The sequence below is a fragment of the Asticcacaulis sp. MM231 genome (genome assembly GCF_964186625.1).
Taxonomy (GTDB): Bacteria; Pseudomonadota; Alphaproteobacteria; order Caulobacterales; family Caulobacteraceae; genus Asticcacaulis.
Window position 1 is genome coordinate 173,015 of the sequence record NZ_OZ075110.1, and the last position, 57,671, is coordinate 230,685.

Annotated in this window: 36 protein-coding genes and 1 pseudogene (2 of these 37 running past the window's edge); 18 read left to right on the forward strand and 19 right to left on the reverse strand. The window is 58.7% G+C overall.

Translation table 11 applies throughout. The features are described from left to right. The 6 genes from ABQ278_RS20040 to ABQ278_RS20065 form a co-directional block, all read right to left on the reverse strand. On the reverse strand, positions 1-979 hold the 5' portion of the coding sequence (locus ABQ278_RS20040) for an alpha-L-fucosidase (protein WP_349322790.1). It extends 599 nt beyond the left edge of the window; 979 of the gene's 1,578 nt are visible here — the first part of the coding sequence; its start codon is at positions 977-979; the stop codon falls past the left edge of the window. A gap of 185 nt (positions 980-1,164) precedes the next feature. After that, positions 1,165-3,546: a glycoside hydrolase family 2 TIM barrel-domain containing protein gene (locus ABQ278_RS20045; RefSeq protein WP_349322791.1), complete on the reverse strand. Its 2,382-nt coding sequence runs from the start codon at positions 3,544-3,546 to the stop codon at positions 1,165-1,167. Positions 3,547-3,643: 97 nt separating this feature from the next. After that, a complete protein-coding gene (locus ABQ278_RS20050) occupies positions 3,644-5,149 on the reverse strand; it encodes a tryptophan halogenase family protein (RefSeq protein ID WP_349322792.1) in 1,506 nt (501 codons plus the stop codon). Beyond that, complete coding sequence (locus tag ABQ278_RS20055) at positions 5,139-6,668, reverse strand: tryptophan halogenase family protein (RefSeq protein WP_349322793.1); 1,530 nt, start codon at positions 6,666-6,668, stop codon at positions 5,139-5,141. Before ABQ278_RS20055 ends, ABQ278_RS20050 begins: the two co-directional genes overlap by 11 nt. Then, a complete protein-coding gene (locus ABQ278_RS20060; protein ID WP_349322794.1) occupies positions 6,665-8,221 on the reverse strand; it encodes a tryptophan halogenase family protein in 1,557 nt (518 codons plus the stop codon). The genes ABQ278_RS20055 and ABQ278_RS20060 overlap by 4 nt, the downstream gene beginning before the upstream one ends. A gap of 94 nt (positions 8,222-8,315) precedes the next feature. Further along, a complete protein-coding gene (locus tag ABQ278_RS20065) occupies positions 8,316-11,462 on the reverse strand; it encodes a TonB-dependent receptor (protein WP_349322795.1) in 3,147 nt (1,048 codons plus the stop codon). A 697-nt stretch (positions 11,463-12,159) separates the two neighbouring features. Here ABQ278_RS20065 and ABQ278_RS20070 point away from each other — a divergent pair. After that, positions 12,160-12,978, forward strand: coding sequence for an IclR family transcriptional regulator (locus ABQ278_RS20070; protein ID WP_349322796.1), 819 nt, complete (start codon positions 12,160-12,162; stop codon positions 12,976-12,978). Here ABQ278_RS20070 and ABQ278_RS20075 read toward each other — a convergent pair. The 3 genes from ABQ278_RS20075 to ABQ278_RS20085 are packed head-to-tail and all read right to left on the reverse strand — an operon-like array spanning position 12,934 to position 15,380. Then, complete coding sequence (locus ABQ278_RS20075) at positions 12,934-13,509, reverse strand: ATP-binding protein (RefSeq protein ID WP_349322797.1); 576 nt, start codon at positions 13,507-13,509, stop codon at positions 12,934-12,936. The two genes, ABQ278_RS20070 and ABQ278_RS20075, sit on opposite strands and share 45 nt — an antisense overlap. Before the next feature lie 34 nt (positions 13,510-13,543). Then, positions 13,544-14,161, reverse strand: coding sequence for a hypothetical protein (locus ABQ278_RS20080; RefSeq protein ID WP_349322798.1), 618 nt, complete (start codon positions 14,159-14,161; stop codon positions 13,544-13,546). Continuing rightward, on the reverse strand, positions 14,151-15,380 hold the full coding sequence (locus ABQ278_RS20085; RefSeq protein ID WP_349322799.1) for a response regulator: 1,230 nt from the start codon (positions 15,378-15,380) through the stop codon (positions 14,151-14,153). The genes ABQ278_RS20080 and ABQ278_RS20085 overlap by 11 nt, the downstream gene beginning before the upstream one ends. A gap of 130 nt (positions 15,381-15,510) precedes the next feature. Here ABQ278_RS20085 and ABQ278_RS20090 point away from each other — a divergent pair, with 130 nt between their 5' ends. From ABQ278_RS20090 to ABQ278_RS20145, 12 genes and pseudogenes are all read left to right on the forward strand, one after another. Next, positions 15,511-16,329, forward strand: a complete 819-nt coding sequence (locus tag ABQ278_RS20090; protein WP_349322800.1) for a helix-turn-helix domain-containing protein — start codon at positions 15,511-15,513, stop codon at positions 16,327-16,329. A 132-nt stretch (positions 16,330-16,461) separates the two neighbouring features. Beyond that, positions 16,462-17,148, forward strand: a complete 687-nt coding sequence (locus ABQ278_RS20095) for an ABC transporter ATP-binding protein (RefSeq protein ID WP_349322801.1) — start codon at positions 16,462-16,464, stop codon at positions 17,146-17,148. A gap of 6 nt (positions 17,149-17,154) precedes the next feature. Beyond that, complete coding sequence (locus ABQ278_RS20100) at positions 17,155-19,521, forward strand: ABC transporter permease (RefSeq protein ID WP_349322802.1); 2,367 nt, start codon at positions 17,155-17,157, stop codon at positions 19,519-19,521. Positions 19,522-19,598: 77 nt separating this feature from the next. Then, entirely contained in the window at positions 19,599-20,201 is a 603-nt protein-coding gene (locus ABQ278_RS20105) for an ANTAR domain-containing protein (RefSeq protein WP_349322803.1), read from the forward strand. Then, positions 20,201-21,346, forward strand: a complete 1,146-nt coding sequence (locus tag ABQ278_RS20110) for an ABC transporter substrate-binding protein (protein ID WP_349322804.1) — start codon at positions 20,201-20,203, stop codon at positions 21,344-21,346. Before ABQ278_RS20105 ends, ABQ278_RS20110 begins: the two co-directional genes overlap by 1 nt. Positions 21,347-21,688: 342 nt before the next feature. Beyond that, positions 21,689-22,903, forward strand: coding sequence for a nitrate/nitrite transporter (locus tag ABQ278_RS20115; protein ID WP_349322805.1), 1,215 nt, complete (start codon positions 21,689-21,691; stop codon positions 22,901-22,903). Positions 22,904-23,122: 219 nt separating this feature from the next. After that, positions 23,123-25,634: pseudogene (gene nirB / locus ABQ278_RS20120) on the forward strand (nitrite reductase large subunit NirB). Continuing rightward, positions 25,631-25,978, forward strand: coding sequence for a nitrite reductase small subunit NirD (nirD, locus tag ABQ278_RS20125; protein WP_349322806.1), 348 nt, complete (start codon positions 25,631-25,633; stop codon positions 25,976-25,978). Before nirB ends, nirD begins: the two are co-directional and overlap by 4 nt. A 58-nt stretch (positions 25,979-26,036) precedes the next feature. Next, a complete protein-coding gene (locus ABQ278_RS20130; protein WP_349322807.1) occupies positions 26,037-28,718 on the forward strand; it encodes a molybdopterin-dependent oxidoreductase in 2,682 nt (893 codons plus the stop codon). Then, a complete protein-coding gene (gene cobA, locus ABQ278_RS20135) occupies positions 28,708-29,487 on the forward strand; it encodes a uroporphyrinogen-III C-methyltransferase (RefSeq protein ID WP_349322808.1) in 780 nt (259 codons plus the stop codon). The genes ABQ278_RS20130 and cobA overlap by 11 nt, the downstream gene beginning before the upstream one ends. 169 nt (positions 29,488-29,656) lie before the next feature. After that, the gene (locus tag ABQ278_RS20140; protein ID WP_349322809.1) at positions 29,657-31,606 is read left to right on the forward strand and encodes an EAL domain-containing protein; all 1,950 of its coding nucleotides are present in this window, start codon (positions 29,657-29,659) and stop codon (positions 31,604-31,606) included. Between the two features lie 417 nt (positions 31,607-32,023). After that, entirely contained in the window at positions 32,024-33,862 is a 1,839-nt protein-coding gene (locus ABQ278_RS20145; RefSeq protein ID WP_349322810.1) for a glycoside hydrolase family 35 protein, read from the forward strand. Positions 33,863-33,876: 14 nt separating this feature from the next. Here ABQ278_RS20145 and ABQ278_RS20150 read toward each other — a convergent pair whose 3' ends face one another. From ABQ278_RS20150 to ABQ278_RS20165, 4 genes are all read right to left on the reverse strand, one after another. Then, a complete protein-coding gene (locus ABQ278_RS20150) occupies positions 33,877-35,088 on the reverse strand; it encodes a histidine-type phosphatase (protein ID WP_349322811.1) in 1,212 nt (403 codons plus the stop codon). Next, on the reverse strand, positions 35,085-37,427 hold the full coding sequence (locus tag ABQ278_RS20155; protein ID WP_349322812.1) for a GH92 family glycosyl hydrolase: 2,343 nt from the start codon (positions 37,425-37,427) through the stop codon (positions 35,085-35,087). Before ABQ278_RS20155 ends, ABQ278_RS20150 begins: the two co-directional genes overlap by 4 nt. 276 nt (positions 37,428-37,703) lie before the next feature. Continuing rightward, positions 37,704-39,890, reverse strand: a complete 2,187-nt coding sequence (locus ABQ278_RS20160) for a GH92 family glycosyl hydrolase (protein WP_349322813.1) — start codon at positions 39,888-39,890, stop codon at positions 37,704-37,706. 66 nt (positions 39,891-39,956) lie between these two features. Then, on the reverse strand, positions 39,957-40,907 hold the full coding sequence (locus tag ABQ278_RS20165) for a family 43 glycosylhydrolase (RefSeq protein ID WP_349322814.1): 951 nt from the start codon (positions 40,905-40,907) through the stop codon (positions 39,957-39,959). Between the two features lie 377 nt (positions 40,908-41,284). Between ABQ278_RS20165 and galA the strand changes: the two genes are divergently transcribed. Both galA and ABQ278_RS20175 read left to right on the forward strand, forming a co-directional pair. After that, positions 41,285-43,789: a beta-galactosidase GalA gene (gene galA, locus ABQ278_RS20170; RefSeq protein ID WP_349322815.1), complete on the forward strand. Its 2,505-nt coding sequence runs from the start codon at positions 41,285-41,287 to the stop codon at positions 43,787-43,789. Positions 43,790-43,945: 156 nt separating this feature from the next. Further along, positions 43,946-45,526, forward strand: a complete 1,581-nt coding sequence (locus ABQ278_RS20175; RefSeq protein WP_349322816.1) for an alpha-L-fucosidase — start codon at positions 43,946-43,948, stop codon at positions 45,524-45,526. Positions 45,527-45,628: 102 nt separating this feature from the next. On the opposite strand, the gene ABQ278_RS20180 is transcribed toward ABQ278_RS20175, so the two are convergent. Next, complete coding sequence (locus ABQ278_RS20180; protein WP_349322817.1) at positions 45,629-46,537, reverse strand: BadF/BadG/BcrA/BcrD ATPase family protein; 909 nt, start codon at positions 46,535-46,537, stop codon at positions 45,629-45,631. Here ABQ278_RS20180 and ABQ278_RS20185 point away from each other — a divergent pair. Further along, entirely contained in the window at positions 46,536-46,679 is a 144-nt protein-coding gene (locus tag ABQ278_RS20185; protein WP_349322818.1) for a hypothetical protein, read from the forward strand. The two genes, ABQ278_RS20180 and ABQ278_RS20185, sit on opposite strands and share 2 nt — an antisense overlap. Here ABQ278_RS20185 and ABQ278_RS20190 read toward each other — a convergent pair. The 4 genes from ABQ278_RS20190 to ABQ278_RS20205 all read right to left on the reverse strand — a co-directional run bounded on the left by ABQ278_RS20190 (position 46,669) and on the right by ABQ278_RS20205 (position 51,196). Beyond that, entirely contained in the window at positions 46,669-47,781 is a 1,113-nt protein-coding gene (locus tag ABQ278_RS20190; protein ID WP_349322819.1) for a heparan-alpha-glucosaminide N-acetyltransferase domain-containing protein, read from the reverse strand. The genes ABQ278_RS20185 and ABQ278_RS20190 overlap by 11 nt on opposite strands. After that, positions 47,778-48,311 carry an alpha-N-acetylglucosaminidase C-terminal domain-containing protein gene (locus tag ABQ278_RS20195; protein WP_349322820.1) on the reverse strand — a complete coding sequence of 178 codons (534 nt, stop codon included), beginning with the start codon at positions 48,309-48,311 and terminating at the stop codon, positions 47,778-47,780. The genes ABQ278_RS20190 and ABQ278_RS20195 overlap by 4 nt, the downstream gene beginning before the upstream one ends. Next, positions 48,256-50,052 (reverse strand): alpha-N-acetylglucosaminidase TIM-barrel domain-containing protein, encoded by a 1,797-nt coding sequence (locus ABQ278_RS20200; protein ID WP_349322821.1) that lies wholly within the window; start codon positions 50,050-50,052, stop codon positions 48,256-48,258. The genes ABQ278_RS20195 and ABQ278_RS20200 overlap by 56 nt, the downstream gene beginning before the upstream one ends. A 220-nt stretch (positions 50,053-50,272) precedes the next feature. Then, a complete protein-coding gene (locus tag ABQ278_RS20205) occupies positions 50,273-51,196 on the reverse strand; it encodes a GntR family transcriptional regulator (protein WP_349322822.1) in 924 nt (307 codons plus the stop codon). 690 nt (positions 51,197-51,886) lie between these two features. Between ABQ278_RS20205 and ABQ278_RS20210 the strand changes: the two genes are divergently transcribed. Further along, positions 51,887-54,970 (forward strand): TonB-dependent receptor, encoded by a 3,084-nt coding sequence (locus ABQ278_RS20210; RefSeq protein WP_349323055.1) that lies wholly within the window; start codon positions 51,887-51,889, stop codon positions 54,968-54,970. Positions 54,971-55,192: 222 nt separating this feature from the next. Here the strand turns inward: ABQ278_RS20210 and ABQ278_RS20215 are convergent, their stop codons facing one another. After that, positions 55,193-56,707, reverse strand: coding sequence for a tryptophan halogenase family protein (locus ABQ278_RS20215; RefSeq protein ID WP_349322823.1), 1,515 nt, complete (start codon positions 56,705-56,707; stop codon positions 55,193-55,195). 469 nt (positions 56,708-57,176) lie between these two features. On the opposite strand from ABQ278_RS20215, the gene ABQ278_RS20220 reads away from it, so the two are divergent. Continuing rightward, positions 57,177-57,671, forward strand: the beginning of a protein-coding gene (locus ABQ278_RS20220) for a glycosyl hydrolase 115 family protein (protein ID WP_349322824.1). Its footprint extends 2,223 nt past the window's final position; the window shows 495 of its 2,718 coding nt (coding positions 1-495); its start codon is at positions 57,177-57,179; its stop codon lies beyond the right edge, outside the window.

Below are 57,671 nucleotides of genomic sequence, written 5' to 3' on the forward strand. Positions count from 1 at the left end.
CGCAGGTCTTGGCATGGAACTCACCCGAGCCCAGGTCCTTGCAGTTATAGACGGCCTGCACCGCGCCCTTTTGATCGGTGCTGCCGTTATAGAGGTGCGCCACCAGCGAACGGCCGACCACGCCGAACGGCAGGCCGCCGTCAGAATAGAGCAGATCCGGCTTGTAGGAGTCGATCAGATCGCTGATCCGATTATACCAAAGCTGATGATAGGCGGGATCTTTTGTATACCAGCTTACCGCATCACCGCGATACTCTTCGCCCCTATTGTCATGATAAAGATCGACGAATTTCGGATCAGCGCCGTCATAATTGACCCCCATCTTGGGCCAGAAGCGGTCAAACTGATGGCTGGTATAGAACCAGTTGTGGCTGGCGCCCAGATGCTCCGATACACCAAACCGCAGGCCACGTTTACGCGCGGCCTTGCTCCATTCGCCCACCACGTCACGCTTCGGTCCCATCTTCACGGCGTTCCAGCGATGCAGTTTTGAATCCCACAGATCGAAATTATCGTGGTGGACGCCCATGCTGACGAAATACTTGGCGCCGGCGGCTACATACTTATCCATAAGGGCTTCGGGATCGAATTTTTCCGCCGTCCACAACGGGATAATGTCCTTGTAGCCAAATTCGGAGGGATGGCCGTAGGCCTTCAGATGCTGGTCATAATGCGGATGTCCGGGCACGTACATGAAGCGGGCATACCAGTCACCGGCACGCGGCACAGCCTGCGGTCCCCAGTGCGCCCAGATGCCGAACTTGGCATCACGGAACCACTCCGGCGCCTCATAGGTTTCGAGCGATTCCACAGTTGGCTGGAACGGCCCCTTGGCGATGGGCAGCTTGTAATCGGGCACTTTGGATGCCGGCGCGCACGCGCCCTCCGTCGTATCGGCCTCAGCCCGCACAGCGGCGGCCAGACCCAAGGTCGCCAAAATCGGAGCGCCTGCCAACAGGCTACGTTTACTGATCCGCATGTTTAACTCCCTTGGCCGCACGCTTGCGGCATCCTGTTGTCTGCAAACGATTGGCGGCTATTGTCGGTGCCGGTACGCTGCTATTTTTCAAAAATCATTCGCATATATGAAATGACATTTCAATAGCAAAAAACCATAGGTTTTTCATCCCTCAGCAAGCCTAAAAACTTCGTTTTGATAAGTGCCTACCTCGATAGGGCATGTAGCCATATCTTGCGGGATGGCAGGCCCTCGACGCTGACCTCCACCTCGATAAGACCGGCCGTCGTGCCCGCCTGAACGGCGGCTACAACCTGGCCATGAAAGGTTTTGCGATCGCCCGACTGGAAACTGGCCGCGTCCTGAGGATTTCCATTGCCTATACCGGCCAGGCGACCGGCACCCGTGACCCGCACCTGCACCTGGCGATCATCAGCCCGGGCATAGATGGGCGCGCCCTTTGCATCGACCAGCGCTATGGTAACATAGGACAGGGCCTGACCATCCGCCTTGATCTGCGTCTTGTCGAGGCTCATCCGCGCATCGGTCGCTGCCCCTGCCGTGCGCAATTCCCAGCGCCCGGCGGCTTTGCCGTTTTGATACCCCACAGCCACAAGCGCACCGGGCGCATAGGGTACGGCATAGACGGCCTTGGACTCCGCGCCGACCGTTTTGCGCCCCAGGCTCTTGCCATTGAGGAACAGCTCAACGTCCGGATATTCCGAATAGACGACGACCTCAACCGGCTTGCCTTCCTGGCCGGGCCAGGTCCAGCTTGGATGCACGTCATCCAGGGACCAGTCGAGGTGGGGCGGCGTAATCGGGAACAGGTGACGGTCCGGCAGGTCTTCTGTGCCCTCAGGCTGTTTTACGAAGGCGGAAATCGGATCAATGCCGGTTTTCCACAGCACTTCGCGATAATAGGCCGCCGGACGCTTGCGGCCGGTCACGTCTATTTCACCGCTATAGGCCAGATGCCAGGGGTAAGGCCCCAGTATTTGCCAGTCCTGACTGTAGCCCATCCAACCAATCCCGGTCTCGCCGATATAGTCAAACGCCGTCCAGACGAAATCGCCGATGACCGAGGGCATCTTTTCAACGGGTTGCCAGTACCGATAGGCCTCTTTCGAGGTCGATTCCGAGGTATACATCACGCGGTTGGGAAACCGCGCATGATCGAGCGCAAACTGATCGGGCTGGTAATTATAGCCGGCGACATCGAGTTCTGCGAACTGGCCGGTGCTGTCGGGCGGCCCGATATTAACGCCTTGCGTCACCAACCGCGATGGATCCAGCGCCTTGACGCGGGCATTTAACTGACGCGCCGTTTCGATACCTTGCGGCTTGCCCTGTTCCGGGATTTCATTGCCTATGCTCCAAAACAGGACGCTGGGGTGATTACGTCCACTGATCACCATGCTATCGATATCACGGGCCCAGTTGGTGACGAAAAAGCGCGTATAGTCCTGCGGGCGTTTGCTGGTGTGCCAACTGTCAAAGGCTTCGTCGATGACCAGCATACCGAGTTCATCGGCGGCATCGAGTGTGGCCTGACTGGCCGGATTATGGGCGTTGCGTATGGCATTATAACCGGCGCCTTTCAGCAGGGCGACCTTGCGCGCATCGGCATCCACAACGCCCGCCGCGCCGATCATGTAGTTGTCATGATGGATATTACCGCCACGCAGTTCCACAGGTTTGCCGTTGACGCGCAAGCCATGGGCGGCGTCCACCTCAAGGGTGCGCATGCCAAACCGTGTACGGCGCTCATCGACCGTGGCGCCCGCTACCCGCACCTCCTGCTCGAGATGGTAAAGGTTCGGCGTCTTGATCGACCACAGTTTTGGATGGTCAACCGTCAGCTTTTGACGCCACTGAACCTGTCCCTTAGCCGCGACCGTTTGCTTTTCGCTGGTCTGCGCTACGATCAGGCCATCTGATGAGACAAGGCGGGACACCAGTTCAACCGCCTGGGCTTTAGCGCCGCAATTGGCCGTGGTCGCCTCTATGCTGGCGACACCTTGAGCCTCCGTGGCGACCGGCGTGGTGATAAAAACACTGTCCGGCTCGATATGGACGCAGTTGAGGACGTCCATCGTCACCGGCCGGAGGATGCCTGATCCGGCATACCAGCGTGACGACGGATCCGCGTGGTTGATGCGCACGGCGATGACATTATCCCCGGCCTTAACCAGCCCCGTCAGATCGACGGTAAAGGCGCTGTAGCCATAGGCATGGCTGGCGATTTTTTTGCCATTAAGCCATATATCGGCGTCCATATAGACCGCCTCGAAATTCAGGCGGATGATTTTGGCGGCGTCGGCGGCGTCCAGTGTCATATGACGGCGATACCAGCCGATCCCGCCCGGCAGGTAACCCGAATCCTGCCCGGCCTCAGCCTTCGGGTCAAACGGTGGGCTGCCATCCGGCTTATCCATAATAGACCAGTCATGCGGCACCGAAACGCGCACCCAGGCCTGATCCTTGAGCGCCGACGTCTGCGCTTCGGCAACATCGCCTTTTTGAAACAACCAGTCCTGCGATAAGGAACGCTGCTCGGCCTGCGCCAAGGGCGCCAGACATGTCATGACACCTGCCAAAATCAGTGCACAAAGAGGCAAACCAGAGTGTGTAGCGTGGCGCGTCATCATGTTTCGTTCCATTGCAAGTACCTGTTAAAATGCCTCAGAGGTCTGCCGGGCAGTAGGACTGAATAAAGTCAGCGTGACCCGGCAGGGCCTGAGCTGCCTTCATAACGGCCGATCTGAGCACCAGAATAGCGGTCTTCATGTCGTTCGCCGGTATACTGTCCGCAACGGGGTCGTGCCTGACGGGCGTGATGCCCTGACCGAGCATCACCGCCATCCAGCTATCTTCGGTAAACAGATCGTCCTTAAAGCGGAAGATGCGGCCACTGTCGCGGAACAGTTCCATCTTGTGCTTCAGGCTGTCCGGCACATCCATGTCGCGGCATTGCCGCCAGAGGGGCGTGTCGTCACGCTTGGTCGCTTTATAATGCAGAATGATGAAGTCGCGGATCTGCTCGTATTCGAGACGGCTTGCCTGGTTGAATTCATCACGCAAGGCCGGATTGACATCGCGGTCGGGGAAGAGGCGCATCAGCCGTGTGACGGCGGCCTGAACCAGATGAATACTGGTCGATTCGAGCGGCTCGATAAATCCCCCGGCCAAACCGATAGCGACCACATTCTTGTCCCAGAATGTCCGCCTGTGGCCGGCCTTGAACCGCAGGAAGCGAGGTTCCGCCAGGGCGCGGCCATCCAGGGTCTCCCGCAATCTGGCGGCGGCGGCCTCATCATCAAGGTGCGCACTGGAATAGACATAACCATTCCCCACCCTGTGTTGCAGGGGAATGCGCCAGCGCCAGCCGGCGGCGTCCGCCATCGAGCGCGTATAAGGCAGCAGAGGGCCTGCCTGTTCGCACGGCTGGGCGACCGCACGATCACAGGGCAGCCATTGGGTCCAGTCGACATAGCCCGCCTTCAGCGTTTGCTCGATCAGGAGTCCACGAAAACCGCTGCAGTCAAGAAAGAGATCGCCGTCAAGTGTGCGCCCGTCCTTGAGGACCAGCGAGGTGACGAAACCCTTCTCGTCCTGCCTGATTTCAGTGACCAGACCTTCGATCCGGAGGGCGCCGCGCGCTTCTGAATAGGCGCGCAAGTACCGGGCGTAAAGCGCCGCATCGAAGTGATAGGCATAGCGCAAGCTTGCGGCGAGCCCCCCCTTGGCTTTTGCCTTGCCAAAACGGTTCATCCGCGCCGCAATAAGCGTTAGATTGTAATCACTGATCTCGCCAACATCCGCAGCGTGTTCGCGCAATTTCAGCCACATCTGGTGAAACTTCACCTCAGGACGGTCAAGCCCGTAGGTCCCGAAGGGATGGATATAGGACTCACCCAAGCCTCCCCAATCGGTGAACTCTATGCCGAGCTTGAAGGTCGCACCGGTCTTGCGCATGAAATCGGCTTCATCAAGGCCCAGGATGGTATTGAAGTTTTGAATCGCCGGGATCGTTGCCTCGCCCACCCCGATTGTGCCGATGTCGTCGGATTCAACCAAGGTCACCGACACCTGGGACGCCGCCAAAAGGCGCGTCAAGGCCGCCGCCGCCATCCATCCGGAGGTTCCGCCGCCGACAATAACAACGCGACGTATAGGTTCAGTCGGCATGTTGCGTCTCCCGGCAGAAGCGGGCGACATAGTCATGATGGAACGGCATGGCTTGCGTGGTCTGTGCAATATAGTCGCGCACGGAGCGCATATGGGCTTCAAGTTCGGCGTTCGGGATCGTATCCACAAGCGAGTTGTAACCGCGTGGTGTCAGGCCCTGCCCTGTCATGACCGACATCCAGCTCGCACCGGTGAAAAGATGGTCCGCGGTAACGAGCATACGGCCGCGCGCGGCGAAAAGCTCAATCGCTTCGTTGACCGAGTCCGGCACCTCCATAGCCTGGCAATAGCGCCAGAACAGCGTGTCGTCCCGCTGTGTCACCTTGTAGTGCAGGATCAGGAAATCGCGCAGACGCTCGTACTCGGCCTCAGTATGGCGGTTGTAGGCGGCGATGTCAGCGGCTTCGAACCCCTTGTCCGGAAACAGAGCCAACAGCTTCAGAACACCGGTTTGAATGAGGTGGATGCTGGTCGATTCCAAGGGCTCCAGAAAGCCGGAAGCAAGACCAATGGCCACGCAATTCTTGATCCAGAACGCCTTACGCCGGCCGGTCACGAAGGGAATACGGCGCGGGGCGGCCAGGGGCTCGCCGTCCAGCGACTCCAGCAGCCGGCGCTCCGCAGCCTCGTCATCGATGAAGGCGCTGGAGAAAACGTAACCGTTGCCGACGCGGTGCTGCAAGGGTATGCGCCAGCGCCAGCCGGCGGTATCAGCCGTCGAACGTGTGTAGGGCGCAGCCGGGGCGGCATTGGCGCACGGCACCGCCACGGCCCGGTCGCACGGCAGCCAGTGCCGCCACGCGACAAAGCCGCTTTTCAGGGACTGTTCGATCAGAAGGGCGCGTTGGCCCGTGCAATCGATGAACAGGTCCCCCTCGATCGTCTGGCCGTCTTCCAGAACCAGGGCCTGCAAAAAACCCGTCTCGGCCTCGCTGCGCACATCCCTGATCTTACCTTCGAGGCGGGTGACGTCGCGCTTTTCACTATAGGTGCGCAAAAACCTGGCATAGAGACTGGCGTCGAAGTGAAAGGCGTATTTAATCGCCCCGACCGGCACACGTTCGCCGCCCACCGGATGGGTAAAGCGGTTGTTGCGCGCCGCCACGCAACAGAGGTTATAGTCGTCCAGCGTCGATACCTCGCCTGCCGCCGCTTTCATCCCGGCGTATTTCAGCCAAAGCTCATGAAAGAAGACATTGTTGAGATCGCGCCCGTAGGTGGTGAACGGGTGGATATAGCGGCGGCCGATATCACCCCAATCGACAAATTCGATGCCAAGCTTAAACGTCGCCTGACAGGTGCGCATAAATTCGGCCTGGTCTATGCCCAGCATCGTGTTGAAAAAATGAATGGCCGGGATGGTCGCTTCGCCGACGCCGATCGTGCCAATCTCGTCGGATTCGACCAGCGTGATCTTCATCGGACTGCCGGCAAAGGCCTTGCTGAGCGCGGCCGCCGTCATCCAGCCCGCCGTGCCGCCACCAGCGATAATCACATGTTGGATAGGTTCAGGCTTCATGTAACCACCCTGCCAACGGTATTTGACCGAACAGGAGGTTGGCCACTCCGACAGATGGCTTCGACGAGGTCGCGGTGGCTGGGCAGGAAGCGCAAGGCCTTGTCGGCATGGCGTTCGACTTCGCGGAAGGCCGCGCGCGCCGCGTCGAAATAACGATAGGCGTCTCGACGCGCGGAAAGATCGGTCGGAAATCTCATGCCGTAAAGCACCTGTCGCCAGTTGGTTTCGACGAACGTGTCATGGCCGTAATCCACATCAATAAAGTCCGGCATGCGATAGCGCCAGCGTTCAAGGCGGTCTTTCAGGGCATCGGAAAGAGACTCCGCCCGGCAATTATCGATCCAGAAATCGCTGTCGCGGCGCTGGCTCAGGCAATAGTGCAGCTTGATAAAGTCGAAGATATTTTCAAAGCGCCGGGTCATCTTGTCGTTAAACTGCCGGGCGGCGACATCGAGTGGCCCCGCCCACGGCAAAACGGCTGCCAGGAGCAAACCGGCGCTTTCGGCAAGGCCGATCCCCGTCGCTTCGAGCGGTTCGACGAACCCTGCCGACAGGCCAATAGCGACGCAGTTCTTGTGCCACTGGGTTTTGCGGTATCCGGTTTCAAAGGCGAGCCTGCGGGGTTCAATATCCTCTACGCCGGGGCCCATATAGGCTTTCAGGGTTTTTATCGCGTCGTCCTCGGAGCCATGATCCGACGAATAGACATAGCCCACGCCACGGCGGTGTCGCAGACCGATATCCCAGATCCAGCCGGCCTTTTCCGCCCTGGCTTTTGTGCAGGAGGGTATATCCCCGGCGGGATTATCGTAGGGCTGCTGTATGGCCACGGCGCGATCGACGAACAGTTCGTTACGACGCGAGACAAACGGGATATTCAGCGCGTCACCGATCAGCTGCGCCCGAAAGCCGGTGCAATCGATATAGAGGTCGGCGCGTTGATCGCCGTTTTTCTCCGTCGCCAACCGATTGATCGCCCCGTCGGCATCGAGGTGAACCGCGACGACCTTGTCGGTGATATGTTTGACGCCCATTTTGACCGCATGACGCGCCAGAATACCGGCGAAGGCAACCGCGTCGATATGATAGGCGTAGGCCAGCGTACCTGCGTAATCGGGCTGGCCCGGTTGCTTGGGGCCGCGCATTCCCTCGATAACCCGTGCCTGGGGGTTGGCGGCTGAGGCCCATGGCAGACCGCCGCCCTCGCCCAGAAGCCAGTAGGGCAGAAGATCCATGCCGCCCGGACGGCTGACCGGATGGAAAAGGTGATAATAGCTGTCGTCGCCACGCGCCCAGTTCTCAAAGCGGACGCCCTGTTTGAAGGTGGCACCGGCTTCTGTGAACAGCAGGCGCTCATCGAGCCCAATACGCGACAAGGTTTTCAGGATACTGGGGAAGGTCCCCTCGCCCACCCCTATGGGGCCGATCTCCGGCGCTTCGATCACGGTGAGTTGGACGCCGCCGGGACGGTCACTGGATAACATACGCGCGAGATAATTCGCCGTTACCCAGCCCGCGGTACCGCCTCCGACAATAGTAATGGCTTTTATCACGACATACGGTCTCGAAATCTCTGGGGACCTGGGGCCAAATCTTGCGCCGGATGGCTCTGCGCAAGGGGTGCGAAAAGCCATCCGGACTTAAGACTTAGTAAGCGAAGTTAAGACCGAACTCGATACGACGATCCGATTCATAGTAATTACGCGGGTAGAACTTGCCCGGTTTTATCTCCATATCGCTTCTTGCTACCTCGTTTGTCAGGTTACTGGCCTGCACGGAAATCCGAATGCGGTCGCTGACCTTGTAGTTGGCGCCGAAATCGAGCTGACCGTAATCACGCCCATAGAGCGGCAGGTTATAGTGGATGGTCTCACAATGGCCCTCAGTATCCGAACAGTAGGTGTAGCCACTGCCGACCGTGCCTGTTCCGTTGGTATTGGTGCCCATCAGGAAACGACTGCGCCAGTTATAGGCCAATCCGACATACAAAGGCCCCTTCGAATACATCAGATTCAGATTGTAGGTGTAACGCGACAGACCCACGACGGGCAGAGCGGAGAAGCGGTTGCCATCCAGATCATACGCTTTCGGCGCCGGGTTGCGGCTTTCAATATAGGTGAAGTTGGCATCGATTCCGAAACCGCTCCAGAAGCCGGGAAGGCTGTCAAAGAAGGTGCGACCGCCAAATTCAAAACCCTTGATCGTTGCGTTTTCATCGGCGTTTGTCGCCTGACTGGTCGTCAGGGTTGACACGCCCGAAACAGCCGTGCCGTCCGTTTTGGTGAAGTCGTAAGGGAAGGGAACGACCGAGTCACCGAAGACAATCAGATCTTTGAGATCCTTATGGAAGAAGGCGAGATGGGCCGTCGTGCTCCAGCTTTTGTACCACTCCAGCGAAAGATCAAAGTTTGTGGCGATCGTGGGCTTCAGCGTCGTGTTGCCAATACTGGCCGTCACGCGGTCGAAGATCGGCTTGAAGACGTGGTTCACCTCTCCGCCAGGGGTCGATTCGGTATAGTTGTTACCGTTCAGCTGCGTGGTGACCGATCCATTGCCCGCGACCGTGATGTCCGAGAAGGATGGACGCGACATGGTCTGGTTGGCCGCCAGGCGAACAAAGAAGGTGTCGGACGGCTTGAAGTTGATGTTGAACGCCGGCAGAGCGCGCGCATCTTCACTTTCGTCGACGCGATTTTGTACATCTTCTGACAGATGCACGGCGCGCGGCGTCAAGGTGCCTGTCGGATCAGCCTGGAAGTCGGCATTGGCATCGGCCTGATTCATATAGAAATCACTTTGCGCAAAGACAAAGTTGCCGCTCGCCTCGGTAGAGGTCTTAGTATAACGGATACCGACATTACCCGTATAGGGCACGCCGAAAAGTCCCGTCTCGCTGCCGAACTTGGCCATAAGATAGACCGACTCCGTTTTCACCGCCGTGCGCGACCCACCATGCTTGTGTTGCACAACTTGTTCAGGCGTCACCGGCACGACCGTACCGTCGGCCAGGGTTATGGTGTTACTGTAGCCATAGGTATTCATGATGTACGCGAAGTCATTGGACTTCAGAAGATCAGACGACGGCACATAGAAAACGCCCGGAACGGGCACGTCATTATGGAAGAAATTATCGAAGCCATAATATTCGCTGTCTTCCGCTGGGCCATCGGACAAATGGGTTACAGGCGATCCATTCCAGCCCGCCCCCAAGGACGCCCAGTAGGTGCCATCATAATTGTCGTGCTCGACCCGGTTGGCTTCACGAACGCCCATGCTGATCGTCTTGAAGAAGCCATCCCCCAGTTCGTAATCAGCATCGAGATTGGCAGCCACCATCGTGGCGTGATTGTTGGTCGGGCGCCAACTGATCTGACTCCATTGATAGCTGGCAGGGGAGGTCAGGGACTGAGAATTATCGATCAGGAACTTGGGCGTATCGCCACTCAGATCGACGCTGAAGCCTGTGACGGGCACAGACAGACCTGCCGACATACCGGTGGATTTCGCCGACGAATCGACAAACTGCAAAGCGCCGCGCGCACGCAGACGATCGCCCGTCCAGGTAAAGCCCTGGCTGAAGTCGCGGGTGATATTATCCGTCGTCGAGAAACCCCGACTGCTGCCGGCAGATGAGTTTGCGACCGCACAGCTGGGAGGCGACGCACCCCAATCCAGACTGGTGGCCTGTTGACCATAGGGCGCGTTACAATCGACCTGCTGATCTTCGCTAAGCCAGCCCTGGCCAACGGTAGAGCCAGCGCTGCCGTCGTTAAAGGAGGCATTCGACATGTGATCGGCCGTGACCAGAACGCCGTTTTCGTCAAAGGTGGCGTCGCCGGAGGTCGGCATGAGGCGATCGCTCGACAGCCAGGCGCTCGTGCCGTTGTTGTTGCTGGTGTAGTGGGTCTGGAAGAAGGTCTGGAAAATCACCAGATGATCATTCGGCCTCCACTGGAAGGCTTCATAAAGCCCCGTGCGCTCGCGCTCAAAGTGATCGTCGCCCCAGCCGAAACCCGCCGGCATGTAGCGGTCCTCGCCCTGGTAGAGCTTCTTGTAGTAGGGCTCGACGCTGAGATGGCCCGTCTGGGACAGGAATTTCGAATAGGCCACATCGACCAGGAAACCCATTTCGCCGACCGGGGTGTCGAAACGCTTGGTGACAAGGGCTGAAATCGACGGCGAGGACCGCCCGACCAGGTCCCCCTTGCTGAGCCCGACTGACCCCTCAAACGCCGGCTTTTTGTAGTCAAACGGCATCTTGGTGCGCAGGTCGATGGAGCCGCCCGTTCCGCCTTCGATCAGGTCAACACGCGTCGCCTTGTAGACGTCAACCGCAGCCATCAGTTCCGGCGTAACCTCGCCCCACATCAATCCGGAACCGCCATTGGCGGAAAAGACTTCGCGACCATTGAGCATGCTGCTGGGATTTGACAGGCCGCGAATCTGAATACCCGAGCCTTCTACCTGGAAGGAATCGCCAGACCCATTGAAGCGGCTCATGGTGACGCCCGGAATGCGCGCCAGCACCTCAGTGATCGAATTGTCCGGCAAACGGCCGGCTTCGTCGGCCACCACAGAATCGATCATGGTGTCGGATTTTTTCTTCAACTCGGTGGCGCTTTGCAGCGCCTTGCGGCGGGCCGTAACGACGACAACCGTATCATCGCGCTTTGCAGTGGCGTCCGTCGTGGTCTCCGAGGGTGCCTCCTGCGCCTGAGCGGACGCTGCGAACGTCACCAGCGTCAGGGCGGAAACGCCCACGCTCAGCCAAAGCTTCAATCTCGCTTGTTTCATGCCTGTTTCCTCATGTTCGGGACTGACGCCGATCGTCGACCCGTTATTCGTTATCGCGGCACAAAAGCTGTCCGCTTATTGTAGGATAATAGCCACTGATGACCGGAACAATTCAATAATAAAATGATGTTTCATATTCAAAATGAAAGACTGTTGCGTCTTAGACACAAAATGGTAGGAATTTGGCAAGCTTTTGGACCAATATGCCACAATGCGTTCGGCTTGAGGGGCAGGCGTTCCTGATTGTAACATTTACGGGAACTGCCATAAGTAAATTATATTTTTATTTGTAAATTGCAAGGGCACTCTTAAGCCGGAAGAGTCTCGGCTTTGCTGCGCGATAGCCTATCAAAAAGGCCCCCTCGCGCTCGGACAAGGGGGCCAAAATGCAACTCGAGGCCAACCAGGGAGTATAAAACCTCGACGACATACTCATATCGCCTGATATGGTTACCGTAGACATTGGAAAAAATCAAATATAAAATACTATTTTGTTTATAAAAATTAGACATACTTTCGATTAAATTATATTGCCCCTGCCGGACCCCGAAATTGACATGGTTTTTTATATATGATGTTCATAGGATGACCTCTTAATAACACTCTGGTCGTTTTGGTCAGGCGATCACCCATCGCCTACCGGGATCAGGACCGCAGCCCGAGACCAAAAATGACGAATGGCGCGAAAAGCTCGACCATGGCACGACGTACGGCCGAAACCGATGACGCTGAAGAGGCCGGCGATGCCCGTTATCGTGCGCCGGCGCTTGAAAAGGGGCTCGATATCATCGAACTGCTTGCGGCGGCGGCGCGTCCCATGCCCCCGAAGCAGATCTCCGAGCAGTTGAACAAATCGGTCAGCGAGTTGTTTCGCATGGTTCAGGTGCTTGAAAACCGCGGTTACGTCGCCATGGCTGAAAACCAAAGTGGCTATGAGCTGACAAACAAGCTGTTTTCACTGGGCATGTCACGCGGCATCAGTAAAAACCTCCTCGATCACGCCATGCCAGCCATGCGCTCTCTCGCGGAGAATATCCTTCAAGCCTGCCATATCGTTGTCGCCTCGGATGAGCAGATTGTCGTGGTGGGGCAGATGGACGCGCCGTCCATTCCCAGTTTTCATATCCGGGTAGGTTTCCGGCAGAATATTACCGGGACGGCAGCAGGCGCCGTATTGTACGCCTTCCAGCGGCCCAAGGTGCGTGACGCATGGCGGGCCGCTCTGCAGCCAACGGTCACTGAACCTGAGTGGGAAGCCTTCGAGGATCAGGCGTATTGCGCCCGCGCCAAGGGGGTTCTGGTGGCTCCGAGCCTCTACGCCGACAGCATCACGGATATTTCGTGCCCGGTCTTCAGCGACCGCGGCGTGCTGGCGGTGATGACAGTCCCGCACATCAAAAGTAAACTCAGCGTAAGTCTTGAGGAATGCGCCGCCACCCTGATCGAGACGGTATCTGGCCTGTCAAAGGCTTTAGGCGCGCCCGAGTCGCTCATCGACGTCAGCCAATTTCGGTGACGTCGGAAGGGTAAAGACAAAGACCGCGCTCCACGTGTCCTGTGCGCCGAGAAAGAGCAGGTCGCCGCCATGCGCCAGGGCGATTTGCCGCGCCAGATTCAGTCCCGTCCCCGTACCGTTCGGCTTGGTCGTGACAAAGGCATGAAACATCTGATCGATAAGCGTTTCCGGCACGCCGCAACCCTGATCGGCAATGACAATGCGAATATCCTTAATGTCGCTTTCCAATGCTATGCGAATGAGACCGCCGCCGGACAGGGAGTCCGCGGCCTCGGCGGCATTGGTCAGGACATTGAGCAGCGCCTGGATAAGAAGGGTTTCATCGACATCAAGCTGTGGATCATCCGGCGGCAGATCGAGTTCGATGGATACCCTTTTGGCGGCCTCACTCTGCTGGAAGACCAGAACCACATTGCCAAGCAAGGCTCCCAGCGCGACCGGCCGGCGTACGGGTTCAGGCAATCTCGCCATGGAGCGATAGGCCTCGACAAAACGCGCCAAGCCGCCTGCGCGTTCCGACAATAAGGTCAAGGCGTCGCGCGCGTCGCGCGACGCCGGCGACGTTTCATCCTGCAGATAGTCGCGCGCGATTCCGGCCAGAATTCGCCACCGGAGTCAGCGAATTCATAATTTCATGGCTGAGCACCCTGAGCAGGTCGCGCAGGGCTGTGGCCTCCGCCATGCGGATTTCGGACTGGATGTCGGTCAAGCTGATAAGTCGGATGGTATAGTGCGCGGTGATGAAGTCACTAATGCCGACCGCATAGGTCCGGCCAAACAGGGTCAGCGAACCCGGCATTCCCGGATCTGTCCGGGTGACGGACGCGATAAGGCTTTGTGGCGGATCGGCAATCAGGTCATCCGTGCGGAAGAGACTGCGCGCCGCCCGATTGACCGCCTGCAAACCTTCTGCGGCACTGAACCTGAGAAGCGGCAGGGGCACCTGATCGATCAGCACCGTCAGAGGCTCCGTGCGGTCATGCCGGACGACGTTCAGGACCGGCGGATCCGGCAAGGTCTGGGACTGGAGGCTCATCAGGCATGCCAGACAGCCCGCGGCGATGAGAACGCCGAACGCTGCATTGCCCCAAAGCTGGTTTTGGAGCGCGTTGGTCACAAGGGCGGACGCGCCTATGAGACCCGCCACAGTGACCAGAAAGGATAGGCGTGACTTAAAGGCCATGCCTGGCCATCCGACGATATAAGGTCTGACGCGTCAGACCAAGTTCCATGGCCGCTTTGGAAATATTGAAATTGTGGCGGCTCAGCGCCTCTTCAATGACGAGCCTTTCCGTACGTTCGAGATTGAGCCCCAGGTCCGGTGTGGCTGTGCCGCTTGGCAGATCAAGATCCGCCGCCGTCGCCACCGGTCCATCACAGGCTACAAGCGCGCGCTCCACAACGCGTCGCAAGGCATGCAGGTTATCCGGCCAGGCGTATCCGCGCAAAGCGATGATGGCATCCGGCGCCAGGCTTCGGGCGCCCAGCCCCTGCCGCAGGGCGAAAACCCTGGCGAAATGATGGGAAAGCAGGTCTATGTCATGGCCCCGATCACGTAGCGGCGGCAGCACCATTTCAAGTGTGCTCAGCGCATAAAGCAGGGCTTTTTGAAGGCCTATCTCCATATGGTGCCGGCTGGTCGTTGCTACAAAGCGGGTATTACGCCGGCTGGCGTCGGCAAGCGCAGCCAGCAGGGCCTGTGTAAGGTCAGGGGCAAGACCATCGATATCCTCAAGCACCAAGGTCGCGTTCGTAATATTGGCCAGATCAGACACATCAGCAAGCGTGAGGCTCGCCGCCTGCAGGATCTTCACGTCCGAGCGAAGCGACTGGCGGTGGAGCGCCTGAGCCACCAGGCTCTTTCCCGTTCCGCTCTCGCCCATCAGAAGAACCGAGGCTGTCAGGGGCGCGTATTTCGTGATCAGTTCTCGCGTGCGCACCAAAGCATCACACGCCCCGACGATCACGCCAGCGTCAAGCGTTGCAAGCCCGTCCGCAAGTTCGGGAGGTTGCGGGTTTCCGCGTTGCGCGATGGCCTCTTCGATGGCCTCCAGAAGCCGCGCATTGTTCCATGGCTTCATGACGAAGTTCTTCGCGCCGGCCCGCAGCGCCTGAACGGCTATGGTCAATCCGCTGTGCCCTGTCACAACGATGACAACCGCATGAGGATCATGCCTCAGGATTTCGCGCAGACAGGCCAGTCCCTCCTCCCCTGACATCTGCGCGCGCGAAAAATTCAGGTCCAGAAGTATGACGTCCACAGGTTCGGCACTCAGAATACCATAGGCTTCGGCGGGATTGAGGGCCTGGCGAAAGTCGTAACCCAGTTTCAGCAGGAAAAGCTCTGCCGTCTTCAGGACCCCGGGGTCATCATCGATAAACAAGATCTTGCGCGCGGGCATGTACGAATCCGGACACTGTGGACAGTTGGTGTCTAAATGTCCGCGAAAAGCAGAAAAAGTCAAATGATTTTGGCATGTTAGTTCGGGCGTCCTACGGTGTTAGACTGCCCGTAACCATAAGGAAACGCGCATGAGAAGCCAAAACAATGTCCGTCGGAGCGAACCAACGTCATTGACCGCCCCCGTCTTGCCTAAATCAGCAAGCACGGGTTCACGCGGCCTGACCCTGGGGCTTAAGGTTCTGGAGCATCTCGCCACCTGCGAAACACCGGCGACACAACAAACGATTGCGAGCGCTTTGAAGATATCCGGTTCGTCGGTTTACCGTTCGATGGTCGTCCTTGAGCAGCGCGGCTACGTGGCGCGGATCGGCAAGGACGGTGCCTACGCGACCACCCGAAAGCTGTTCCATATCCAGTCGACGGCCGATACCCACCAGAGATTGCTCAGTCATGCTCAGCCCATCATGTGCACTTTGTCCGAAAGCATTTCGCAATCGTGCAACCTGTCGATTCCGATCGCGGCAGATATGCAGGTCGTAAGCCATCAAGAATCATCTGGCCCCTACGGAATCAACGTCCCGATCGGATTCCGCTACGATATTCCGAACTCTGCTCCCGGGCTGGCTTTTACGGCGTTTATGAAACATTCCGATCCTGCGAGTTGGCCACAGGGCCTCTCCACGACCATTGACGCGCAATGGACCTCATTGAAAAAAACGGTGCAGGCGGCAACTGAAGCCGGGTTCACAAAGGTTGCCAATCCGTACCTACCCGATGTTATCGACCTATCGTGCCCCATCTTCGACAAGAGCCGGTTCGTGGCCGCCCTGACCGTTCCGTACATCAAAACCAGCACAAGTCCGAGCCTCACCTGGTGTCTGGCGGCGTTGCAACAGGCGGCTGAGCGCCTGAACGCGTCGCTGCAAAGCGAGGCGTTGGTCTCCTGACGGCTTGCGGCTGCCTCCCGTCACGGGTCGGCCAACCCTGCCGCCCCGGAACACGCCACACAGGCTCGGAATATGTTAAAGCGTCCTGACATTATAGGTTTCATGTCTCCGCCAAAGGTGTATGGCGTTCCCATGCCGCTTATCAGTCTTAAGAACCTGGAGTTCACGTACGAAACACCGGAACGACGCGTCGAGGTGTTGCGGGGCGTTTCACTCGACATCGAACCGGGCGAGTTCGTTGCCATTTGCGGCCCCTCTGGCTGTGGTAAATCGACCCTGCTCAACATACTGGGGACGCTGGAGCGTCCGTCATCCGGCCAGTACATCTACGACGGCGACACTCTGGACGACCGTACGCCCGGTCAGCTTGCGCAACTCAGGGCGAAGGATATCGGCTTTGTGTTCCAGAGCTTCAACCTGATCGACAGCCTGACGGTCTATGACAATATCGAGTTGGCCCTGCTGTACCGAAACGAACGCGACAAAAACCGGCGGGCCCGGATCATGGAGGCCATGGATCGCGTCGGCATAGCCCATCGGGCCAACCATTTGCCCCGGCAACTGTCCGGCGGACAGCAACAGCGCTGTGCCATAGCCCGCGCGATTGTCGGACGTCCCGCTATCCTTTTGGCCGACGAACCGACAGGTAATCTTGATTCGGAAAATGCGGCTCAGATTTTCGGCATTCTCAAAGCGCTTCACCTGGAAGGCAGTACGCTGGTCGTGGTCACCCACTCCCCCAGCCAGGCCGATCAGGCGGAACGGGTTGTGGAAATGCTGGACGGCCGCATCCAGTTTACACGGCGCCGTCTGTTATGAGTCTGCGTGCGTCGAGTTCCTGTCCATATATGCCGCTCGCTGTTCCGTTTCTGGGGGGTAAGCCTCCTTAACATTATCGGGCTGGCCATAGGTTTCGCGGCCGCCCTCATTATCGGACTGTACGTCACAAGCGAACTCAGTTTCGATCGCTTCATTCCGCAGGCAGACGGCATATACCTGGTGACCACGGTCTACAGCCCCGCCAACAGCCCTTTGGTCAGCAATGACAAATCCCCGGCCGGGCTGGCGGGCTGGCTTCGCGCCCGGGCGCCGGACGTGGAAGACGCCGTGCGGCTGCATCCGGTCGAATGGTCGGTTAAATCATCACGCTTCGCGTCGCTGGAACGTCTCTACTGGGCCGACGCCAGGTTTTTTGACGTCTTGCACCTCAAGGCCGTCGCCGGCAAACTGGACACAGCGCTCGACCAGCCCTTCAAGATGGTCCTGACCCAAAAGATGGCACGGCGGTACTTCGGCCGGGACGATGTCGTAGGGCAGATTTTGCTGATCAACGGGGCCTCTCCTGTCGAGGTTACGGCCGTTTTGGCCGATTTCCCCGCCAATACGAGCCTTGACCGCGAAATTTTTGTCTCTGGCCACAGCGATTACAGCATGTTGACTGTGCTTGACAAAAACCCGGATTGGCAGTGGGCGTCGTGCTATACCTTCGTGAAACTCCTGCCGGGAAGGCGCCTGACAGCCGATACGGTCAAACGCATCGCCGCCGACAGTTGGCATAGTGGCAGTAATTTCCCGGCAAGATTCACCCTCACCCCGCTGCCTGAGGTGCATTTCCAGCCGGAGGCTGACAGCCAGATTGTCACTCGCAGCCACAGGGATACGGTCTTTGCCATGGCCGCCGTCTCCGCCGTCATCCTGCTTCTCGCTGCGGCGAATCTGGCGGGGCTGATGACGGCCCAAATCGACGAACGCAGCCCTGAGATGTCGGTGCGCCGCAGTTTGGGCGCCCAGCGGCATCACCTGTTCTTACATATCTTGTTTGAGGCGCTTGTTATTCATCTCATCGCTTTGTCCGCGGGGCTTGCCCTGGTCGAGAGGTTGCTGCCGTTCATCAATGCGCCCATGGGACTGAAGCTATCGCTCTGGTCGTCACCAGGCTTTATCGCTTGGTTTGTCACAGGCGCGATCCTCACGGGCATGCTGGGGGCCCTTTATCCGGCCACCGTTCTATCAGCGCCACGACACGGTTATGCGGCAGGCCTAACCGCCCATAATCGTTCCTACCTTAGCCGCGTTGGCTGGATAACGGTGCAGTTCACCCTGCTCATAACACTCCTGATTTCTTCACAGGTCGTCCATCGGCAGTGGATGTTCGCCACCGGAACCGCGCTGAATTTCGACGCAGACCGCGTTCTTCAGATCGTCACCTACGATACGCTTCACCAGTTTGACTTCAAGCGACGCATCCTCGCCCTTCCCGGCGTCGCTGATGCCTCCTTCTCACGTTTTATTCCCGAAGAAAGGGACATTCGACCGGGTTGGGCCGTGGCGCCGGGCGGACGGCGTGTCCAGTTCAACCGGCAATCGGTTGATGCGAACTTCTTCGATATGTTCGGCGTGCGCCTTCTGGCAGGCAGACCCTTCTCCGGCGTCTACTACGCCGAAACGCCGCCGACTGAGGTGATCCTCAGCCGCTCGGCGGTCGAGGCCCTGGGATATCGCCGGCCGGCCGACGCGATTGGCCACGTGCTTGATTATGAGGCCGATCGCATTCACATCCGGTCAACGGTTATAGGCGTGGTCGACGACATGCGCACCAACACGGTGCGCAAAGCCTTGCAGCCGATGGTTTTTGACAACCAGTCGTTTTCCTTCACCCGCCTCAATGTCAGGCTGAAGCCAGGCGACGAAGCGGCGGCGCTCGCGGCTATTGATAGGGCCTGGCAACAGCAATATCCGGACTACAATCCCATCTACCGCTACTTTTATTCGGAATATCTGAGCGATCTCTATCAGGACATGAAGCAGCAATGGTGGGCTTTCGCCCTGCTCTCGGTTGTTGGTATCTGCCTGTCCGTTTTGGGCCTGAGCGGACTGTCTATCTACCTGGCGCGGGCGCGCAGCCGTGAAATCGCCATCCGCAACGCCTTGGGGGCTCGCTTTTGGGATATTGTCCGGCTCAGGGTGGCGCCCTTCGTTAAACCCTTTCTGATCGCCAACCTGGCCGCTGGCCTTTTATCCTGGCTTTTGATGTCGTGGTGGCTGAGGTCCTTTGACGCCCACATTGCGTTAAACCCCGCCGCCTTTGTGAGCGCCGGGGGTCTTACGCTCCTTATCACCCTGATCACCCTTACCGTTCACATTGTCCTGACATCGCCGGACCGCTCAAGTCAGCCGCTGCGCACGTTCTGATCCTTTCGCGCCCTTAAGCCTTGCGCGTCCGCTCACATCTATTGCCTTCGCAGTTGCGAGTGGACTAAGCTCGACGGATGAACGTCCTCATCATCGATCCTGACGAAGCGCGCGCGGCCATTGTGGCCGACGGGATCCGTTCGGACCACGGCGAGCAGGAAACCATCGTCCGGCAAGGCCCTCGTTTTGAATTAAGGATGCTGCGCGATTTCGACCCGGACATGGTCATCATTGCGTGCGAAAGCCCTGACCGCGATATGCTGGAAGCGCTGCAGGTCGCCAATGAACAGGTGCCGCGCCCGGTGGTGATGTTCGTCGACCGGTCCGACGACAATGCGACGGCCAAGGCGCTGGAGGCCGGTGTCGCGGCCTATATTGTTGACGGCTATAATCCAAAGCGAATGTCGTCGATCCTGACGGTCGCCGCCCAGCGCTTTAACCTTACCCAGGGCCTGCGTCGGGATCTCGACAAGGCCAAGGCGGATCTGGCGGCGCGCAAGGTCATCGATCGCGCCAAGGGCGTTTTGATGAGTTCGCGTAACCTTTCCGAAGACGAGGCCTACAAGGCCCTGCGCAAACATGCCATGGACACGGGGCGACCGATCCACGCCGTAGCTGCCGATATACTGGCCGTCAGCGGCCTGCTGACGCCCCCCAAAGACGGACCGGGTGAAGACTGATGACAGACCTGAAAATCGCTTATAACCCGCTGAATGATGCTGCCCTGGTGCTGGTCGCCGAAGCGCTCGGCTTCTATGACTCCGAAGGCTTAAGCGTCACGCTCAGCCGTGAGGCCAACTGGTCAAATATCCGCGATAAGCTGGCCTATGGTCTGATAGACGCCGCCCATATCCTGGCCCCCATGCCGTTCGCCGCCGCCCTGGGCCTTGGTCCCTCCATGGGGCGCGTCATTGCGCCCATGGCTCTGGGTGCCAACGGTAATTCGGTCGTGGTGTCATCCGTACTGAAAGCCCGCCTCGAAGACGCTGGCGACCTGCATAAGACCCTGCTCGGCAGCGGCCGCCTGCTGGCGCGCGAAGTGGAGCGCCGGCGCAAGGAGGGCCTCGGTCGTCTGGTCTTTGCCGTGCCGTTTACCTGGTCGCCGCACCACTTCGTCCTGCGGCACTGGGTGGCCTCAGCCGGTCTCGATCCCGAACGGCAACTGCAGTGGATCGTGGTTCCCCCCTCGCGCATGGCCGATATGCTCAGAGACGGGGTGATCGACGGTTTCTGCTCAGGCTCACCCTGGCCGCAAACCGCGCAATTGAACGGTCAGGGCGAAATCCTCTTTTCCGATCCCGATTACTGGACGCTCAAGCCTGAAAAGGTATTGGGCGTGCGCGCCGCCTGGGCCGAAGCCCATCCGGCTGAGACCATTGGCCTGACCCGCGCCCTCTTGCGCGCGGCGCTTTGGGCCAGCGATCCGGCCAATAGCGAGGACCTGATACGCATCCTGGCCCGGCGCTCGTACGTCAACGCGCCGTGGAAAGCGATCGAGCAGGCGCTAGCCGCCGGGGGATCAGGCCTGATCCTCGATCCCGAACGCGCCACCTTCCCATGGATTAGCCATGCCAAGTGGTTCCTGGGCCAGCTTGTCAAATGGGGCATGTTGACGCCAGAGCACGATTTCGACCAGTTGGCGCGCCATGTCTACCGCCCGGACCTGTGGCGTGAAGCCGCCGCGTCTCTCGGCCTAAACTGTCCGGAGGCCGATGAAAAAACCGAAGGCGGCCAGGCCGCCGGCTGGGAGATTCCGGCCAAACCGCACAATATTGTCATGCCTGCCAATGAGTTATTCGATGGCGGAGTGTTTCGCTGCGGTTAATCACGGAAATGTGATTGCATTTGAAACCGCATGAAGCCTTTTCACGCAAGCGACGACATAGGACCTGACGCCTGCTGTCAAAGCCTGTTTTGTGATATATTTAACCCATCATTCCCGTCGCGGCGCAACCTTGCCTCCTACGATCCAAACGGACATTGACGAACGCCAATCTCTGAACAATCTTGAGCTATACGGTCAAAGATGATCGCAATTTTTCGGTCCGGACAGCCAATGACGGTGCGTCCGGCCTCATCATAGACAATGACGTCTCATGACATTCCGCACCGGTTTCCCGGCGGGCTGTTTTGGGGCGTTTTTTATTTTCCATAAGGGAAAAAAGCGATGATCAGCAAAGACTTCCTCAAGTCGGGGCATACCCCCACCCTCTTCTCCTCGTTTCTCTACTTCGACATGAGCTTCATGGTCTGGGTATTGCTGGGCGCGCTCGGCGTCCAGATCGCCAAGACGCTTGGCCTGACGCCGGCCGAAAAAGGCTTCATGGTCGCCGTCCCCATCCTCTCCGGTGCCCTGCTCCGTCTCGTCAACGGCTTTCTGGTTGATCGCATCGGCCCCAAGACAACCGGCACCATCGCCCAGCTTATCGTCATTAGCGGCCTGCTGACGGCCTGGCTGATGCACATCAATTCCTACGGCAGCGTGCTGGCGCTTGGCGTCGTGCTCGGCATGGCTGGCGCGTCTTTCGCCGTCGCTTTACCGCTGGCGTCGCGCTGGTATCCGCCGAAATATCAAGGCATTGCCCTGGGCATCGCTGGCGCCGGCAACTCCGGTACGGTCTTCGCCTCTTTGTTTGCCCCGACGCTTGCCAAGATGTTCGGCTGGTCCTCGGTCTTCGGTCTGGTCGCCATTCCGCTGATCCTCACCTTCATTATCTACCAGTTGCTGGCCAAGGATTCGCCCGACCAGCCGCCTGCCAAGACCGGCGCGCAATATCTCAACATCTTCAAATCGCCCGACGCCTGGTGGTTCATGTTCTTCTATGGCGTCACCTTTGGTGGCTTCGTCGGCCTGTCGTCCTCGCTCAACATCTTTTTCAACGTCGAATACGGCATTGAGCCGATCCACGCCGGTTTCTTCACCGCCGCTTGCGTCTTCGCCGGTTCGCTGGTGCGTCCCATAGGCGGCGCGCTCGCCGATCGCATCGGTGGCATCCGCACACTTTCGGTGATGTACACCGTCGCGGCGCTCGCCTTGATTGTCCTCAGCTTCGGTATGCCAACCGTCTGGACCGCCATGGGTGTGCTGATCCTCGGCATGGGTGCCATGGGTATGGGCAATGGCGCGATCTTCCAGCTTGTGCCGCAGCGTTTCCGCAATGAGATGGGCGTCATGACCGGCCTTGTCGGTATGTGCGGCGGCATCGGCGGCTTCTATCTCGCCGCATCGCTCGGTCTGGCCAAGCAGGCCACCGGCAGCTATCAGATCGGCCTTCTCGGCTTTGCCGGACTGGCCCTGGTGGCGCTTGCCGGCCTTACCTACGTCAAGAAACGCTGGCGCACCACCTGGCACGTCTTTGGCGCCACCGAAGCCAAGATTTAACGCACTGCACAACTTCAAATAACGTTATTTTCCGTGTTGACAATCTTCGTTTTTGCCTTAGCCTCAAAGATCTGATCACCGTCGATCAATCACATTCGCGCTTATAAACCAATGACGGTTTTTGCAGCGCACCATCAGGACAATGGAGTCCCGAACCCGCTACTCAGCAATGAGTGGCAGGGTTCGGGGCTCTTTTTTTTTGCTCAAAGGGTTTGCGTAATGACCACACACAAAGAGCGTATCGTCATCATCGGCGCCGGCATGGCCGGTGGCCGTATCGTCGAGGAAATCCTCAAGCGGGATGACAAGAGGTTCGAGATTTCTATCGTAGGGGCCGAACCTTGCGCCACCTATGACCGTATCCAGCTCTCGCCGGTTCTGGCGGGGGAAAAGACCTTCGATCAGATCGTCACCCACTCCCAGGCCTGGTACGATAGCAACGGCGTCAAGACGCACTTCGGATACTGGGTGCAGTCGATTGAGACCGCCGGCAAGTTCCTCACCCTGCACGATGGCCAGACGCTCCATTACGACAAGCTGATCCTGGCCATGGGCTCCGATCCGATCCGGCTTCCCCTGCCCGGCGCCGATCTGCAAGGAGTCGTCGCGTTCCGCGATCTGATGGACGTCGATCTCATGACCCAGGCCGCCAATAAGGGCGGTGAAGCCGTGGTGATCGGCGGCGGTCTGCTCGGTCTCGAAGCGGCCTATGGCCTGGCCAAGCGCGGTATGACATCGACCGTCATCCACCTGGTCGATGTGCTGATGGAACGCCAGCTTGATGAAGCTGCCGGCCGTCTGCTCGAAAAGGCCCTGCTCGATCGCGGCGTCATCTCGGTGCTCAACGCCCAGTCCGAATCTATCGTCGGTGAGACCCACGTCGAGGGCCTGAAGCTGAAAGACGGCCGCATCATCCCGGCCTCGCTTCTGGTCATGGCCGTCGGCATCCGCCCGCATGTCGAACCCGCCAAATCGTCCGGTCTGGTGGTTGAGCGCGGCATTGTGGTCGATGACCAGATGCGCACCTCCAATCCTGACATCTTCGCCATCGGCGAATGCGCCCAGCACCGCGGCCAATGTTATGGCCTGGTCGCGCCCATCTGGGAAATGTGCCGCACGCTGGCCGATGTCCTGACAGAGAAGAACATCGACAGCGCCTATGCCGGCTCGCAAATGGCGACGCGCCTCAAGGTTTCCGGCGTCGATCTCTTCTCGGCCGGCCAGTTCGGCGGCGGCGAAGGCTGTGAGGACATTGTTTTCCGCGACCCCTCGCGCGGCGTCTATAAGCGCATCGTCATTAAGGACGACCAACTGGTCGGCACTGTCCTCTTCGGGGAAGCCAGCGATGGCGGCTGGTATTTCGACATGATCAAGACCGGCGCCAATGTCGCCGATATCCGCGACACCCTGATCTTCGGTCAGGCCGTAACGCATGCCCTGGCCGGCCAGGACCCTTCTGACGCCGTTGCAGCATGGCCCGACGACACGGAAGTGTGCGGCTGCAACGGCGTATCCAAGGGGCAGGTTGTGGAAGCCATCTGCGGCGGCGCGGACAGCCTCGACAAGGTCCGCGGTTGCACCAAGGCCTCGGCCTCATGCGGCTCGTGCACCGGCCTTGTCGAGAGCCTGCTGAAAGTCACCTTGGGCGATGCGTTTAAGGCACAGACCGGCCCGAAGCCGATGTGCACATGCACCGAGCATGGCCACCAACATGTCCGCGCGGCCATTATGGAGCAGAATATCAAGACCCTGCCCGATGTGATGCAGGCGCTGAAATGGACCACACCCGACGGCTGTTCGTCGTGTCGTCCGGCGCTGAACTACTATCTGCTGTGCGCCTGGCCGCGCGATTATAAGGATGATCCGCGCTCGCGCTTCGTCAATGAACGCAACCACGCCAACATCCAGAAAGACGGCACCTACAGCGTCGTTCCGCGCATGTGGGGCGGGCTCACCTCGGCCAAGGAACTGCGCGCCATCGCCGATGTCGTCGATAAGTTCAAGGTGCCGATGGTGAAGGTCACCGGCGGCCAGCGGCTCGACCTCTTCGGCGTCAAGAAACAGGACCTGCCCGCCGTCTGGGCCGATCTCAATGCCGCCGGCATGGTGTCCGGCCACGCCTACGCCAAGGCACTACGCACGGTGAAGACCTGCGTCGGGTCGCAATGGTGTCGCTTCGGCACGCAGGATTCGACCGGCCTTGGCGTCAAGCTCGAACAGGCAACCTGGGGCAGCTATATGCCGCACAAGTTCAAGATGGCCGTTTCGGGCTGTCCGCGTAACTGCGCGGAAGCCACGATCAAGGACTTCGGCGTCATCTGCGTCGATAGCGGCTATGAACTGCACGTCGGCGGTAATGCCGGTATCCACCTGCGCGGCACCGATCTGCTGACCAAGGTCGCCACAGAGAGCGAGTTCGATCGAATGGTCGATGGCGTTCGTCCAGCTTTACCGTGAGGACGCCTGGTACCTGGAACGTACCGCGCCGTGGATTGAGCGCGTTGGCCTGCAATTCGTCAAAGATCGCCTGGCCGAACCGGAAATGCGCGCCGCTCTCGTCGCCCGCTTCCTTGAAAGCCAGGCCGTTTATCAGGTCGATCCATGGGCCGAACACGCGCCGAAATCCGAGCCTGCCAAGGTCTTTTCACCGCTTGCCGATTTGCGCGACGGCGCCATTCAATCGCTCTCTAGCAGCGAAGCGGTAGAGCAAAATGGAGTGCCGGCCGAATGAATGCCCCAGTAAACTTAAATGTCATGATCAACTGGACGGATGTCGGCGCGGCGATCGAGGTCGCGCCGCAAAGCGCCCGCCGCGTCGAGACCGGCTTGGGCGCCATCGCGGTCTTCCGCACCGTCGCCGACGAATACTACGCCGTCTTCGACAAGTGTCCGCACAAAGGTGGACCCTTATCCGAAGGCATCGTCCACGGCCGCGCCATCGCTTGCCCGCTGCACAATTGGTCGATCTCGCTGGAGTCAGGTGAGGCCTTGGGCGCCGACGCCGGCAAGGGCTGTACCCCGACCGTGCCGCTGAAAATCGAAGAGGGTCGCATTTTACTCGGCCTGAATTTCTAATCCCTCTCCCCGTAAGCGGGGCGAGGGGAACTAAGACCAACCGCCACTGGATTGATAAATGTTCGAGTCCGCCGCCACCATTACGACGAAAACAACCTGCCCCTATTGCGGGGTTGGCTGCGGTGTGAAGGCGGTCCTGAACGGTGGCCGTCTGCTCACGGTCAAGGGCGATGAACATCATCCCGCCAACCTCGGCCGTCTGTGCTCGAAAGGCACGGCGCTTGGCAATACCTTCGGGCTCGAGGGGCGACTGCTTGAGCCGAAAATGCGTCAAGATGGCCAGTTAGAAGCCGTCACATGGGATGAAGCGCTCGACACGGTGGCACACACCTTCAACGCCATCATCGATGAACACGGCCCCGACGCGGTGGCCTTCTATGTCTCCGGACAATTGCTGACCGAAGACTATTACGCCGTCAACAAGCTGGCCAAGGGCTATATCGGCACCGCCAATATCGACACGAACTCGCGTTTGTGCATGTCATCTGCCGTGGCGGCCCACAAGCAGGCCTTTGGCGCCGACCTCGTGCCCGGCACCTACGAAGACCTCGAACTGGCTGATTTACTGGTCTTTTCCGGCCATAACGCTGCCTGGACGCATCCGGTGCTCTATCGTCGCGTCGAGGCCAGAGAAGGCCAGATGCGTATCTGCATCGACCCCAGACGTACCGATACCGCCAAAGCCTGTGACCTGCACCTGATGATCAAGCCGCAGACCGATGTGCGGCTGTGGAATGGCCTGTGCGCCCACCTGATCGCGCGGGATGCGCTCGATCACGACTTCATCGACCAGCATACGCAAGGCTATTCGCGCCTGATGGCTGCGCTTTGCGAAGACGATCAGAGCCTGGACGCCATCGCCCAAGATTGCGGCATCTCGCCGGCTGATCTCAAAACCTTTTACGACGCCTTCCTGCATACTGAAAAGACGGTCAGCCTGTTCTCGATGGGCTCCAACCAATCGAGCCAGGGCGTTCACAAGGGACTGGCCCTGATCAATGCCCATCTGCTGTCCGGCAAGATCGGCAAGCCGGGCGCCGCGCCCTTTTCGATCACCGGCCAGCCTAACGCCATGGGTGGCCGCGAGGTCGGCGGACTGGCCAATATGCTGGCCGCGCATATGGATTTCGATGACGCCTCAAAGGCACTGGTACAACGCTATTGGGAGTCCCCCACCATCGCACCGAAGCCTGGCCTAAAGGCGGTCGATATGTTCGAGGCGGTCCGTCAGGGCAAGATCAAGGCCATCTGGATCATGGCCACCAATCCCATGGTCTCCATGCCGGACACCAACAAGATCCACGAGGCGCTGTCCAGGTGCGAACTGGTCGTGGTCTCCGATGTCATGGCGCGTACCGACACCATGAACATGGCGCATATCCAGCTTCCCGCCGCCGCCTGGGGCGAAAAGGACGGCACGGTCACCAATTCCGAACGGGTCATCTCGCGCCAGCGCCGCATGACCGCCCTGCCCGGCAGTGTGCGCCCGGATTGGTCCATCATCGCCGACGTCGCCCGTCGCATGAACAGCAGCTGGGACGCCGCCTTCTCCTGGAAAGGGCCACATGACGTCTTTGCCGAGCACGCCGGCCTGACCGCTTTTGAAAACACCGGGCACTCTGAAAAGGGACAGCGTTTCCTGAACCTAAGCGGACTCAAGGATTTATGCCGTGACGATTACAACGCCCTGACGCCCACCCGCTGGCCTGTCACCAAGGCTGGCAGCACACATCGTCTGTTCGCTAATGGCCGTTTCGCCACGCCCAACGGTCGCGCCCGCCTGATCGCGCCCAAGGCCACCGGCCCTGCAAATGCGACGTCGCCAGACTTCCCTTTCAGCCTCAATAGCGCCCGTGTCCGCGATCATTGGCATACCCTGACCCGCACGGCTCTGGCGCCGGAGCTGAACCGTCACATCAGCGAACCCCGGCTTGATATCCATCCGAAGGACGCCAAACGCCTCGGCATCAGAGATGGCCGTCTGGCCATTATCACCACGGCCTATGGCGAAGCCATCCTGAAAGCCCGCGTCACCGACGATGTGCGCGAAGGCAATCTTTGCGTGCCGATGCACTGGACGAAGCAGTTTGCCCCTTTTGGGCGCTCAAACCAGATGGTCAATCCGGCGGTCGATGCCCTGTCCGGCCAGCCGGAATTCAAGCACACGCCGGCAGGCGTGGCGGCCTATAACGAAGTCTGGCACGGCTTTTTCATGACGCCACGCGATTTCGATGGGGAACTGCCTGAATTCGGAGATGCCGTCTGGCGGCGCTCCAGCCACGCCTATGCCGATTGTTTCGAAATCTCCGGCGTAGCCCCGATGGACATATCGGCGATCGAGATGACCCAAAGTTTGGACGATGTGACCACCGGCCTGACCCGCCGCGTCCGTATCGAGGAGGGTCGCCTGACCCGTGCTCTTTTCATCGCGCCCATTGATAAACGCCTGCCGCCGCGCGACTGGCTGCTGGAGCGCTTCGGCGATCTTGTCCTTGATTCAAAAGACCGCGCCGCCCTGCTGATCGGCCGCCTGCCCGGCGTGCAGGATAAGGGCCGGATCATCTGTGCCTGTCGCAGTGTCGGCGAAAAGACCATCAACGCCGCCATCGCCGAAGGCGCGCTCACCGTGGAGGCCATCGGCGAAGCGACAACCGCCGGCACGTCCTGCGGATCGTGCAAGGGCGAACTCAAACAATGCCTGTTGACATACGCAAAAAAGGAAACCGCCGATGCCGCATAACGGTTTTGTCTCTTTGGTGGGGGCCGGTCCCGGCGACATTGATCATGTGACGCTCGGTGCGCTAAAGGCGCTGCAAACGGCGCAGGCCCTGCTGTATGACGCGCTCGTCTCCGAAGATATCCTCAGTCTGGCGCCGCAAAGATGCGTCAAGATCTGCGTCGGCAAGCGCGGCGATCGGCTCAGCGTCTCGCAGGACAAGACCAATGCCCTGATGGTCAGGCTGGCCCAAAAGGGGCTGCAGGTGGTGCGGCTGAAAGGTGGCGATCCGTCTGTCTTCGGTCGCGTCGAGGAAGAACGCCTCTATCTCGAACAGCACGGCATCGACCACAAGACCTTGCCGGGCGTCACCGCCGCGTCCGCCGCCGCCGCACAGTTTTCATTCCCCCTCACCCATCGCGGCGAGGCACGCTCAGTCACCTTCCTGACCGGCCGCACCAAGGATGGCGCCATCGACCTGCGCCATGAGAGCCTCAACGACCCGATGGCCTCACTGGTTTTCTATATGTCGTCCCATAACGCCGCGCATATCGAATCAAGCCTGCTGAAGGCCGGACGCTCAAAGCAAACGCCGGTCGTCATCATCGAAAATGCTGGCCGTCCTGAGGGACAGATGCGGACGGGCGCCCTTGATGACCTTGCCCGCCTTGTCGATCATGCAGCCTTCTCAGGCCCGGTTTTGCTGGGCGTGGGTTCGGCCTTTGGCTATGCCCGTCAAACACTTGTTCAGCGTCAAGTCCTACCCGTAGCGACACGCTCTGGCATGAGGTGAACCTTGCGTGCAGGACGCGTCGATATCCCTGCGCCTTGACCTTCAAAAGTCGGGGCAATACCGCCATGGCATTTAAAATGTTAATCAAAAACTTAACCAATTACCTTATCTCGGCCTTCACGTATTGGTGATACTTAGACACATCAGGCTTGTTAATTTGGTTCTTAAGATGTCTTCAGCCGCGGCGTTTTCGCGTCTTTACTGCCACCTCAGTGTATGGCTAACGGGGGCGGAGCCGTCTTCTACAGATGCCCTGCCGAATAGCAAACTTGTTGACGATGCTTTTGCGACGACCATGCGCACGAGCATGTGCTATTTTCTTGTTTTCGCCGGCATATATTTCACGATCAACACCGTCTTCTATCGTGTGGCAGGTGATCCAGGCCTTATTCCGAGTGTTTCCCTTGCGACCCTGATTCTTTGCGTTATCTTCTGGGCTTACAATCGTCAGCGGGCTTCTGTTGTCAGACTGGAAATGACCGGACACATTGTGGGCTTTGCCTTTATTGGCAACGCGCTTCTCGACATTGTCATGCAATATCAGTCGATCAAACTGATGTACCTGGTACTGCTGGTGCCGGCCTTCGCCGTCTCCGGCGTCCGTCCACGCGTAATCTACACCACTTCACTGGCGTCGATCGCGGGCATGCTTGCAGCCACCTATTGGTTTGACCGTGCACAGATGATAAACTGTGGATGGGTCGCCTTCACCAGCCTCGTCGTCGCGGTCGGCCTGTCACGCGTGACACGGTCAGCCATGTTGCGCGCCGTCAAACTGAAAATAAACTCCGACCAAAATCGCGACAAGGCTGTGCTGCTCGCCGCCAACGACTCCCTCACAGGCTTGCCCAATCGTCGCGCTTTTCTCAAAGCCCTCGACGAACATTTGGACCAGGACAGCGCCTTCTATCTGGGACTGGTGGACCTCGACGGGTTCAAGCCCATCAATGATATCTACGGGCACAGCTCAGGCGACCAGGTTCTCGTCGAAGTCTCCAGACGCCTTAAGGCACGCTGTGGCCAGCAGGCAACCGTGGCGCGCTTGGGCGGCGATGAATTTGCCGTCATTATTCCGGGCTTAGACGAGCCAGGTCTGCGCGCCCTTGGAGACGCCATGTGTGCGGCCTTGGCCGAACCGTACACTCTGAATAATGAAACCGCCTACTTGTCAGCCTCCATAGGCTTTACCGAGCGGGTCCGAGGTGAATGCAACACGTCGAAGCTCCTTGAACGGTCCGATTACGCCCTTTATGAAGCCAAGGAGCGTAGCCGTGGCATCGCCGTTCTGTTTGACCGAGGTCATGAAGAGCTCATCCGCTCCACAAAAGCGGTTGAACAGGCCCTTCGTGGCATTGATCGTGAACGGGAGCTGACTCTGGCCTTCCAGCCGCAGTACGACCTTCAGGACAACAGAATTTTTGGCTTCGAGGCGCTCGCACGGTGGCATAGCGAAAAGCTGGGACAGGTCCCACCCGATGTGTTTATACGCGCCGCTGAGCGGTCCGGGCTCATCACCAGCCTCACGCCAACCCTGCTGACCAAAGCGCTCGAAGCCGCCGCCTCGTGGCCGGATGACCTGCGCATTTCTTTCAATCTGTCGGCGCGGGACCTGCTCTCGCCCAAGTCGGTCGACAGGATCCTTGAGGTCGTGCGCGCCTCTGGCGTCCGCCCCGAACGGATAGAGTTGGAAATCACCGAAACGGCCATGTTGACAGACTTCGCCCAGGCCCTGAAAGCCACGTCGCGTCTCAGCGATACGGGCTGCCGGATCGCGCTTGACGACTTCGGATCTGGCTACACGAACTTCAGTTACCTGAATCAGATCAAGGTCCATACGGTCAAGATAGATCGCTCCTTTGTTCTGGCGCTGAAGCAGGGCGACCATGCCAAGAAAATCATCAAATCCATGATTGAACTGGCCGGAAATCTCGGCATGGAACATGTCATTGAGGGCGTTGAAACCGCACATGAGCTGAAGGTCATGCGGTCGGTTGGCGCAAGGATGATACAGGGCTATATGTTCGGCAAGCCGATGCCGGCGGACGACATCGCCGCGTACCTCTCCAGCCAGGTCCCTGAGCGCTTCGCACTGCGACCTTCGAAACTCTTAAGCAGCTGAAATATAGACGTCTCCGATGCTTCATTTCGTCGCTATACGGATGAAAGTGGCGTAACGCGCCCTCTTACAGGTCGCGCTATAATCCTCTCGTTCCGCTCTGGAACGACAAGCAGTTGCCGCCACGGTTCGCGCAAAAATTTATAAATCACTTTTTTGTTATGAAGTAATTTGTCGACCTATTATTTCTTTACGCGTTTCTGTATGTAGAAAAAAGAGTTATTTTTCATATAGTTATATTGCCAATTTGAAGGGCGCAGCGAACGTTGTGTACACCCCGTGCGCTGGATTATCGATCCCGTCAAGATGGGGCGCCTTTAGAACTTGCCTGGCCCATCAATTGTATTACAAAATCACCAGCATAGCCTCCCGCCATCCTGCGGTTCAAACGACCGCGCCTTCGCCATTATGGACTATCTTATGACAACGAGACGCTCATTCCTCACAGGTACAACCGCTGTTCTCGCCGCCGGTGGCCTTGCGCCCCTGTCGCCGGCCCAGGCGGCGAACGCACGGTTCACGTCGGATGACGCGCACTTCCTGCTGGATGGCAAGCCCTTCCAGATCCTGGCCGGAGAAATGCACTATCCGCGCATCCCAAGAGCCTGCTGGCGCGATCGTATGCAAAAGCTGAAGGCCATGGGCCTCAACACCCTGACCACCTATGTCTTCTGGAATGCGCATGAGCCAAAACCCGGCCATTTCGATTTCGCCGACAATCTGGATATCGCCGCCTATATCCGCATGGCCCAGGAAGAGGGACTGTGGGTCAACCTGCGTCCTGGCCCCTATGTTTGCGCGGAATGGGATGGCGGCGGTTTCCCGGCCTGGCTGTTGCCGACACCGGATATTCAGCCGCGCTCGACAGATCCCCGCTATTTCAAGCCGGTGGAGGCCTGGCTCAAACGGCTGGGTAAGGAACTCAGCCCCCTGCTGATTGACAAGGGCGGGCCGATTATCATGACCCAGGTGGAAAACGAATACGGCGCCTTTGGCAAGGATCAGGTTTATCTGCAACAGCAGATGAAGGCCTTGCGCGCGGCCGGCTTCTCCGGCCTGCTCTATACCGCCGATCCGTCCGAATATTTCGCCAATGGTTCCATTCCCGGCTTGGTCGGCGGGATCAATTTCGGCACCATGGCCAAGGCGGAAAAGGAATTTGTCGATCGCGCCAAGGTGAGACCCACAGGCCCTTACATGTGCTCCGAGCTGTGGGGCGGATGGTTTGATTCCTTCGGCCGGATCCATGAAACCATGCCGACGCAGCCGCTCATCGACAGCCTGAAATGGATGCTGGAAAACAAATACGCCATCAGCTTCTACATGCTCCACGGCGGCACGTCCTTTGGCTTTACCGCAGGCGCCAACTGGAACAAGGATGGCTATCAGCCGCAAATTTCCAGCTACGACTATGACGCCCTGCTCGACGAAGCCGGTCGTCCGACGCCGAAATATATGGCGGTTCAGGCCTTGTTCAAAGCCTACCTGCCCGCCGACACCTTCGCCCCGATGCCGGCGGCGGAAAAGGCGATCAGCCTGCCGCGCTTCCGCCTGAAGGAAAGCGCGTCCCTGGATCAGCTTCTGCCATCGTCCATAAAAGCCGCCACCCCGCAGACGCTCGAAGCCCTTGGCCAAAACAATGGCCTTGTCCTCTATCGCCATACCCTCAAGAACGATGCGAACGGCCAGCTTCACTTTGAGGATGTGCGTGACTATGCCCTCGTCAAAATAAACGATAAGGCGCTGGGGGCTCTCGACAGACGCTATAATGAGACAGGCCTTAATGTTGCCGCCCGCTCAGGGGATATGCTCGACATTCTGGTCGATACAATGGGGCATTGTAACTACGGTAAGAATATCGGTAAGGACCAGAAAGGCCTGATTGGCCAGGCCAGGCTCGGTGACGCGCCCCTGACCGACTGGGAGCACTTTCGCCTTCCGCTCGACACGCTTGCCGCCTTACGCTTTACCGCTGCCCCGACAGACGGACCTGCCTTCTATCGCGCGCACTTTAGCCTGACGGAGGTCGGTTATACCTTCCTCGATATGCGCGGCTGGGGCAAGGGTCACGTCTGGATCAACGGACACAATCTGGGCCGTTACTGGTCGGTTGGCCCGCAGCAGGCTTTGTTCGTGCCCGCCAGTTGGCTCAAAGCAGGAGAGAACGAGGTCATTGTCCTCGACCTGCATCCCGGCAGTGATCGCAGCCTCGCGGCCTCGCCCAAGCAAATATGGGACTTACCCGGCTCCGGGATTTAAGTCGGGCCCGTCCTCTAAGGGATAAGGGCCTGGAATGCAGCCGCTCTGCACTCGGCCTTTACGTCGCATAAAGGCATGGGGATGCGGGTGGAAGCCTCTCGTTCCAGGGGGGTGAGGTTCCGCATACCCTCAAGCGATGACGCGCGGAATCGTACACGCACAAAGGCCTCTCCTGCGCCATCACGCCAGAGTTCAAAGATCAGCGCGCCACCGGGCGGGGGATCGTCGGCGGCAAAGCCCTGAGCCTGCCAATGCAGCCCCAAGGCACCGCCCACATAGGCGATATTGCCATCATGACCGACCAGAAGCGTATAAGGACTGGCATCCGGATCAAACAGGGCCGCCGCAATGTCTTTCAAAAGCCCGCCAGACGCATAGGTCGCCACGGCCTTCGGACGGGCCATCAGCCGGAATTCTTCGGCATGGAGGGCCGACAAGGCGGTAATTTGCCTTTCGCTCACCTTGCCCCAGCCCACCTCATTCATGGGGAAGCCATTGGCATATTCCAGCATAAGAATTTGCGACAGGCTGGAGCCTATCTTCAAAGCGCCGCTTACCTTTGGATCCCGACCACTGACGTCAAGAACCGAGGGCATATCGCTCAGGCTGCACACCTTATCGATCTGACACCCCGGCAGGCTTTTAAGGTTCAAAACCTCACTCAAAAGCGCGTAATCGGCGTGATGCGCTCTATCGATAGCGGCCATGTCGCCCGAGGTCAGGGCCTCATCCATCAAGGCCTTACGATCGAGAGGCGGCGAGGCGACATCCTCATTAAACGGTGAAAAATGCGCATCGGTATGGCCTTCGCCGGCATGCTCCACCCGTACATCACAGCCTTTAAACGCCGTGCTGGCATAGATCTCAGCCGTCCTTATCGTGCGCTGATCCGTATCCGCAATAACGCGTACGGCGCCCGCCGGCGGGCAATCCGAACCCAGTAAGCCCGCATAAGTCAAACGATCGAAGTCGGCTATGCGCGCGATGGCCTGCTCGCCATGAGGCGTCAGGCCTGCGGGCGGCACGCGCCAGACCGGCCAGGCCTGATCGGTGAAACGCTTCGGCAGTGGCGGGTCATTATTCGGCCGCTTTATGCCATGGCGCATCAGGATGACCACCCTTTCCAGCGTGAAGCCATTCTCCTGTGCGGAGGCTGTTGAGCAGGGGGTGACAACGGCCAGGCATGCGAAAAGGAGTGCGAAGGTCAGGATGCGGGAGGGGGTCATTTGAGGCTTATGACGCTTGGGGGGCTGGTAAAAGCCTTTGCCCATGTACCGGGCACAGGCGCCATATCGAGGTCAAGCACGCCACCGGAGACAATCTCCTCATGGGTGAGCCAGGCGCGGTCCAGCGACTTGCCGTTCAGGCGGGCGGCGACCACATATAGGTTGTCGGCAGACGTGTTATGGGCGCGGATGGTGAAGCTCTTGCCGCCTTCGAGAGCGATCCGGCTGGCGTTAAAGAGGGGTGAGCCAATATAGTAAAAGGGTTGTCCGGCATTGGGATACAAGCCGATGGCGTTCCAGACAAACCATGACGACATGGCCCCGGCGTCATCATTCCCGGGCAGGCCTGTACGTTTCAGACTGTAGTTATCCGCCATGATCTGGCGGACGCGTTTTGCGGTCCGGTCCGGTCGACCGGCGTGAATATACAGATAAGGCGCCAGGATATCCGGCTCGTTACCTTGTGAATAGTGACCCGTATCGAACAGGCGATCCAGCCAGCCGGTAAAGGCTTCCGTCCCCCCCACCTTGCTGATCAGCCCGGAGACATCGTGCGGCACATAGGTTGAGTACTGCTGGCCACTGCCCTCATAATAGGGCGCCTCCCACCAGGGCGTAGACTTGTCAGGATAGTCGTAGGTGCAGCTATAGTTCTCAAGGCCCTCGCCATTGGCGTAGCGCGGGCGGATGCAGCCGAGTTTGTCGTCCCACAGTTTTTCCCAGCCTTGCGAACGCGCCAGATAACGCGCAGCATCGTCGTGCTTGCCAAGCTTGCTCGCCACCTCGGCTATGGCATAGTCGTTATAGGCATATTCAAGGGTACGCGAGGCCGAGCGTGGCTGGCTTAAGGACACATAGCCGAGCTTGAGATAGTCCTTTAGAACCCGTCCCTGAAGCAGCGGCTTATCGGATTCGATCTCCCCATCGGTCTTCAGCGCGGCATAGGCCAGATCATAGTCAAAGCCACCCAGATCCTTGACGATAGCATCCGCCACAACCACATCGCCGTTCGATCCGCCCTGGGTCATGCCATTGGCACCGGCTATGCGCGCATCGGGCAGCCAGCCGGTATGCTTATAGGTGTCAAGCAAGGAGCGTATCATGTCACGCTGCCTTTGGGGCTCTATAAGAGTCAGCAAGGGATGCAGGGTCCGGAAGGTGTCCCACAGCGTGTAGAAGTCTTCGTAATGCGGCTCTGCCGACTCCCACCAGGCGTTGTCGCCGCTCACATCGTGAGGCATGGTCTCACTGTGATACAGCGCCGTATAGAAGATGCGTCTTTGCGCCTCCGTGCCGCCATCCACGGTGATTTTTGACAGCGCCTGGTCCCAAAGCCCCTGACCACGCAGGCGCACGGCGTCAAAATCCCAATCCGGCGCCTCCGCGGCCAGATGCGCCTTCGCCTTTTCCGCGCTGATAAAAGACACCGCCACCTTCACCTGGACGACGGGTTGCCTGGCAATATCAAACCGCGCATAGCCCCCCACCTTGTGGGCAAAGGCCTGATCGACATCGTAATCGACCATGACGCTTTGCTTATGAGCCAGATTCAGGCTTTGCGGCAGGCCGTCCAGGCTGCCGGTGCCGGGATGCGCTTCAAAGGCCCCCTGACTGGCGCGCCAGGCACCCACCTCCTGAGCCGGCCTGTCAAAGACGGCATAAAAATAAATCTTGTAAGGTGTCGGGTTCCAGGCACCTTCAAAACTGGCCCAGCCGGACAGGGTGTGGTCGTCAAGAATATCGACATGGGAGGCGGTTGCACGCTGGCCCTTGCCGCCCATTTCAACAATGGAACTGACATTCAGAATGACATTGCCCGGCATAGACGCGCGCGCACCCGCGGCCTGCGGGAAGGTCAGGCGCATAAAGCCGACCATGCGGGTGGCCGTCACTTCGGTCTTGATGGCTTCGTCTGGCGCATTCCCCAAAACAACACTGTAATAGCCGGGCCTGGCCGTCTCCTGGCTCTTGGCAAAGACCAGATGATTGGCGCGCAGCGGCCCCACGGTCGGCGACAAGCGGAAATTGCCATACTGACCATCGCCGCCGGTGCCACTGACATGGGTCAAACTCAGGCCCATAATGGGGCTGGCGGAGTCATATCCGTGGGTGTCACCCCGGGTGCTGTCCGGGCTGAAGGTGACGAAGCCGAAAGGGATTTGCGCGCCGGGCACCGTGTTGCCGCCGACGGTTGAACCACCATCTACGCCGATAAAAGGATCGACCGCCGCGGACAGCCCCGGCTGGGGTGCGGACGATCGGGCGGGATCCGCCAGCGCCGTACTGTTGAGCGCGACCGCGCATAACGCCACGAGGGGCAAGACCTGAGACCGATGCACGTGCGTATCCTCTTATGTAAAAGGCTCTCTTAAAACCGGAACCCGCTGGGCCTCAATGGACCATGTTTCAACGCCAACGTCAATTGGTCACCCAATCTAACCGGCCACTACAAACCGCGACTGACGGCTCAAAAATTCAGCAAGCCACTGTTTACAAGACTATTTTTATTTATCAAGATCATGAAGCGCTTTGAGCCATAGCCCACTAACGCCATCGCGCTGTCACCTTTCTCACGATTGGTTGGTAAATTCACAACACGCCCGCAACCCTTGCTCTCAGTTGACGGGCCGGGTGGCCCAGTGGCCGGGCCGGTTGCCGAGCGTCAAGTCGAGCACACCGCCCTTCATGATGTCGGCCTGAGATAGCCACGGCGTGTTCAGCGGCCGGCCATTCAAGAGCGCCTTCTGAATATAGATAGCCTTCGCCCCGGTATGGTGCGCGAGGATCGTGAAGGTCCTGCCGTTTTCCAGATGAAGGTCGGTGCGTGGCTGGTGCGGCCCGTGCAGATAAAACTGGTCGGCGCCGAGCTTCGGGAACAGACCGATGCGATTAAAGACATAATGCGAACTCATGGCGCCGTTGTCTTCGTCGCCCGGATAGGCATCGATGGTGAACTTCTTGAAGATCTCATTGGCCCAGTAGGCGCTGAGATCGGGCCGCCCGACATTGCTGAACAGCCAGGGGGTCGAGAAGGACGGTTCATTGGTAATATCAATGAGGCCGGATGACAGGGCGTGCTGCAGGCGCTGAATGAACCTGTCACGCCCGCCCATGGCGTTCACCATGCCGGGAATATCGTGCAGCATGTCATAGGAATAGATCCAAGACGTCCCTTCATAGAAGCCGACATTGTTGTAGGTCTTGCCATCCCATCCCAGCTTGGGATCAAGGGGCTGGAAGCTTCCATCCGGATATTTCGGCAGGATAAAGCCCTTATAGCCGTCGCTTTGCGCCTGCGGGTTCCAGACCTGGCGCCACATCTTCGCGCGCGACGCCAGGAGCTGCGCCTCTTCCGGCTTGCCGGCAGCACTGGCCAGTCTGGCGGCATAAAAGTCATTGAGGGCAAAGCCAATCGTGGATGAGCCGGAACGGGCGCGTTGATTATCCGGCTCCGGGCTTTTATCGCCAACGGCAAAATACAACTGCGTCAGATAGCGCGGGCTGCGGCGCCGGAACGCATTGAAATGCGTGACGCGGTAGGCCTCGCCCCAGTTGACACCAGGCACCCCGCGGATCAGGCCTTCGCCGATCACATTTTCCACCTCGTCACCGCCCTGACCCACATGATAGGTGTGGCCGGCGATAAAGGCGGTGTCGAAGGCGCCGTAACGATCAAAGGCCCGGACGATCGAGGCGATATTGCCGGCATAGTCCTTGGGGCGGATCAGCGACAGCAACGGAAACTCGGTGCGATAGGTATCCCACAGTGTGTAATAGTCATCCCAGTGCGGCGTGCCAAGATCGGCTTCGGCCTGATCGAGCGAACGATCGCGGGGCTGAATGGCGGTATGATAAAGCGCCGTATAAAAGCGTCTGAGGTCGGGCTCGGGCACGCCTGAAATCTCGATCTGGCCCAGCGACGTGTTCCAGGCGTTTTGCGCCTTTTCGCGTACGGCGTCGAAATCCCAACCGGGCATGTCGTGCGCAAGCAAGGCTTCAGCCGTGGCGGCCGAGGTAAAGGACACCGCGATTTTCATCATCACCGGCGTGTCGGCCTGGGTATCGAAGGTCCACCAAGCGCCCAGGCGCTGATCCGCTCCCGCCGTGGCGGTCGTCTCGCCCACAGCCGTTTGGCCGTCGCGGAAAACGCCCCATGTGGTGGGTGTCTGGTCGACCTTGGCGCAGAACCAGATATCGACCAGGGCCGGACTCCAGTAGCCCTTCGCCTTGACATGGCCGATGATCTTGCCCTCCAGGGGATAGAGGGTGACGTCAGACTGATCGGAGGCGGTCACGCCCTTGATCTTGCGCGTGATATCAAAGACCAGTTGCGATGCATCCCCCTTGGGGAAGGTGAAGCGATAGAGCGCGGCATAGTGGGCGGGCGTCACCTCGACATGGGTCTGGTAACGCTTGAGCGTCACCTCGTACATATCGGCGGCCGCGCGCTCATCCTGCTTTTCCGACAGATGACCGGTCTCGTCAAACACCGGCGCGCCGATCTGCGGCGACACCAGAAAGGTGCCATAGGTCGTAACGCCGCCTGAGCCTTGCGTGTGCAGTTGGGCGAACCCACTGATCGGCGCTGCCGGATCGTAGCCCGCATTGCTTCCGGTCAGGGTTTCGGGGCTCGGGTGGATAGAGCCGGATGGCAGGGCCGGCCCCGGCACCGTATCGCCTTCATTGTCGTTACCGACCCCGACCATAGGGTTGACGTAGTGATAAAGCGGCGTTTGAGCGCTGGCCGACAGGGAGAGTGGCAAGACACAAAACCCTAGCGCCCAAAGTCCGATGGTCTTCATGTCGATCTCCTGGAAGTAAGGCGCGCCTGGTCAGGCTTCGGATTTATGGTCTGACGGCTGCGCCCCCTATTTGGCAGGCGCAACACCCGGTTTGGTCGGATAAACCTGCCGGATGGTGCCGTCCGGATTATAGGTCAGGGGCTCTATGGAAATGGAGCGCTTGTGATCACCGCCACCGGGCAGCAGATTGTCGTGATAGAACAGCCAGGATCGTCCCTTGTGCTCGATGATAGCCTGATGGTTGGTCGATATGGGTAAGTAGTCCAAAATCACGCCGCGATAGGCATAGGGCCCCATGGGCGAGGTCGCGGTCGCATAAACGATCTGCCCCGGCCAGCCCGTCGAGAAACTGAAATAGTAGAGCCCGTTGCGCTTGTGCAGGAAGGGCGCCTCGCCATAGGCCTTCTTGGGATCATCCGAGGGAAAGCCGGTGACGATGAGATCCTGGATCGGCCCGTCCGTGTGGATCATGTCGCTTTTCAGCTTGACGATTTTCGGCACGCGCGTGCCAAACATCAGATAGGCCTGCCCGTCATCGTCGATCAAAACCGCCGGATCAATAGGCTCAGCGCCGGCATTTCCATCCCGGGCCTTGTCGATCAGGGCATCGCCACGCGCATCGACAAAGGGGCCCTCAGGTGCGTTCGAGACGGCCACGCCGATCTTATCTCCACCGACGGGGGCATAGTAATAGTATTTTCCGTTTCGATGTGCCGCTTCCGGCGCCCATGCCTTGGCGTCTGGCCGTGCCCAGGCAAACACCGAAACAGACAGGAACGCGCCCCCATCCTGCCAATGGACCAGATCCTTCGACGTAAACAGACGCCAGTCGGTCGAGTCCCAGTAGGCGCCCGAATTGTCCTGATCATTGGTGGCGTACAGATAGTAGCGCCCCTTGAAATAATGCGGCGACGGATCTGCGTTAAAGCGCGGGGAAATCGGCTCGCCCGCCGAACCCGGAGTGGCCATCATCATGCCGGCGAGGAAAACGGCGCATGCCGACCTGGCCCAAATCATCCCTGTCATCCCTGATACCATTGCTTTGTCTCCGCGAAGCAAAATTGTCCGACTAATTTATAGACACAGAACGAATTGGCAAATGAATTCTCGCCCTTCCTCAAACCCCGCCCCTCACAGGCGGCAGATAGAGCCCTGCGTTTACCCGCCCTGTGGAAGGCATGCGGCCTTTCCTGATGCATTGGCCTGCCAATAGCTTCCGCCAGCTGCATATTTGCGATTGCGGTCGCCGAAAGTCCGACAAAAAGTGCTTTCTTTGCGCAATTTTTCGCTATTCATTCGCAAAAAGCCATGTAATCTTCTCTCATTGGCAGACCAATTTCTTAAAAAGCGGTGGACAACCACCGCAGGGTCAGGTCTAAAAAATGGAAACGCCTATGAAAAAGCCAGATCGTCGCTCTGTTCTCTCCGCGGCCGCCGCCCTGAGCGCCCTGCCTGTGTCAGCGCTTGCCGCGCCGAAGCCGCCGGTCGTCCGGCCCGTGACAACGACATCGGCGCCCTCTCTGGCGCCGCGCGAACGCATCTTATTTGACTTCGACTGGCGCTTTGCCCTGGGACACGCCGCTGACGTCAACCGCGATTTCGGCTTTGGCCGCGACCAGAAAACCTACGCCAAACAGGGCAACGGTCAGGTGGCGGAACCGTCAACCGCCGAGTTTGACGATCATCTGTGGCAGCCGGTCGATCTACCGCACGATTGGGCCGTGGGCCTGCCGTTCGCACGTAACGACTATTTCATCCCGCCGCAGAATCCGGAAGATGGCGATCCCGGCGCGGGTCATGGCTACAAGGCCATCGGGCGTCGCTTTCCGGAAAACAGCATAGGCTGGTATCGCAAGGTTTTCGAACTGCAGCCGGGTGATGCGGACCGCGTTCTGACCCTTGAATTTGACGGCGTCTTCAGAGACTCCCTCGTTATCCTCAATGGCTACGTGCTGACGCGGCATGAAAGTGGTTACACACCCTTCAGTGTCGACATCACCAACTATATAAACCCGCAAGGGCCGAATATCTTGCTGGTTCGGGCTGACGCCAGCCTGGGCGAAGGCTGGTTTTACGAAGGCGCCGGCATTTACCGCCATGTCTGGCTTGTCAAAACCGACAAGGTGCATGTCCCCCAATGGGGCCTGTGCGTTCGCGGCGAAACGTCCGGCGCCATCAGCCTGGAGGCGACGCTCAAAAACGCATCGGCCCATCCAAGGACGGTCGATCTGGTCACCGATATCTACGACCGTGAGGGCCGCACCGTAGCCTCGGTCACATCCACGGCGCAGCTTGATGCCTATAGTGAAAGCCTGGTGTCTAAGGCTTTGCATCTGGCGGCGCCGAAACTGTGGTCTCTTGACGATCCGCACCTCTATACGGCGCGCTGTGACGTCCGCGAGGCCGGCAAGACCCTGGATGTCAGCACCGTTCGCTTTGGTCTGCGCGACATCCGTTTTGACGCAAAAGAAGGCTTTTTCCTCAATGGGACATGGCTGAAGCTTCGGGGCGCCAACAACCATGAAGATCATGCCGGCGTGGGCACAGGCGTGCCGGACGCCCTGCATCGCTGGCGCGTCAGGCAACTGAAGGACATGGGCGCAAACATCTGGCGTTGCGCCCATAACATGCCCAACGAAGCTATTCTGGAGGCCTGTGACGAACTGGGCATGCTCGTCATCGACGAAACACGCCTGATGACCGCGACGCCTGAAGGCCTGAGCCAGCTTGCAACCCTCATCCGCCGCGACCGCAACCATCCGAGCGTCATCCTTTGGTCGATCGGCAATGAGGAAACGGCTCAGCAGGGCACAGAGCGCGGCCTGAAGATCGCGCTGGACATGCGCCGCCTCGTCAAGTCGCTCGATCCGACCCGGCCGATCACGGCGGCCATGAACCACTATCAGGGGCAGGGCCTGACACCCGCGCTGGATGTCATGGGCTTCAACTATCACGAATTGAGCATCGAACCCTTCCGCAAGCTTTACCCCGACATGCCGATTGTCGGCACCGAAACCGCCAGCGCCGTATCAACACGCGGCGAATATGTCCGCGATGAGGTGAAAGGCTATGTGAGGGCCTATGATCTGGATGCCCCCTCCTACGCCCTGACGGCCAGCGCCTGGTGGTCACTTTACAACGCCAAGCCCTATCTGGCCGGGGGACTCGTCTGGACCGGCTTCGATTATCGCGGCGAACCGACGCCCTTCAACCGCTGGCCCGAGATCTCCTCCCATTTCGGCATTCTGGACACCTGCGGCTTTCCCAAGGATATTTACTATTACTACAAATCCTGGTGGCAATCGGCGCCGGTGCTGCACCTGCTGCCGCACTGGAACTGGACGGGATCGGAAGGCAAGACGATTGACGTCTGGGCCTACAGCAATCTCGACAAGGTCGAACTGTTCCTTAATAAACGTTCACTGGGTGTTCAGAGCGTCCCGAAAGACGGTCATGTGCAATGGTCCGTACCCTATACCCCGGGCGAACTGGTCGCTTATGGTTTCAAGGGCGATAAGGTGGTCATGAAGACCGCGCGCCGTACCGCAGGCCCGGCCACCCGATTGTCGATCACCTCGGACAGGTCCGGCCTGCGCACGGACGGGCAGGATATCGCGCTCATTCGCGCCGAGCTCTTCGACGCCCAGGGCACAGCCTTGCCGACCGCCGACAACCTCATCCATTTCAGCCTGTCTGGGCCTGCCCGCATCGCCGGCGTTGGCAACGGAAATCCGACCAGTCTTGAGGCCGATCAGGCGTCATCGCGTCATCTCTTCAACGGTCTGGCCCAGGCCGTTGTGCGCGCAAGGCGCGGCTCTGTCGGTGCGCCCGTGATCGTCACCGCGACGATGGACGGCGTTCCCGCCGCCCGCCTGACCCTGACATCCCTGCCAGAGTGACACAGTTTTAAATTATCATACTTTATTGTGATCAACCCGTTTAGGCGGTTTACTAAATTGGTTGATGCTCATTAGATGAGCCACCCAAAAGTGCGGAGGCTAAGGATGCGGGTTTCAAGACGATCGATTATCGCGGCAGCGACAGCGAGTGGTTTCATGGCGCCACATAGCCAGGCCAAGCCCCAGCGTTTGGCAGCCACATGGCAAACCCTCGCCTCCGGCTATCAAACGCCGGAGTGGTTCCGTGACGCCAAGCTTGGCTTTTGGGCGCACTGGGGGCCTCAGTGCATCCCGGAATTCGGCGACTGGTATGCCCGCAGCATGTATATGCAGGGCGACAAAGCCTACGATCACCATGTCAAGACCTACGGCCATCCGGCGCAGTTCGGCTTCATGGAATTTCTCAGGAACTGGAAAATTGATGCCTTCGACCCTGACCATCTGGTTAGGCTTTATAAGAAGGCCGGGGCGAAATACTTTGTCGCCATGGCGGGCCACCACGACAATTTCGATATGTTCGACTCGAAATATCAGGACTGGAACATAACGAAGGTCGGGCCCAAGCGCGATACCATGGCGGGATGGGCCAAGGCGGCGCGGGACCACGGCCTGCGCTTCGGGCTATCGAACCACCTCTCTCACGCCTGGCACTGGTGGCAGACCGCCTATGGTTACGACCCGGAAGGCGCCGCGCGCGGCCTGCGCTATGACGCCTATCGCCTGAAGAAGGAAGATGGCAAGGGTTTGTGGTGGGAGGGCCTCGACCCCCAGGAACTCTACACGGGGCGTCAGCGCGATATGACGCCACCCGATGGCCTTGATTCGATCAAGGCGATGAACGCCTACCATGACGCGCATTCCGGTCAGTGGCTGGAAACCGTGCCGCCGCAAGATCCCTATTTTGTCAAAAAATGGCTGGCCCGCACCAAGGACATGGTCGACACCTACAAGCCTGACCTGCTTTATTTTGATGATTACACCTTGCCGCTTGAACAGGCTGGCCTGGATGCGACGGCTTATTTTTACAATTGCAGCCTCGACTGGCATGGTAAGTTAGACGTCGTCGTCAATGGCAAGAAGCTCAACGATCTGCAACGCCGCGCCATTGTGGAAGACGTCGAGCGTGGCTTTTCCGACCATCTGCGCCCCCTGCCCTGGCAAACCGACACCTGCATCGGCAACTGGCATTACGATCGGCCGCTGTATGAACGTGACGGCTACAAGAACGCCCTGCAGGTCATTCAGCGTCTGTGCGATGTGGTCTCGAAAAACGGCAACTTGCTGCTCAATATTCCGGTACGCGCCGACGGCTCGATCGACGAAAAAGAAGAAAAAATCGTAGACGGCGTGGGATCGTGGCTCAGCGTCAACGGTGATGCCATCTTCGCCACCCGCCCGTGGGACATCTACGGTGAGGGGCCCTTCAAGCCGGTAGAAGGCATGATGAACGAAGGCGACGCCAAGCCCTTCACCCACGAAGATATACGTTTCACCACCAAGGCTGGCGTTCTTTACGCCATCTCGCAGGCCTGGCCTGACAGCGGTTTTGTCGTCCTGACCTGCATGGCGGCAGGCCAGGCTCAGCGCAAGGGCCGGATCGAACGCGTCGAGCTTTTGGGCCACGGCCAGGCACTCGATTTCGAACTGGGGCTGGGTGGCCTGACGGTCAAGCTACCCTACAGCCGGCCCTCTTTCACGCCCGTACTGAAGATCATGGGCACAGGACTGACCGCGTAGAGCCCTTTCCGAAACACGCTGTAGACAGCGAGCCTTCCAAGGGTCAATGCGCACGGGCATCGCAAGACGCGCGCCCGTGCTGCTATCTGTCTCAGACAGGCCTTACTGAGACACGTCCACCGAGGCGAAGCCATTGCCAATGCCCTTGGCAAGAAAAATGGCGCCTTCCATCGGATCCTGTTCCGCGTCGGTCAGCAAGCGTCTGGCGGCCGGATTGAGCCACGGCGTGATCGGTTCTGCCATACCGCCCACCAGGGCGATTTGGGACGCGCCAAGCTCATGGAGGCGGGCAATGTAACGCCCCACTTCGTCGGCAACGTCCTGGACAAGGCGTAAGGCGACGGGGTCTCTGTTCATGGCGTGGCCCATGATCATCGGCGCCATGGCGCCAAAATCACTCGGGGTGGCCGTGGTGACAAAGGCAATGACATCGGCGGTGTGACCGCCGAGCTCCGCGATGATCTCACGGGTCATGTCGGAGACCGGCGCAACCTGGTCGTGACTGCGCAAGGCCGCACGCAGCGCCGCGCGCCCCAGTCCGGCGGCCGAGCCATCATCACCCACCTCGAAGCCCCAACCCCCGATCGACTGGCCGATGCCGTCGCTGAAGATATAGCCCGCACTGCCTGTGCCGGCGATCAGAATGGCACCATCGTGGCCCGAGAATGCGCCCAGACAAGCCGCGTGCGCGTCACTGGAGGCGTAGATCGCGCCAAAAGCCGGTCCGGAATCAATCGTCACCTGGGCACTGGTCGGCGAGGTGATGCCGGCCAGCCCCAACCCGAGATGAATGTCCTGAAGATCCGCATGGGTAAGGCCCGCGGTCACCAGGGCTTCGTCCACCGCCACCATGATATTGCGCCAGACCGCGCCCAGTCCGAGACGAATATTGGACGGACCGCCACTGCCCTCGCCCAGAACCTGGCCGGCATAGGTCGTAAGGCGCGCGCGACATCGCGTGCCGCCACCGTCAATGCCGATATAGTAGAGGGGTTTTGGAGTTTGTGACATGGATATCAACTTTGAAGTTCAGGCTGTCGTCATGGTCTTGCGACCGGTGAGAAAAGGTAGCTTAGAGAAAGGAACAGGTGTGATCGTCCGTAACGATCGCGGCATGGAAACGCGCGTGAAGTATAAGCGGTTTAGAGTTTGATGATGATATTCTTCTTGTCCATGGCGAAGCCGAGTAGCCAGCACACCAGCATATAGGCGATGGCGCAGACCAGGGAACCGATGGCACCGGGCAGCACCGCCTGGAACAGATGGATGCCGATCCAGTCATAAAGCCCTTCGCCATTGACCTTGACGAGCTGCATTGTGGTAACAAGAAGCTCGGAGAACAGGTAGATGACGAGCGGGTTCTTGCCGAAGATCTCGAAGAACGTCGTGCCGCGCGTCTGGCCGGCGATCTCAACATAGGTGATCAGGGCGCCGAGGATCAACAGGTCGATGCCCACGGTCAGGAGCACGAACGGGCTGGTCCACAGACGTTTGGCCAGCGGGAAGCCAAGGCTCCACAGCAGGCCGGCCACAACGATGAGCGTGCCGCCGATCAGGAGGTTACGCACCAGCTTGGGCTTGTCGCCTGTACGCATGATGTAAAGACCGGCGAGATAGCCAGCGATCACGTTGACGATGGCCGGCAGCGTGCTGAGCAAGCCCTCCGGATCGTAGCCGTGCCCTTTCTTGTACATGTGCTGGATGCCAATCACCGCCTGATCGAACAGGGCGCCGGCATTGCCAAGCGGGGTCAATTGCTGGCCCGGCAGGCCAAAGGTCATCAGGATCGACCAGTAGCCGACCAGCAGGATCACACAGAGGACAATCAGGTATTTGACCGGCAGATAGCGGCAGGCCACGGCGGCGATACCGAAGCACAGGGCAATGCGTTGCAGCACACCCATGATACGCGTTTCACCGATCGGATTGAGCGCCCAGCTACCATCGACCTGCTGATGAACGAAGGGATACCAGTACATCAGATAGCCGAGCAGGAAGATCAGCACGGTGCGTTTCAGCACCTTTAGCAGGTAGTCTCTATTGGAAACACCGGGCTTCATCGCGAAGCTCATGGCGTTGCCGACCGCAAACAGAAACGACGGGAAGACGGCATCGGCCAGCGTAAAGCCGAACCATTTGGCGTGCTGCAGGGTGGCGAAAGGCTCCGCCCCGGCGCCGGCCGTATTGACAATAATCATGACGCAGACGGTCAGGCCACGAAAAACATCGAGTGATTTGAAGCGTGCCGGTTTCATGCCTCACCTTCCAGGCGGGCAAGCAGGACGCGCGCCGCAGCGATCGGATCGGATGGCTTACTGCGAGTATAGACCTGACCATCGTTCACCCAGTCATGTTCCCACGTGGTGATGCTGACGGTGAAGGCCGCCTGATCGAAACCGCCGGCGCGCAGAGCGCTGAACAGCTTCAGCCAGCGCGGCAGATAGAAGCTCTTGTACATGCCCTGCCAGGCCTTCGAGGCATAGTCGTTGAGATTGCCCTTGCCGCCCCAGACTGACACCTGCGCCTTGGCGTTCTCGACATAATAGGCCGATTCCGCCGGCGTATCGCCATAGGCGCGGGCGTCGTCGATCCAGCTACTCAAGGTTTCCTGCTGATACCCGAGCAAGGCGTCAAGCCGGGTGGTGAGATCACTGAGATCCGCTACGGCCTTGTCACCCGCCTGAAAGTCGCCGGTCTGATAGGCCTTGATGGCCACCTGCACCAGCCGATCAAGGTCCCCACTGACAAGATGGCGCGTGGCGTCGATCACATCGTTGCAGAACAACGGCGAATGACCGTAGCTCTTGCCGAGCGCCAGGAATTCCGTCAGCGCCTGTTTCAGCAGAAGTCCAGTCGCCGGGCAGAGCCGGAAAATCAGCGCCCTCGATCGTCGGACGCTTAAAGAAAAGATAGGCGCCGGCACGGCTTTTCCACCAGCGCGGCGTCCAGTAGCGCGTCTGGTAAACCGCCTTTTGCAGATCGCTCCACGCCTGCATCAGGGCCGGCGAGGTGTGGCCATAACGGGCGCGCGTATAGGTCTGAAGCCAGTCGGCTACCGGCACATCGCCCCACGCCAGATCGTACAGATATTCGTAGACAACGCTGTTGTTGTGAAGGCCCTCGGGGAAGACACCGAAGCCAGCCAGATTACCCGCTTTGTCGCTCGCGGTGATCGCCTTGAGGTCGCTGCGATAGAAGTCGAGATCGCCATAGACCGGGTTTGAGCCCCCGTAATTATGGACATAGCCATAGATCCAGGTCTTGCCCTTGAAGGCATCGGCGCGGGTCCAGACATCGGGATAGCGGTCATTGCCGATATCGAGCACCATCAGCTTGTCGTCCGGCACCAGGCTCAGGAAGGCGCCGATGGCGTCGCTCGACCAGAACGCCTTGTCAGCGCCGAACAGCCAGCCCTGCATCACCCAGACGGCATCGGGGCGCGCCTGACGGATCGAGTCATAGATCGCCTCACCATAGGCCGCCAGACGCCTGGCCTTCACCGCCGGATCGACCTCGGCTACGGCCTTGGTGTTGGCGGTGGCGTCGCCATAGCTCGCCTTGGCGGCGTCGGAGCCATCGGCGGCGATCGGCGGCAGCATCTCGTTGAATGAGTTGGCGAGGTAGTACTGCCCCTCGCCATAGGTTTCGGTATAGAGCGCGATGAAGCGACCGGCCAGCCTGGCAAACAAGGGATCGGCTGGGTCAAGCCAGTAGGTTTCGTGGAAGCCTTCCCAGGCACGCATCTTGTAGATCCGGGCTTCGGGATGCTTTTCCGCGAAGGCTTTCGGCACATAACCGCCAAACGCCGGCAGGATCGGCGTCATGCCAAGCTCACGCATCCGCCCCAGGATCTGCTTTTGCAGAACCTGCTTCTTGTGGATCCAGGCCTGCGGCACCGGGGCGTCATAGCCCTCGATATTGCCCATGCGCTGCCACGGCGTGAAGGCCGGCCCCGAGAAATAGGCAGCCAGTTCGGCGTCGCTCAGACCGTTTTCACGCCACAGCGCCTGCCAGACATATTCCTGACCTTCCATGGCCAGAGGCATATCGATGCCGTGCAGCGCCATCCAGTCGATTTCGCGCTCCCAGCGCGACCAGGTCCACCACGGCGTGGTGTAGCCAAAGGTGCAGGTGTTCATATAGGCGCGATGGCGGAAAGGCGTTTCGGTGCGCGTCAGGGCGGCATCCGGCAGACGCCACGGCAGGTCGACGCGATCGCCCTCCCAGCTTACGTGCGCGGCACCGGTCGATTTAAGATAGCTGTAGGCGCCCTTGGTCAGGGCCACCGGATCAGAACCTTCGACCGTCAGCTTGCCGCCGTGCGCCGAGACCGCATACCACGGCTTGGCCGAACCGGACGGCGTCAGTTTGAAGCTGATGGCCTTCGCGCGCGAACCGATCAGGCGTCGCAATACACCGGCGCTGGCCGGTGTGGTCTCTGTGGCGCCCGTGGCGCCCGCGGCCATGCTGATGGCCGCTGCCGATAGGCCGGAGACAAGAAAATGACGGCGATTTAGGTGCGGCAAATGGGACTCCCCGTTCAAGACAAGATGAAGTCTCGCTGAAAAGTCCACCTTGAATTAATACGCATGTTTGTTCTGAAAAACCCACATCCGCACTCTGTGGATTATGACACAAGGCACATTGGCAAACCAATTGTGCGATATTGACTATATCACCTAAAATTGGCCTGTCAATTTTCGATTGCACCTAAATTGGGCCGCCCGATGGTCGCCAGAGGTACATTTAAGATCGTACCACCTCAACCTCTTCCGGGGGGATAGCGTTAGCCTCTGTCAGAAAGGTTTTGATCTCGTCGACATACTGCCACATGGCGACAAAGGCGGCGTCACCGTCGTGGCGCCGCAGGGCGGCCACAAGCTTTTCACGCGCTGCCGTCCAGCGATCACTCTTAAGTTCCGTCGCCGGAGCATAGAAATTATGCCACAACGGGCTGTTATCGCGCCTCTGCCAAAGATGGTGAGCAAGACTGATCAGTTCCGGATTTTGCGTGGCACGAGCTATGCTCAGATGGAAACGCATTTCGGTATAGGCGCGCGAACCGGCATGGGGCGCGATGCGGCAGTCCTCGCACAAGCGTTCCAGCTCAATTAAGTCGTCTTCCGTCGCCGAAAGGGCGGCCAACCGCGACAAATGACTTTCAAACCACTGCTGCGCTTGTAAGAATTCGGCCGGCCCCGACGGCGGCAAGGTGTCAAAGGGACGCTCCTTGACCGCTTCATCCGCTTCACTTGCGTCCAGTTCATAGGCACGGCGCGTTATATAGATGCCCGAGCCCTGCCGCGATTGGATAAGGCCCTTGACTTCGAGCATGACTAGGGCATCGCGCACCACGGCCCGCCCGACATTATACATCTCGGCCAATTCACGTTCCGTGGGCAGCTTACCCAGCATGCGGAACTCACCATTTCGAATCCGCTCAAGCAGGGATTCGCCGACCGTGCGGTAAGCGCGAACGTCCTTGTCCGAAATCAACACGCGCTGAAAGAGCGGGTGAATGGGGTGCCATAGGGTTGGTTTTCCTGTCTCTGTTCCCGGGCAGATACGGTCACAATTAATACGTCGTCCGTCAAGCTGATAACCATGACACCACGCGCCACCCTCATAACTATATGACTTAAGAATAACGTGTGATCTTGCGGTACGCAAGCGTGGCTTTTGTTAGCGCTCCCATAAATATACTCGGGGAAAATCCGGAAATCCGCGGATAAAAACTTGTCATCCCGCCGAACAAAAAAGCGGACAGGCTTCAGACAGGTGTGCCCCAATTGCAACAACGACCGCAGGAATGGTTCACCATTTTGCGTCGACGCCATCAATTTGTATTATAATTAGTGCTTTGAAATAATGTGGTTTTTTTATATGCAAATTAGTTTCTGCCCCGCAAGAAGCTTGATGTACGAAAAACAGTTGCGTTAGAAACGAAATGGAAACATCACAAAACTGCCTAATTTCCGTTGACTTCCGTTCACTTGGTTTCATAGTGTGACCACAGTTGAACAGATTTTGATCGCAATCCGCAACTTTGCAACCAAGGTTAATCAACTAAAGACGCGGTATCTGCTAGACTTGGGTTAGGGGCCTTAAGAATTTATTCAATACAAACTTTCTTGAGACGAGACTTAAAACTGTAAATAGCCAGTTTAAGTATCTTTTCATGATGGATTGACGCACCAAAACCGTGGTGTCTTTTTTTTGAGACAATTGGTCGGCCAATCAAACTCTCAAAGGTGAATAGGTCAAGCGCTCAATAAGCTAAGTCCACGTCGAAACAAGTGGGAAGACAAAGCCTCCGCAGCTCAGTCTGACGGAGGTATCAGAGGAGAAACTATAATGACAATGCCAATAAACGGGCGGCGCGGGCTTAAAAATGTCCTGCTTTGCGCCACCATACTCATGAGCGGCACGGCGGGATTTGCCCTCGCCCAGGACGCCGTGCCCGCCGATACCACCGCCGCGACAGAAGTCATCGTTACCGGCTTCAAGAAGAGCTACGCCGACGCGGTGCGTGCCAAAAAGAATAATATCGAAATCACCGATGGCATTTCCTCGGATGGTCTGGGTCGTTTCCCTGACCTGAACGTCGGCGAAGCCCTGCAACGCATTCCGGGCGTCCAGATCAACCGCGAAGCCGAAGGCCGTAACGCCACGATCAACCTACGCGGCATGCCGGGGTCCTATGCCCGCACGACCCTGAACGGTCAGGCCTTTGCGGATCCGCCCGCCCTGAGCAACAATTCGTCCGGTCCGCTGGGCGCCTTCAATTCTGACATTTTCAGCGCCTTCGTCATCGAAAAATCGCCCATGGCCAACGCTCAGTCTGGCGGTCTCAGTGGTAACGTGGACATGCAGATCGCCCCCGCCCTGTCCCGCAAGGACGGCGGTTTCGCCAAGGCTTCTTACGAGTACAATACGCTCGGCGACCTGGCCTCACCAGCCTATACGCTCGGCTACAATAAGCACATAAGTCCCAATCTGGCGGTTTTTGGCACGCTGGCTTACAAGCACGAAAATTTCCGTCGTGATACCCTGCGCTTTAACACCTACAGCGCCCTCACCGCTCAGGCGACCGGCCTGTCCGCCTCGGATTTCGCCTCGAAATATGGGGCCTATTACTCCCCAACGGAATGCACCAGTTCTGGAACAGCCTTCTGTCGCTCCCTGGCCAGCGCTCTGGGCGTTGACGACGCCTCAGCCTACGTGAACAGTACGACGGGTTCCAAAGGCACAGCCGGTGCCTGGTATGACAGCGCCCTGCGCCAATACACCCGCACCAATGAAGGCAATCTCTGGACCGGTTCCGCCGGCATGGAGTGGAAGCCAAACGACAACACCAAGCTTGGTGTGGTCGGCTTCTACTCGGACCGCGACATGCCCAAGACCACGCAATATTTCCTCATCAACTCGATGTGGGACGGTGCGGGCACGGTGGCGACCAATGGCGATCCGGTCTCGACCTCCGATGGCCGCTATCTCTATTCCGACATCACGATGACCAACTTCCCGGCCAAATCATCGACACGCCTGTACTCTCAGCATCAACAGTCCAAAGGGCTGGTAGCCAATGCCGATTGGCACGATGACAAGTGGCGCGCTGCGGCCGTTCTGTCGATCTCAAACGGACTCAGTTCATCGCTCGAAACCGAAATTGATCTGCAGACCAATCCGTCATCGACCGGCACCAATGGCATCACAGCCAATTTCAACACCGGCCTCGGTGAGCTTAGTGACTTCTCATACAGTGTAACGCCGACACCGCAGAACGCGATTTTCAACTATGCGTTCAATGACGCGACGGCCTCCACTGTGGTCGATGGTGTTGCCTGTCAGGCGTCGCCAACCTATGCGGCAAATTCGTGGAACTGGACGTCTTGCGATCCGGAAAACCTCTATACCGCCGATGGTGCCTATACACTTAACGTATCCGGTTCTGAGAGCTACGCCTATAACCAGGTGAACTCGGCTCAGTTTGATTTGGAGCGCTATATTGAACTGGGGCCGATCACCAGCATCCAAGGTGGCCTGCGTCTGGAGCAAAACCGCTTCAAGTCCAAGGGCTTCCGAAACATGGCCTACGGGATTGACACGACCAAGATCACTCAGGACATGTTGATCACGGCACCTTCCGTCAATGACTTCATGGGCGGCGACGCGGCGATCTCCAAGAACTGGCAGGTGATCGACGTTGAGAAGTTCCTGTCCGCTGTGACCCCGGTCAGCCTTTACAATAATGGTGGGCTGACAAGCGTCGGCTTGAATATTCTTTATGCCGATGGCGCCTATGCCAACTACAACTACACCAACACCAACACACTCGGCGAAGCCTATATCCAGGCTAAATACGATACGCAACTCATCGGTCACCGCATCCGCGGTAACTTTGGCGTACGCTATGAAGCGACCGATAACACGATCCAGACCCTGGACCAGACATCGACCTTCACGGATGGTGTAGGCTCAGTTTCCAACTACAGCCAGCATGAGATCAAAAACAAGTATCACTACTGGTTACCGTCGGCCATTTTCGCCGCCGACGTCAGTGACGATCTCGTGCTGCGCGGCGCCTATTACAAAACCTATGTCCGCCCTCAAGCGCGCCAATACTCGCCCGTCTCGATTTTCGGCCAACCGACGCTGGATGGAAGCTCCTCGACGTCATTGATGCAGATCTACAATGCCTCAGTCACCATCGGGAACAACAAACTCCATCCCTACCTGGCAAATTCCTACGACCTCTCTCTGGAGTGGTACAACAGGCCTAACAGCCTGATCTCGATCGCCTATTTCGACAAAAAGATCACGGGGCGCATCGCCAGCACCAGCGATCCGGCAATTCTGTGCCCGGCAGATGGCTCGAACTGGGGCTATGGGGCGCTCAACTGGGATGGTACGAACTGTATCGCCACGGCTCTGAGCACAAGCACCAAGACGGTATATATCTACGCCTCCGGCAGCTATAATCTGGACAAGCCGACCTATGTGCACGGCCTTGAGTTCAACATTCAACAGAACCTGGACTTCCTGCCCGGCTTCTGGAAGAACTTCGGCGGTAACTTCAACTATGCCTTCACACAGGCGAAGAGCCCGGCACTTGCGCCCTTCCCTGGCATCTCAAAGTTCACCTACAACGCGATCGGTTATTACGAGACCACCAAATGGGGCGTCCGCGCCACCTATAACTGGCGCTCAGATTATCCGCTTAACGCTAACGGCACCTACAGCGGCAGCGCACGCTCCGTCAAGGCGCGGGGTCAGCTCGATATGTCGGCCTCCTACAATATCAATGATCAGGTTACGGTGTCGCTGGACGCTTACAACATGACCAATGCTAAGCGTTTTGAATACGAAAACGACAGCAAGCTGGTCCGTTGGATCGACTACGACGGCAGCACCTATACCCTCACGGTTAAGGCGATCTTCTAACCCCGGAGGTTCCTTAACTCGGAGGCGTGACCCTTCCCTATGGTTACGCCTCCTCTTTTTTAGCCGCCCCTTGGATGGCTATCTGTGCAAAGGACCCTTTGCGTATCCTCCCTCAGACGCGGATCCGGTCTCCCGCACCGCGCCTTACTGGCCTGGCAGTTTCATCTGCCAGGCCCTTTTTATAGGAATGCCACTCGGCGTTTATCAGACGCCTCCAGATCATCAGGCGCTTTCGGACAGGCGGGCCTGACAATGTTGCGCAATATAGTCTTCATGCGTGGGCATACGGGTAAGGCAGTTCCCGATGACACTGCGCAAGTCCGACAGCCACGCTTTGAGGGCGTCTGAAGGCAGGCTCAGGCTGAGCGGTTCCGGCGCCGCCGGCATCAGCCCCTGCCCGATCATGACCGCTAACCAACTGGGCGTACGGAACTGCTCGCCACGCTCCTCAGGGATACGTCCACGGCTTGAAAACAGGTCAATGCGGTTTTGCAGACCGTCAGGAATGTCCATATGGCGGCAGTATCGCCAAAACTCCGAGTCGTCGCGCGTGCCAACCTTGTAGTGCAGTATGAGAAAGTCGCGTATGTCTTCGTACTCACGCACCATGGCCGCATTGTAGGCGGCCGTGTCCGCCCTTGAAAAATCCTTGTCTGGGAAGAGATATTGCAGGCGCAGAATGGCGTTCTGGATCAGCATGATCGAGGTGGATTCCAGGGGCTCCAGAAAGCCCGCCGATAAACCAACCGCGATACAGTTCTTTTTCCAGAAGGTCTCACGACGGCCGGTCGTAAAGCGGATCGGCCTTGGATCGGCCAGAGGCGGCGAGTTCAGATTGGCCAGAAGCGCATCCATCGCCTGCGTGTCATCGATGAAGGCGCTCGAAAAGACGTGGCCGTTGCCGTCCCTGTGTTGCAACGGAATACGCCATTGCCAGCCGGCGCTCAGGGCTGTGGAGCGCGTATAGGGGGCCGGCGGACCTTTGCGGGCAGTCGGTACGGCCAGGGCGCGATCGCACGGCAGGTAACGCGACCAGTCGATATAGCCAACCCCAAGGGCCTCGCCCAGCAAGAGGGCGCGAAAACCCGTGCAGTCGATAAACAGATCGCCATCGATGCGACGGCCATCTTCCAGGGAAAGGCTCTCAATGAAGCCCGAATCTCCCAGATTGACCCGCCCGATTTTGCCTTCCAGCCGCACCACGCCCGCTGCCTCGGAGATTGTGCGTAGAAAACGCGCATATAAGGAGGCGTCGAACTGGTAGGCATAGGCAATCTCCGCCAGGGGCGAATTGGCCCCCGTCGGTCGCATAAAGCGCCCGTTGATCGAGGCCAGAGATTGAAGGCTGTAATTTTCAAGCCGATCGGCGCCATTCTCGAGATAGTGCCTCAGCCAGACGGCATGAAATGGCAAGGCGCCGTAGTCACGACCATAGGGACCAAAGGAGTGATGGTAGGCGTGGCCCTGACGTCCCCAGTTGACGAACTCAATGCCCAGTTTGAACGTGCCCTTCGTGAAGCGGACAAATTCATTTTCGTTGATCCCCAGGTGGCGGTTAAAAACATGGATATAGGGCGTCGTCGCCTCACCGACGCCGACCGTACCGATCTCCTCGCTCTCAACCAGCACAATCTCTTCGAAGTCGTCGCGCAAAATCCGGGAAAACCAGGCCGCGGTCATCCATCCGGCGGTGCCTCCGCCCGCAATGACGACTTTTTTGATGGTGCCTTGCGACATTGTCCTGCTCCCTGCCCCTTGCGGTGCGCTCTTTCTCCCAGGAGACCGAACGCTCCAGGCTGGGCGGAATGATAGGGAGAGAAAAAAATTTGTCTATAAGTTTCAAAGTGATCGAGACCATAGCGGTCTCTTGCTGAGGCCGCCTGGGCGTCATCCATGCGTCCTGCAGACCAGGCCATGGACGTAACCCATTGAGATTTCTTGTTGTATTTGTTAGCAACATTGTCTTTAAATCCAAAATGGTTGACCAAAAAAAATGACCCGTTCGCGCAGGTCGCTGTCGCGCACGCGACGGTCATGTCGTCTTGTGAGGAATACGGAAGGAATATAGCGCGTGACATCCGTCAGACCTCGTTTTTGGGCGACCTTCATCTGCCTCACTTGGGTGGTGCTTAGCCCTCAGGCTCAGGCTCAGCCTCAACCTCAACCTCAACCTCAGGCCGATGTCACGCTGTTTGACGGACAGCGCGTGGCGGAGGTCCTCTATGACGCCCCTCAAGGCGACGCCGCCCTGCCCCTGGCGGCACAGATGCTGGCGGGGGACCTGCACGATCTGACAGGGAAGACGCCCGTGGCCGCAAGCGATCGGGCACAGTGCCGAACCACCTGCGTGTTACTGGGCCTTTATGACGCGCCGCGCGTACAAGCCCTCGCCCGGCGGGCCAATATCCCGCTCGATGACCTGTCCGGGCAATGGGAAGTTTACCGTCGCTTTGTTGTCCGTGATGGCACGGCCACCTATGTGGTGATCGCCGGTTCCGATCTTCGTGGCGCCATATACGGCGCGGTCGATCTTTCCAGAAGCCTGGGTATCTCACCCTGGTCGTGGTGGGCTGACGTAACGCCCCGGCAACAATCCCACCTGTCGGTGTCCGAGGCGGCTTTCACCTCGAAGCCGCCCTCGGTGCAATACCGCGGCATCTTCCTCAACGATGAAGACTGGGGCCTGGAACCCTGGGCCGCC

Coding starts and splice junctions, on each gene's coding strand:
- ABQ278_RS20045 (WP_349322791.1), bottom strand. CDS start 3,546: ATGACATGTCTGGCGCCCTTGGCGCAGGCCGAGCAGCGTTCCTTATCG.
- ABQ278_RS20050 (WP_349322792.1), bottom strand. CDS start 5,149: ATGCCGACTGAACCTATACGTCGCGTTGTTATTGTCGGCGGCGGAACC.
- ABQ278_RS20055 (WP_349322793.1), bottom strand. CDS start 6,668: ATGAAGCCTGAACCTATCCAACATGTGATTATCGCTGGTGGCGGCACG.
- ABQ278_RS20065 (WP_349322795.1), bottom strand. CDS start 11,462: ATGAAACAAGCGAGATTGAAGCTTTGGCTGAGCGTGGGCGTTTCCGCC.
- ABQ278_RS20070 (WP_349322796.1), top strand. CDS start 12,160: ATGGCACGACGTACGGCCGAAACCGATGACGCTGAAGAGGCCGGCGAT.
- ABQ278_RS20080 (WP_349322798.1), bottom strand. CDS start 14,161: ATGGCCTTTAAGTCACGCCTATCCTTTCTGGTCACTGTGGCGGGTCTC.
- ABQ278_RS20085 (WP_349322799.1), bottom strand. CDS start 15,380: ATGCCCGCGCGCAAGATCTTGTTTATCGATGATGACCCCGGGGTCCTG.
- ABQ278_RS20090 (WP_349322800.1), top strand. CDS start 15,511: ATGAGAAGCCAAAACAATGTCCGTCGGAGCGAACCAACGTCATTGACC.
- ABQ278_RS20095 (WP_349322801.1), top strand. CDS start 16,462: ATGCCGCTTATCAGTCTTAAGAACCTGGAGTTCACGTACGAAACACCG.
- ABQ278_RS20105 (WP_349322803.1), top strand. CDS start 19,599: ATGAACGTCCTCATCATCGATCCTGACGAAGCGCGCGCGGCCATTGTG.
- ABQ278_RS20110 (WP_349322804.1), top strand. CDS start 20,201: ATGACAGACCTGAAAATCGCTTATAACCCGCTGAATGATGCTGCCCTG.
- ABQ278_RS20115 (WP_349322805.1), top strand. CDS start 21,689: ATGATCAGCAAAGACTTCCTCAAGTCGGGGCATACCCCCACCCTCTTC.
- nirD (WP_349322806.1), top strand. CDS start 25,631: ATGAATGCCCCAGTAAACTTAAATGTCATGATCAACTGGACGGATGTC.
- ABQ278_RS20130 (WP_349322807.1), top strand. CDS start 26,037: ATGTTCGAGTCCGCCGCCACCATTACGACGAAAACAACCTGCCCCTAT.
- cobA (WP_349322808.1), top strand. CDS start 28,708: ATGCCGCATAACGGTTTTGTCTCTTTGGTGGGGGCCGGTCCCGGCGAC.
- ABQ278_RS20140 (WP_349322809.1), top strand. CDS start 29,657: ATGTCTTCAGCCGCGGCGTTTTCGCGTCTTTACTGCCACCTCAGTGTA.
- ABQ278_RS20145 (WP_349322810.1), top strand. CDS start 32,024: ATGACAACGAGACGCTCATTCCTCACAGGTACAACCGCTGTTCTCGCC.
- ABQ278_RS20150 (WP_349322811.1), bottom strand. CDS start 35,088: ATGACCCCCTCCCGCATCCTGACCTTCGCACTCCTTTTCGCATGCCTG.
- ABQ278_RS20160 (WP_349322813.1), bottom strand. CDS start 39,890: ATGAAGACCATCGGACTTTGGGCGCTAGGGTTTTGTGTCTTGCCACTC.
- ABQ278_RS20165 (WP_349322814.1), bottom strand. CDS start 40,907: ATGATTTGGGCCAGGTCGGCATGCGCCGTTTTCCTCGCCGGCATGATG.
- galA (WP_349322815.1), top strand. CDS start 41,285: ATGAAAAAGCCAGATCGTCGCTCTGTTCTCTCCGCGGCCGCCGCCCTG.
- ABQ278_RS20175 (WP_349322816.1), top strand. CDS start 43,946: ATGGCGCCACATAGCCAGGCCAAGCCCCAGCGTTTGGCAGCCACATGG.
- ABQ278_RS20185 (WP_349322818.1), top strand. CDS start 46,536: ATGGATATCAACTTTGAAGTTCAGGCTGTCGTCATGGTCTTGCGACCG.
- ABQ278_RS20180 (WP_349322817.1), bottom strand. CDS start 46,537: ATGTCACAAACTCCAAAACCCCTCTACTATATCGGCATTGACGGTGGC.
- ABQ278_RS20190 (WP_349322819.1), bottom strand. CDS start 47,781: ATGAAACCGGCACGCTTCAAATCACTCGATGTTTTTCGTGGCCTGACC.
- ABQ278_RS20210 (WP_349323055.1), top strand. CDS start 51,887: ATGCCAATAAACGGGCGGCGCGGGCTTAAAAATGTCCTGCTTTGCGCC.
- ABQ278_RS20215 (WP_349322823.1), bottom strand. CDS start 56,707: ATGTCGCAAGGCACCATCAAAAAAGTCGTCATTGCGGGCGGAGGCACC.